Annotated in this window: 51 protein-coding genes (1 of these 51 cut by a window edge); 22 read left to right on the top strand and 29 right to left on the bottom strand. The window is 61.5% G+C overall.

All coding sequences use genetic code 11. The annotated features are described in order from the left end of the window. Positions 1-859: 859 nt before the first annotated feature. From AOA60_RS14670 to AOA60_RS14635, 8 genes are all read right to left on the bottom strand, one after another. Positions 860-2,035 carry a PotD/PotF family extracellular solute-binding protein gene (locus tag AOA60_RS14670; RefSeq protein WP_099585021.1) on the bottom strand — a complete coding sequence of 392 codons (1,176 nt, stop codon included), beginning with the start codon at positions 2,033-2,035 and terminating at the stop codon, positions 860-862. Then, positions 2,032-3,006 (bottom strand): GTP-binding protein, encoded by a 975-nt coding sequence (locus AOA60_RS14665; protein WP_099585020.1) that lies wholly within the window; start codon positions 3,004-3,006, stop codon positions 2,032-2,034. Before AOA60_RS14665 ends, AOA60_RS14670 begins: the two co-directional genes overlap by 4 nt. Further along, complete coding sequence (locus AOA60_RS14660; protein ID WP_099585019.1) at positions 3,003-3,302, bottom strand: hypothetical protein; 300 nt, start codon at positions 3,300-3,302, stop codon at positions 3,003-3,005. Before AOA60_RS14660 ends, AOA60_RS14665 begins: the two co-directional genes overlap by 4 nt. A gap of 13 nt (positions 3,303-3,315) precedes the next feature. Next, positions 3,316-4,065, bottom strand: a complete 750-nt coding sequence (locus AOA60_RS14655) for an SDR family NAD(P)-dependent oxidoreductase (RefSeq protein WP_099585018.1) — start codon at positions 4,063-4,065, stop codon at positions 3,316-3,318. A 77-nt stretch (positions 4,066-4,142) separates the two neighbouring features. Continuing rightward, positions 4,143-4,904: an SDR family NAD(P)-dependent oxidoreductase gene (locus tag AOA60_RS14650; protein WP_099585017.1), complete on the bottom strand. Its 762-nt coding sequence runs from the start codon at positions 4,902-4,904 to the stop codon at positions 4,143-4,145. A 10-nt stretch (positions 4,905-4,914) separates the two neighbouring features. Then, on the bottom strand, positions 4,915-6,255 hold the full coding sequence (locus tag AOA60_RS14645) for an MFS transporter (RefSeq protein WP_099585016.1): 1,341 nt from the start codon (positions 6,253-6,255) through the stop codon (positions 4,915-4,917). 38 nt (positions 6,256-6,293) lie between these two features. Then, positions 6,294-7,172: a polysaccharide deacetylase gene (locus tag AOA60_RS14640; protein ID WP_003234086.1), complete on the bottom strand. Its 879-nt coding sequence runs from the start codon at positions 7,170-7,172 to the stop codon at positions 6,294-6,296. Positions 7,173-7,183: 11 nt separating this feature from the next. Beyond that, complete coding sequence (locus tag AOA60_RS14635) at positions 7,184-8,506, bottom strand: amidase (RefSeq protein WP_099585015.1); 1,323 nt, start codon at positions 8,504-8,506, stop codon at positions 7,184-7,186. A gap of 336 nt (positions 8,507-8,842) precedes the next feature. Here AOA60_RS14635 and AOA60_RS14630 point away from each other — a divergent pair, with 336 nt between their 5' ends. The 6 genes from AOA60_RS14630 (at position 8,843) to cmoB (ending at position 15,414) form a co-directional block, all read left to right on the top strand. Then, on the top strand, positions 8,843-9,832 hold the full coding sequence (locus tag AOA60_RS14630; protein WP_099585014.1) for a GntR family transcriptional regulator: 990 nt from the start codon (positions 8,843-8,845) through the stop codon (positions 9,830-9,832). A 124-nt stretch (positions 9,833-9,956) separates the two neighbouring features. Then, positions 9,957-12,377, top strand: coding sequence for an endopeptidase La (gene lon, locus AOA60_RS14625; protein ID WP_099585013.1), 2,421 nt, complete (start codon positions 9,957-9,959; stop codon positions 12,375-12,377). Positions 12,378-12,633: 256 nt separating this feature from the next. Continuing rightward, on the top strand, positions 12,634-13,023 hold the full coding sequence (locus AOA60_RS14620; protein WP_099585012.1) for a protease inhibitor I42 family protein: 390 nt from the start codon (positions 12,634-12,636) through the stop codon (positions 13,021-13,023). A 1-nt stretch (position 13,024) separates the two neighbouring features. Continuing rightward, the gene (locus AOA60_RS14615) at positions 13,025-13,681 is read left to right on the top strand and encodes a lysoplasmalogenase (protein WP_099585011.1); all 657 of its coding nucleotides are present in this window, start codon (positions 13,025-13,027) and stop codon (positions 13,679-13,681) included. A 36-nt stretch (positions 13,682-13,717) separates the two neighbouring features. After that, the gene (cmoA, locus tag AOA60_RS14610; protein ID WP_099585010.1) at positions 13,718-14,461 is read left to right on the top strand and encodes a carboxy-S-adenosyl-L-methionine synthase CmoA; all 744 of its coding nucleotides are present in this window, start codon (positions 13,718-13,720) and stop codon (positions 14,459-14,461) included. After that, positions 14,458-15,414 carry a tRNA 5-methoxyuridine(34)/uridine 5-oxyacetic acid(34) synthase CmoB gene (gene cmoB, locus AOA60_RS14605; protein ID WP_099585009.1) on the top strand — a complete coding sequence of 319 codons (957 nt, stop codon included), beginning with the start codon at positions 14,458-14,460 and terminating at the stop codon, positions 15,412-15,414. The genes cmoA and cmoB overlap by 4 nt, the downstream gene beginning before the upstream one ends. 79 nt (positions 15,415-15,493) lie before the next feature. On the opposite strand, the gene tadA is transcribed toward cmoB, so the two are convergent. The 10 genes from tadA to lptF form a co-directional block, all read right to left on the bottom strand. Next, positions 15,494-15,991 carry a tRNA adenosine(34) deaminase TadA gene (gene tadA / locus AOA60_RS14600; RefSeq protein ID WP_099585008.1) on the bottom strand — a complete coding sequence of 166 codons (498 nt, stop codon included), beginning with the start codon at positions 15,989-15,991 and terminating at the stop codon, positions 15,494-15,496. Continuing rightward, positions 15,991-17,373, bottom strand: coding sequence for a multicopper oxidase family protein (locus tag AOA60_RS14595; protein WP_099585030.1), 1,383 nt, complete (start codon positions 17,371-17,373; stop codon positions 15,991-15,993). Before AOA60_RS14595 ends, tadA begins: the two co-directional genes overlap by 1 nt. A gap of 251 nt (positions 17,374-17,624) precedes the next feature. Further along, positions 17,625-18,368, bottom strand: coding sequence for a pyridoxine 5'-phosphate synthase (gene pdxJ / locus AOA60_RS14590; protein ID WP_099585007.1), 744 nt, complete (start codon positions 18,366-18,368; stop codon positions 17,625-17,627). A 51-nt stretch (positions 18,369-18,419) separates the two neighbouring features. Further along, positions 18,420-19,109 carry a DNA repair protein RecO gene (gene recO / locus AOA60_RS14585; protein ID WP_099585006.1) on the bottom strand — a complete coding sequence of 230 codons (690 nt, stop codon included), beginning with the start codon at positions 19,107-19,109 and terminating at the stop codon, positions 18,420-18,422. Between the two features lie 142 nt (positions 19,110-19,251). Then, positions 19,252-20,154 carry a GTPase Era gene (era, locus tag AOA60_RS14580; protein ID WP_043204836.1) on the bottom strand — a complete coding sequence of 301 codons (903 nt, stop codon included), beginning with the start codon at positions 20,152-20,154 and terminating at the stop codon, positions 19,252-19,254. Further along, positions 20,147-20,836 carry a ribonuclease III gene (rnc, locus tag AOA60_RS14575; RefSeq protein ID WP_032886446.1) on the bottom strand — a complete coding sequence of 230 codons (690 nt, stop codon included), beginning with the start codon at positions 20,834-20,836 and terminating at the stop codon, positions 20,147-20,149. Before rnc ends, era begins: the two co-directional genes overlap by 8 nt. A 161-nt stretch (positions 20,837-20,997) precedes the next feature. Continuing rightward, positions 20,998-21,852 carry a signal peptidase I gene (gene lepB, locus AOA60_RS14570; protein ID WP_099585005.1) on the bottom strand — a complete coding sequence of 285 codons (855 nt, stop codon included), beginning with the start codon at positions 21,850-21,852 and terminating at the stop codon, positions 20,998-21,000. 5 nt (positions 21,853-21,857) lie between these two features. Then, a complete protein-coding gene (lepA, locus tag AOA60_RS14565; RefSeq protein WP_032859966.1) occupies positions 21,858-23,657 on the bottom strand; it encodes a translation elongation factor 4 in 1,800 nt (599 codons plus the stop codon). A gap of 151 nt (positions 23,658-23,808) precedes the next feature. Then, positions 23,809-24,888, bottom strand: a complete 1,080-nt coding sequence (gene lptG, locus AOA60_RS14560) for an LPS export ABC transporter permease LptG (RefSeq protein WP_099585004.1) — start codon at positions 24,886-24,888, stop codon at positions 23,809-23,811. Next, the gene (gene lptF / locus AOA60_RS14555; protein ID WP_099585003.1) at positions 24,881-25,999 is read right to left on the bottom strand and encodes an LPS export ABC transporter permease LptF; all 1,119 of its coding nucleotides are present in this window, start codon (positions 25,997-25,999) and stop codon (positions 24,881-24,883) included. The genes lptG and lptF overlap by 8 nt, the downstream gene beginning before the upstream one ends. Positions 26,000-26,281: 282 nt before the next feature. Here lptF and AOA60_RS14550 point away from each other — a divergent pair, with 282 nt between their 5' ends. The 5 genes from AOA60_RS14550 to rlmF all read left to right on the top strand — a co-directional run bounded on the left by AOA60_RS14550 (position 26,282) and on the right by rlmF (position 32,904). After that, on the top strand, positions 26,282-27,772 hold the full coding sequence (locus tag AOA60_RS14550) for a leucyl aminopeptidase (RefSeq protein WP_099585002.1): 1,491 nt from the start codon (positions 26,282-26,284) through the stop codon (positions 27,770-27,772). Positions 27,773-27,823: 51 nt separating this feature from the next. After that, positions 27,824-28,252 (top strand): DNA polymerase III subunit chi, encoded by a 429-nt coding sequence (locus AOA60_RS14545; RefSeq protein WP_099585001.1) that lies wholly within the window; start codon positions 27,824-27,826, stop codon positions 28,250-28,252. A 7-nt stretch (positions 28,253-28,259) separates the two neighbouring features. After that, positions 28,260-28,649, top strand: a complete 390-nt coding sequence (locus AOA60_RS14540) for a DNA polymerase III subunit chi (RefSeq protein WP_099585000.1) — start codon at positions 28,260-28,262, stop codon at positions 28,647-28,649. A gap of 150 nt (positions 28,650-28,799) precedes the next feature. Next, entirely contained in the window at positions 28,800-31,646 is a 2,847-nt protein-coding gene (locus AOA60_RS14535) for a valine--tRNA ligase (RefSeq protein ID WP_099584999.1), read from the top strand. Positions 31,647-31,884: 238 nt separating this feature from the next. Further along, the gene (gene rlmF / locus AOA60_RS14530) at positions 31,885-32,904 is read left to right on the top strand and encodes a 23S rRNA (adenine(1618)-N(6))-methyltransferase RlmF (protein ID WP_099584998.1); all 1,020 of its coding nucleotides are present in this window, start codon (positions 31,885-31,887) and stop codon (positions 32,902-32,904) included. A 61-nt stretch (positions 32,905-32,965) separates the two neighbouring features. Here the strand turns inward: rlmF and AOA60_RS14525 are convergent, their stop codons facing one another. Next, the gene (locus AOA60_RS14525; protein WP_099584997.1) at positions 32,966-33,247 is read right to left on the bottom strand and encodes an HU family DNA-binding protein; all 282 of its coding nucleotides are present in this window, start codon (positions 33,245-33,247) and stop codon (positions 32,966-32,968) included. Positions 33,248-33,644: 397 nt separating this feature from the next. On the opposite strand from AOA60_RS14525, the gene yejK reads away from it, so the two are divergent. Continuing rightward, positions 33,645-34,649, top strand: a complete 1,005-nt coding sequence (gene yejK / locus AOA60_RS14520; protein WP_032886429.1) for a nucleoid-associated protein YejK — start codon at positions 33,645-33,647, stop codon at positions 34,647-34,649. Continuing rightward, a complete protein-coding gene (locus tag AOA60_RS14515; RefSeq protein ID WP_099584996.1) occupies positions 34,649-34,999 on the top strand; it encodes a glutaredoxin family protein in 351 nt (116 codons plus the stop codon). The genes yejK and AOA60_RS14515 overlap by 1 nt, the downstream gene beginning before the upstream one ends. Here AOA60_RS14515 and AOA60_RS14510 read toward each other — a convergent pair whose 3' ends face one another. From AOA60_RS14510 to AOA60_RS14490, 5 genes are read right to left on the bottom strand one after another with little or no spacing between them, the layout of a single operon-like run. Beyond that, positions 35,000-35,977, bottom strand: coding sequence for a FecR family protein (locus AOA60_RS14510; protein ID WP_099584995.1), 978 nt, complete (start codon positions 35,975-35,977; stop codon positions 35,000-35,002). Next, on the bottom strand, positions 35,974-36,552 hold the full coding sequence (locus AOA60_RS14505) for an RNA polymerase sigma factor (protein WP_099584994.1): 579 nt from the start codon (positions 36,550-36,552) through the stop codon (positions 35,974-35,976). The genes AOA60_RS14510 and AOA60_RS14505 overlap by 4 nt, the downstream gene beginning before the upstream one ends. 9 nt (positions 36,553-36,561) lie before the next feature. Next, a complete protein-coding gene (locus tag AOA60_RS14500) occupies positions 36,562-36,888 on the bottom strand; it encodes a DUF3325 domain-containing protein (RefSeq protein WP_099584993.1) in 327 nt (108 codons plus the stop codon). Continuing rightward, entirely contained in the window at positions 36,889-38,463 is a 1,575-nt protein-coding gene (locus tag AOA60_RS14495) for a PepSY domain-containing protein (RefSeq protein ID WP_099584992.1), read from the bottom strand. Continuing rightward, entirely contained in the window at positions 38,460-38,762 is a 303-nt protein-coding gene (locus tag AOA60_RS14490; RefSeq protein WP_099584991.1) for a DUF3649 domain-containing protein, read from the bottom strand. The genes AOA60_RS14495 and AOA60_RS14490 overlap by 4 nt, the downstream gene beginning before the upstream one ends. 170 nt (positions 38,763-38,932) lie before the next feature. Here AOA60_RS14490 and AOA60_RS14485 point away from each other — a divergent pair, with 170 nt between their 5' ends. The 3 genes from AOA60_RS14485 to fecA all read left to right on the top strand — a co-directional run bounded on the left by AOA60_RS14485 (position 38,933) and on the right by fecA (position 42,790). Beyond that, positions 38,933-39,421, top strand: a complete 489-nt coding sequence (locus AOA60_RS14485) for a sigma-70 family RNA polymerase sigma factor (RefSeq protein ID WP_099584990.1) — start codon at positions 38,933-38,935, stop codon at positions 39,419-39,421. Then, the gene (locus AOA60_RS14480) at positions 39,418-40,359 is read left to right on the top strand and encodes a FecR domain-containing protein (RefSeq protein WP_099584989.1); all 942 of its coding nucleotides are present in this window, start codon (positions 39,418-39,420) and stop codon (positions 40,357-40,359) included. Before AOA60_RS14485 ends, AOA60_RS14480 begins: the two co-directional genes overlap by 4 nt. Before the next feature lie 91 nt (positions 40,360-40,450). Then, the gene (gene fecA, locus AOA60_RS14475) at positions 40,451-42,790 is read left to right on the top strand and encodes a TonB-dependent Fe(3+) dicitrate receptor FecA (RefSeq protein ID WP_099584988.1); all 2,340 of its coding nucleotides are present in this window, start codon (positions 40,451-40,453) and stop codon (positions 42,788-42,790) included. Here the strand turns inward: fecA and AOA60_RS14470 are convergent, their stop codons facing one another. Next, positions 42,791-43,663 carry a LysR family transcriptional regulator gene (locus AOA60_RS14470; RefSeq protein ID WP_099584987.1) on the bottom strand — a complete coding sequence of 291 codons (873 nt, stop codon included), beginning with the start codon at positions 43,661-43,663 and terminating at the stop codon, positions 42,791-42,793. Positions 43,664-43,768: 105 nt separating this feature from the next. On the opposite strand from AOA60_RS14470, the gene AOA60_RS14465 reads away from it, so the two are divergent. Further along, positions 43,769-45,265, top strand: a complete 1,497-nt coding sequence (locus AOA60_RS14465) for an MFS transporter (RefSeq protein ID WP_099584986.1) — start codon at positions 43,769-43,771, stop codon at positions 45,263-45,265. 51 nt (positions 45,266-45,316) lie between these two features. On the opposite strand, the gene AOA60_RS14460 is transcribed toward AOA60_RS14465, so the two are convergent. Further along, positions 45,317-45,727 carry an HPF/RaiA family ribosome-associated protein gene (locus tag AOA60_RS14460; RefSeq protein WP_099584985.1) on the bottom strand — a complete coding sequence of 137 codons (411 nt, stop codon included), beginning with the start codon at positions 45,725-45,727 and terminating at the stop codon, positions 45,317-45,319. A 212-nt stretch (positions 45,728-45,939) separates the two neighbouring features. Next, positions 45,940-46,887 carry a LysR substrate-binding domain-containing protein gene (locus tag AOA60_RS14455; protein ID WP_099584984.1) on the bottom strand — a complete coding sequence of 316 codons (948 nt, stop codon included), beginning with the start codon at positions 46,885-46,887 and terminating at the stop codon, positions 45,940-45,942. A gap of 137 nt (positions 46,888-47,024) precedes the next feature. Here AOA60_RS14455 and AOA60_RS14450 point away from each other — a divergent pair, with 137 nt between their 5' ends. The 3 genes from AOA60_RS14450 to AOA60_RS14440 all read left to right on the top strand — a co-directional run bounded on the left by AOA60_RS14450 (position 47,025) and on the right by AOA60_RS14440 (position 50,319). Continuing rightward, the gene (locus tag AOA60_RS14450; RefSeq protein WP_099584983.1) at positions 47,025-48,401 is read left to right on the top strand and encodes an L-serine ammonia-lyase; all 1,377 of its coding nucleotides are present in this window, start codon (positions 47,025-47,027) and stop codon (positions 48,399-48,401) included. A 60-nt stretch (positions 48,402-48,461) separates the two neighbouring features. Further along, positions 48,462-49,751 (top strand): serine/threonine transporter, encoded by a 1,290-nt coding sequence (locus AOA60_RS14445; RefSeq protein WP_099584982.1) that lies wholly within the window; start codon positions 48,462-48,464, stop codon positions 49,749-49,751. A gap of 253 nt (positions 49,752-50,004) precedes the next feature. Continuing rightward, positions 50,005-50,319 (top strand): DUF3509 domain-containing protein, encoded by a 315-nt coding sequence (locus tag AOA60_RS14440; RefSeq protein WP_099584981.1) that lies wholly within the window; start codon positions 50,005-50,007, stop codon positions 50,317-50,319. Here the strand turns inward: AOA60_RS14440 and AOA60_RS14435 are convergent. Next, positions 50,316-50,804 carry a phosphate-starvation-inducible protein PsiE gene (locus AOA60_RS14435; protein WP_099584980.1) on the bottom strand — a complete coding sequence of 163 codons (489 nt, stop codon included), beginning with the start codon at positions 50,802-50,804 and terminating at the stop codon, positions 50,316-50,318. The two genes, AOA60_RS14440 and AOA60_RS14435, sit on opposite strands and share 4 nt — an antisense overlap. A gap of 247 nt (positions 50,805-51,051) precedes the next feature. On the opposite strand from AOA60_RS14435, the gene AOA60_RS14430 reads away from it, so the two are divergent. After that, positions 51,052-51,312, top strand: a complete 261-nt coding sequence (locus AOA60_RS14430; protein WP_003171979.1) for a YebG family protein — start codon at positions 51,052-51,054, stop codon at positions 51,310-51,312. Between the two features lie 54 nt (positions 51,313-51,366). Here AOA60_RS14430 and AOA60_RS14425 read toward each other — a convergent pair whose 3' ends face one another. Next, positions 51,367-52,386, bottom strand: a complete 1,020-nt coding sequence (locus tag AOA60_RS14425) for a Glu/Leu/Phe/Val dehydrogenase dimerization domain-containing protein (protein ID WP_099584979.1) — start codon at positions 52,384-52,386, stop codon at positions 51,367-51,369. Positions 52,387-52,571: 185 nt separating this feature from the next. Here AOA60_RS14425 and AOA60_RS14420 point away from each other — a divergent pair, with 185 nt between their 5' ends. Then, positions 52,572-52,733, top strand: partial view of a SirB1 family protein gene (locus AOA60_RS14420; RefSeq protein ID WP_099584978.1) — the 5' end (the start) only. It continues 642 nt past the right edge of the window; only the first 162 of its 804 coding nucleotides appear in the window; its start codon is at positions 52,572-52,574; its stop codon lies beyond the right edge, outside the window.

Raw genomic sequence — 52,733 nt, 5'->3', positions numbered from 1 at the left:
AGAAAGCCTCCTCAGGAAAAGTGAGAACCTCAGTAGTTTAGACCTGAGGTTCTCGCCGGGCTGACCATCTCATTAGGGCTCTTGCCCCAACACTCGGCACCTCGCCTAGGCTCGGTGTGCCCTCACTCCGGCTTGAATCCGTGGGCCGCCGCGATGGGCCATCCTTGGCCCAGCGCGGCTAACCCGGCGTCCTGCCGGGTTACCCACGGATTCAAGCCTGCGTTCGGCCAGCGTGTTTTACGGGGCGCCTGAGATCAAGATCACAATCAAAAGCGCAGATCAAAAGACCGCTGACTTCGTCAGCGACAAGGATGTAAGAGCCAGATCAAAAGCAGATCTAAAGCAGATCCAAAGCAGGCTGAGATCTATCTGATATATGGAGATCAAAATGTGGGAGGGGCGGTGCGACGATTCGACTTGCCCCCGATGGGGGAGTGTCAGCTGATGCAGCTGTGACTGATCCACAGCTATCGAGGGCAAGCCCTCTCCCACATTTTTAACCCAGTACATCCGACACAACACCGGTCGGCTCTAAGGCCGCCGCGCTCTTGCTTTTGATCGGGAATCGCCCCGTCAACCACGATGGCCGGAATCCGATATTGATTTGGGGGGTAAACCGGCAGGGATGCCGGTTTAGCCGCCCTGCGCCATGGATGGCGCGTGGCGGCGGCCCCCCAAATCAATGTCGGATTACGGGCATGCCGAGCCTAGGCGAGGCACCGAGTGGTGGGGCGAAGGCCTTTTGGTTACTTTTGGGCCTTTCCAAAAGTGACCCGCCGTAAGGGCGGAACCATAGGCAGCCGTTACCCAAATAACGGATATGTACCCCGACAAACCCGGTAGCACCCAACCAACTCAATCAAACACACCGCGCCCGCATGAAATCCCCCCACCGGCGCACCAGGTAGTTGTGCTCATCCATCACCGAATTCCACACCGCGATATGCCCCATCCGCTGCTCATACGAGCCACCATCGCGCACCTCGCCGATATCAATCAACGGCAACCCATCACTCCCCAACAACTCTTCCCGAGCAGCCTTCCCGGCATACCAATAATCCCACTCAGCGCTGCTCAGGTGGTCGCGGCTGCGCGCCGGGTTGCCGATGTAGTAACCCTGGCGGGCCATAACCGCGCCGGGCCAGCCGGACAGCCACCAGTTGAGGTAGGCATAGGCCGCATCCAGCACCGGGCCTTGAGCATGGCGCGACAGTGACAAACCGCCAAACCAGGCGCGATAGCCTTCGCGGGGCACGGCCAGGCGGTATTTCACCCCGGCGCGATGCAAGCGCATCAAGGTCGGCGACCACAGGCTCTGGATATCAACGTTCGGGCTGAGCATCAACTGCGCCGCCTCTTCATCGTCGGACCAGAACGCCGCGAAGTGCCCCTCCTTCCGCTTGCGCACCAGAATGTCAGCCAACACGTCGATCTCTTCGATGCTCATGTTGCCGATGTCGTTAAAACGGGCCAGCCCTGCGCCCTGCACCGCCAGCGCGGCATCCAGGGCGCCGATGGCGGCGTCACTTTGCAGCGCCGTGCGCGCGCGCCAGGCCGGGTCCAGCAGCCAGCCCCAGCTCTCGTTGCCGTGGCAAAAGCCTTCGGGCAGACGCTCGGGGCGGTAGGCGAAACTGTCGGCATTGTGGGTCAGGGGCAGCATGCTGATGCGTTCGGTGACGGTGCTGCCGAGGCTGCCGTCGTGCTGCACGAATAAGCGCTCGCTGGGCACGCTGCCACTGCCCAGGCGGTCGCTGGAGGACAGGCGCCCGCGCTTGGGCAGGTCGTTGATCTCATGCCACAGCGCGATGCGGCGTGTATCGATGGGCTGGATCGCCCGGGCCGGCCACACAAAGTCGACGTTGTGAAACCACTGGTCGTACAGGTCGTAGCTGTCGGGATGCATCACCGCAATGCGCTGGGCCTGTTCGACGTCGTGCACCTGGTAGATCAGCCGAATGCCCAGTTCCTGTTCAGCCCGAACGCGCAAGGTTTCGAGCAAGGTCACGGAGGTGCCGAGGACACGTAGGGTGATCATCCGGCGAACCGCCGCGAGAACGCCTCAAAGGATCGCCGGAGCAGCGCCGGGTCCAGGCCGCGCAGGATAAACACCAGGCGCGATTGCCGATCCGTGCCCGGCCATGCAGGCAAATGAACCGGGGCATGCAGGCAGTGCTGCACGCCATGAATGACGATGGGGGCGTTGCTGGCGTTCACGTTGAGCAGTCCTTTGACGCGAAGGATTCGTTCGCCGTGGCATCTTAACAGCATCGACAACCACACCCCGAAACCCACCCAATCCAGCGGCTGGTCGAAGGTCAGGCTGCACACTTGCGCCGCGCCGTGGGTGGCGCTGGTGGTTTGATGCAGTTGCCAGCGGCTGACTTCCACCGTCGGCTCGGCGCTGCGCAGGCCCTCGCCGAGCAGCAGTTGATCGCCGCTGTGGATGTCATGGGTGTTGAGGATCGGCGTGCCGGCGTTGAGTGCCCGCAGGTGCGCCCGCAGTGGCTCGCAGTCGCCCGCCAGGTCCGTCTTGCTCAGCAGCAAACGGTCCGCGGCCGCCACCTGGGCCAGCCACTCCGGGTGCAGGCGTTCTTGCAGGGCGGCGTGGCTGGCGTCGACCAGGGTGATCACCAGGCCAATGTGAAAACGCCCACGCAATTGCACATCGTTGTTCAGGGTGGCGAGGATCGGCGCCGGGTCGGCCAGGCCGGTGGTTTCCAGGATCACCCGTTTGAACGCAGGTATTTCGCCACGCTCACGGCGTTGCAACAGGCCGAGCAGCGCGTCCTTGAGTTCGCCACGGATCGAGCAGCACACGCAGCCGCTGGGCAGCAGAACGGTGTCGGGCGCGACTTCTTCGACCAACAGATGGTCGATGCCGACGTCGCCGAATTCATTGATCAGCAGCGCGGTATCGCCAAGGCTTTCGCCTTGCAGCAGGCGCTTGAGCAAAGTGGTCTTGCCGCTGCCGAGGAAGCCGGTGATGACATTCAGGGCGATGCTCATGGGGCGGACTCCAGGTGATCCAACAGCCGGGCATCGAGGGGGTCCAGCGGGCGGCCGAGCATGGTTTCGGCCGCCTGCCAGAGTTGATCCAGGCCGCTCGCCAATGCCTGTTTGCCGGTGGCGCCCAACAGCAGATAGGAGGCGCCCTGGAAGTCTTCGACCTTGAGCCGGAACACCGCCAACACCTGGTTGATCGCCGCAATACGGCGCAGGCGCTCGCGGCGCCGGGGCAATTCGTCGCCCAGGGGGTCGCTCCAGTGCAGGTCTTCGCCGAGCAATCCGCAGAGTCCGCACATGGCTACACCTCACTCATGGCATGACGTCGCCGGAGTTCGGGCCCAGGGTCTGGCCGACGAACAGATTGCCGCCCGGCTCGCTGGCGAGCAGCACGGCGGTGGGCGCGACTTCATCCGCCAAACCGAAGCGGCCCAGGGGCAGTTCGGCAGCCTTGGCGCGTTTCCAGTCGTCGCTGATACCGCCGACCAAAGGCGTTTCAATCGGGCCAGGGGCGATGGCGTTGACCAGCACATTGTCCTTGGCCACTTCCAGCGCCAGGGATTTGGTAAAGCCGATCACGCCGGCCTTGGCGGCTGCGTAGTGAGTCAGTTCGGCGCCGCCCTTGATGCCCAGTTGCGAGGCCACATTGATGATCCGCCCCCAACGCTGCGCGACCATGTGAGGCAAGGCGCGCTGGCTGGCGACGAACACACTGGTGAGGTCGACGCGCAGCATGTCGTTCCACATTTCGATGGACAGATCGACGCAACGCGCCTGGGTCAGCATGCCGGCGTTGTTGACCAGAATGTCGATGCCGCCGAAGTGTTCGACGCAACGGTCGACACTGGCTTGGGCGCCTTCGACGGTGCCCACATCAGCCAGGCATTCGAAGACCTCGGCACCGAGGTTGCGGCAGGTGATCGCGGTTTCGGCGAGGCTGGCCGCGTTGCGGTCGGCCAATAACAGACGCGCGCCTTCAACGGCGTAGGCGCGGGCGATGGCAGCGCCGATGCCGCTGCCGGCGCCGGTGATCACGGCCCGGCGGGTAGTCAGTTGGTTCATGCAAAAACTCCTGAAAAAATCCACTTCCAATGTGGGAGGGGGCTTGCCCCCTCCCACATTTTGATCGAGTACACCTGTTAGTCAGGCCAGCGCACAGTGAGGCCGCCGTCGATGACGATGCTCTGCCCGGTCAGATAACTCGACGCCTCACTGGTCAAAAACTGCACCAGCGACGCCACCTCATCAGCCCGCCCTACCCGCCCCAACGGAATCGCCCGCGCTGCTTTCGCCAAGCCCTCCGGCCCCAGCGAGTTTTTCGCGTCCAGGGACTGCGGCGTCTCGATCAACCCAGGGATCACCGCATTGCAACGAATGCCCAAGCCCGCCAATTCCACCGCCAGCGACCGGCACAAGCCCGGCACACCGGCCTTGGCGGCGGCATAGTGCGAGTGTTCCTGCCAGCCGTACACGCCACCGGCAATCGAGGAAATCGCCACCAGCGCGCCGCCTTCCTTCATGTGCCGCGTCGCCGCACGGAAGGTGCGCATCACCCCCGTCAGGTCGACGTTGAGCATCTCGTCCCACAGCGCATCGGTCATCTCCAGCAGCGGCGCGCGACGCAGCAAGCCGGCGTTGGCGACCGCGTAATCCAACCGGCCGAAGTGCTGCACGGCCTGTGCGGCCAGGGCGTCCACCGAAGCGGTATCGCCCACGTCCAGCGGCAACATCAGGCATTCGCCACCGGCCTGTTCCACCAGGTCGACAGTGGCTTGCGGGTCGTGCGGGTCGGCCGGGTAATACCCGCCCACCACTGCCACGCCGCTGCGCGCATAGGCCACGGCGAGGGCTTGGCCGATGCCGCTGGCGGCACCGGTAATCAAGGCAACTTTACGACTCATCAATGGCTCCTTATTGAACGGTTTCCGGACGCACATGGCGGGCGGCAAACATCAACATGCCGGACAGGAAGCACGGCAACGCGCCGAACCACAGCGCAGCGGTCTGCCAGTCGCTGCCGGCGGACAACACTTGGGTCGCACCGAAGCCTGCGACCACTGCACCAATCGGCCCCATGGCATGGATGATTGCGCCACCGGTGGCGCGGATGCTGGTGGGGAAACTTTCGCTGATAAAGAACAGCGCCGCCGAGTACGGCCCGATCAGGAAGAACAGGCCCAGGCTGTAAAGCCCGACCACCATGGCCATGTTGCTTGGGCCAAACAGCATGCCGGCGAACGACAGCCCGCCGAGCATCCAGCCCAGGCCGATCACGTTGCGGCGGCCGATCTTGTCGCCCATCCAGCCATGGCTGAGGTAGCCGCAGTAACCCACCAGGTTCGACAGCACGAGGATGATCAACGAGTTCTCGAACGAGATGTGGTGCACGCTGACGATCACCGACGTGCCAAGCACGCTGAACACCTGGATCGCTGCCCAGTTGAGCAGCAGCGCCGCGCCGATCACCAGCGTGGCGCGACGGGCCGGGCCACGGAACGCCGCTTTGAGGCCAGCCTTGCTGTGTTCGTCGTAATCCACGCCGTAGGTCACGGCGACGTTCTGCGCTTCTTTCACCGCGCCGCTTTTACGCAGTTCGCTGATGCGCTGGTGGATCTGGAACTGTGGGCTCTCCTTGAGCTTGCGCGCCATGATCGCGATTACTACCGCAGGGATCGCGGCGAAAATGAAGCAGCCCTGCCAGCCGATGATCGGCAGCAGCAACGCGGTCAAACCGGCGGCGATCAACGCACCGACCGGCCAGCCGCCCTGCACCAGGCTGTAGATGAAACCGCGGCGTTTGGTCAGGCGCGGGTCTTCCGAGGCGCCATACAGTTCGGTCAGATAGGTGGCGTTGACGGTTTCCTCGGCATACCCCAGGCCACCCAACGAACGGATCAGAATCAGCGGCGACTTGCCCCACGCGCCGCCAATGGCCGTCAGCGCCGAGCACAGCGCAGAGCCGGCCACGGTGAAAATAATCCCTTTACGGCGGCCCAATTTATCCACGATTGGGCCGATGGCCAGGGCAACCACGGCAGTACCCACCGCCACCCAGGTCGCGATTTCAGCTTGCTCCACTTCACCCCAGCCAAAGTGTCGGCCGATCTCCGGCAACAGCGTGCCGAACAGGATGAAGTCATACACCGCAAACACCCAGGCAAAAAACGCGATCCAGGTGGCGAAGCGCACTTCCTGGGACGTCAGTTGCCGGGGTTTCCAGCCAGTCAGGTCAAGCTTGTTGTAGATGGACATAATCGCGCCTCGGGAGGTGGGGGCTGCTTGGGTTGGGATCAGGTACGCGGCTGGCGGCGGATAAAGTCGTCGGCGATTTCGTCGAAGGTGACGAAGCGCACGCCGGCATGGCTCTGGATGTGTTCGATCAGGCGCTCAAGCATCAACAGCACTTGCGGGCGGCCGGACACGTCGGGGTGAATGGTCATGGTGAACACCGCGTGTTCGTGTTCGCGGTAGACCCAGTCGAACTGGTCGCGCCACATTTCTTCCAGGTGACGCGGGTTGACGAAGCCGTGGCTGTTGGGGGCTTTCTTGATGAACATCATCGGCGGCAGGTCGTCCAGGTACCAGTTGGCCGGGATCTCCACCAGGTCGGTTTCTTCGCCGCGTACCAAGGGCTTCATCCAGGTGTCGGGGTGCTGGCTGTAGTCGATCTTGGTCCAGCTGTCGCCCTTGCGCACGTAGTAGGGATGGAAGTCGTTGTGCATCAGGCTGTGGTCGTACTTGATGCCTTTTTTCAGCAGCAGTTCGTTGGTGACCTTGCTGAATTCCCACCACGGCGCGACGTAGCCGGTCGGGCGCTTGCCGGTGACCTGGGTGATCAGCTCGATGGATTTATCGAGGACGATTTCTTCCTGCTCGGCCGTCATCGCGATGGGGTTTTCGTGGCTGTAGCCATGCACGCCGATTTCGTGACCGGCGTCGGCCACCGCCTTCATCTGCTCGGGGAAGGTTTCCATCGAATGGCCGGGAATAAACCAGGTGGTGCGCAGGCCATAGCGTTCGAACAATTTGAGCAGGCGCGGCGCGCCGATTTCACCGGCGAACAGGCCACGGGAGATGTCGTCCGGCGAGTCTTCGCCGCCGTAGGAACCGAGCCAGCCGGCGACGGCATCCACGTCGACGCCGAATGCACAGAGAATGTCTTTAGCCATGATGTGTCTCCTTAAATGTTGAGTACGGATTCGACAGACAAGGCCGCGCGCAACAGCCGCGCGTCCTCCCCCGTCGGGGCGCTGAGCAGCAGCCCGGTGGGCAGGCCCTGGGCGTCGCGGCCGCTGGGCAAACTGACGCCTGGCATGTCGAGCAAACTGCCGGGCATGGTCAGGCGCAGGGTGGCGAGGTTGGTGCTGATGAACAGGTCATCGTCGGCTTCCAGCGGTGCCAGTGGCGGCGCGACATGGGCCACGGTGGGGGTGATCAGGATCGCGCCGTCGAGGTCGTCGAGCAGTTGCTGTTGCAGGCGGCGGCGCGCATCGGTCAGGTGGATAAGTTGGCTGGCCGGCAACGTGCGCGCAGCTTCGAGGCGGCGGCGCACGCGGGGGTCGAGTTGCTCGGCATCGGCGCTGTCGAGCAGGCTCTGGTGCAGGGCGAAGGCTTCGAAGGATCCGAGCCAGCCGTGGTGTTTGATCAGGTCCAGGGTGGCCTGGAAGGTCGGACATTCACGTTCTTCGATCAGCGCGCCTTGGGCCTGGAGTTGCGCCACGGCGCGCAGCAGGTTGTTGCGCACCGCAGGCTCGACGTCCTGCTGCGCCAACACAAAGCGCTGGCCCTTGAGGCTGCGGGCGTTGTGGGTCTGGGCGCGGCCATGGAGCAGGTCGTCGATGGCCAGCGCATCACGCACGCTGCGGGTCAGCGGGCCGAGGCTGTCGAGGGTGTGGGCCAGGGGAAACACGCCGTCACGGCTGTAGCGCCGACTGCTGCTGCGATAGCCGACCAGGCCGTTGAGGGCGGCCGGGATGCGAATGGAGCCAGCGGTGTCGGTGCCCATGGCAATCGGCACAATCCCGGCGGCCACGGCCACGGCCGAACCCGAGGACGAGCCGCCGGGAATACGCGCTTGGTCCGCCCCATGAGGGTTGGGCGGCGTGCCGAAATGCGGGTTCAGGCCCAGGCCGGAATACGCCAGTTCGCTGAGGTTGGTCTTGCCGACGCTGACCATCCCGGCGCGGCACAGCAGGCCCACGCTCGGCGCATCGAGCAAGGCAGCAGGCGCGTTGCGCCGGTAAGCCGCGCCGGCGGTGGTGACGCTGCCAGCCACGTCGAACAGGTCTTTCCAGGCCACGGGCACACCGTCGAACCTGCTCAAAGGTTGGCCGGCGCGCCACCGGGCAGCGGACGCTTCGGCTTCACGGCGGGGGCGCCCCGCGGGCAGGGGAAAGAAAACGCTGGCCGAGCGGCTCGCTTGATCGAGTGCCTGTTCGAGGGCTTGCACCGGGTCACTGCGACCGCTGGCGAAATCCTCGGCCATTGACGTGGCGTCTGACATCAGGAAAACCTCATAAAACGTACATATTCATAAAATGTACATTTTACAAAGGCAGCTTTCGTGCCAGTCTCTATTTCGCCTCGTGGAGCTGATTGCGGTTTTCCGTCCAGAACTGCGGGATAGATGGTTTGGATAAGGGCAAAAAAGTCTTGCGTTGCGTTCGTGAGTCGCCCTCAATGAAATAATGTATCTTTTATTAATAAGTACATTTTGGTGCAGAAAAGTAACAGAGGTAACTTTCAGGCCCCAAAAAAGTGCCAGCGACGTAGCACAGAGTGACAGGTGCAACTTATGAGAGAATCCCCGGCCACCGTCCTACAAGCCCCAGGGAACGTAATGAAAGCAGTGTCCGCCTCGGCCTCCCGTTACGCGATGATTCACCAAGTGTTGCGCGACGCGATCGTCAACGGCACCGCTCGGCATGGCCTGGTTTTACTGGAAGCGCCGTTGGCCGAATTGTTCGGCACCAGCCGCGTGCCGGTGCGCAAGGCCCTGGACCTGCTGCATGCCGAAGGCTTGATCTGCCGTTTCGCCGGCCGAGGTTATCTGATCAACCCCGAAGGGCTGGCCATGGAGCCGCTGCGGCTGCCGCTGAGCCATGCGCATCTGGGCCTGAACGGCGAGGCTGAACTGGTGGACACCCGGCCCTTGGGTGAGCGCATCGTCGAGGAGATCGGCGCGGCGCTGTCCACCTGCATTGCGTTCGGCCATTACCGCCTGGATGAACAAGCCGCCGCCGACCACTATGGGGTCAGCCGCGCAGTGGTACGTGAAGCGCTGATGCGCCTGCGCGACCGGGGCCTGGTGGAAAAAGAGCCTTATTCCCAATGGCTGGCCGGGCCCTTGACCGCACGGGAAGTCACCGAAGATTACGAATTGCGCGCCTGCCTGGAGCCCGAGGCCCTGCGCCAGAGCGCACCGGACCTCGACCGCGAGATGCTTGAAGCGATGTTGCGGCGGGTACTGGATGCCCAGGACAGCGCCGAGTGCAGCCTGGAAGCCATCGAACAGATCGAGGAAGACTTGCACCAGCGCTGCCTGGCCGGGATGCAAAACCGCAAGATCGCCGCACTGATTCGCCAGGGCCAGAGCCCGATGATCATCAGCCGGATTTTCTACCGTTTGCTGGGGATCGGCGCGGATCCGGCGATGTTGGCTGAACATCGCTTGATTCTGGAGCTGTTGCTGCATGGCGCGTTTGATGCGGCGGCGTTGAACCTGCGCGAACATTTGCAACGGGCACGCCAGCGGATGTTGCAGCGGTTGAAGGTGTTATCGGTATTGCCGGAGCAACCCCTACCCGCCTACCTGCACAAAATCAGCTGAATGCTCCCACATCGACCGCATGGCAGCAGATAATTTATGCAATATGTTGCTATCTCACTCCCACCATTGAAACCACTGCTGGCCCGCCCCATCTAACCTGCATACTTCCTTATGCAGGTGCCCCATGAGCGACCAGCAAGAATTCCCTGATTACGACCTCAACGATTACGCCGACCCAGAAAACGCTGAAACCCCTTCGTCCAATACCGGCCTGGCCCTGCCTGGGCAAAACCTGCCGGACAAGGTCTATATCATCCCGATCCACAACCGGCCCTTCTTCCCGGCGCAAGTGCTGCCGGTGATCGTCAACGAAGAGCCGTGGGCCGAGACGCTGGAACTGGTGAGCAAATCCGACCACCACTCGCTCGCCCTGTTCTTCATGGACACGCCGCCGGAAGATCCACGTCACTTCGACACCTCCGCGCTGCCGCTGTACGGCACTCTGGTGAAGGTGCACCACGCCAGCCGCGAGAACGGCAAGCTGCAATTCGTTGCCCAGGGCTTGACCCGCGTGCGCATCAAGACCTGGCTCAAGCACCACCGCCCACCGTACCTGGTGGAGGTCGAATACCCGCACCAGCCCACCGAGCCGACCGACGAGGTCAAGGCCTACGGCATGGCGCTGATCAATGCGATCAAGGAACTGCTGCCGCTCAACCCGCTGTACAGCGAAGAGCTGAAGAACTACCTCAACCGTTTCAGCCCCAACGACCCGTCGCCCCTCACCGACTTCGCCGCCGCCCTCACCTCGGCGACAGGTAATGAGCTGCAGGAAGTGCTGGACTGCGTGCCGATGCTCAAGCGCATGGAAAAAGTCTTGCCGATGCTGCGCAAGGAAGTCGAAGTGGCGCGCCTGCAAAAAGAACTCTCCGCCGAGGTGAACCGCAAGATCGGCGAACACCAGCGCGAGTTCTTCCTCAAGGAACAGCTCAAGGTTATCCAGCAAGAGCTGGGCCTCACCAAGGACGACCGCAGCGCCGACGTGGAGCAGTTCGAGCAGCGCCTGGAAGGCAAGGTGTTGCCGGCCCAGGCGAAAAAACGCATAGATGAAGAACTGAACAAACTGTCGATCCTGGAAACCGGCTCGCCGGAATACGCCGTGACGCGCAATTACCTGGACTGGGCAACCTCGGTGCCATGGGGCGTGTATGGCGAGGACAAACTTGACCTGAAACACGCGCGCAAGGTGCTGGACAAGCACCATGCCGGCCTGGATGACATCAAGAGCCGCATTCTCGAATTCCTCGCGGTGGGCGCCTATAAAGGTGAAGTCGCCGGTTCCATCGTGCTGCTGGTCGGCCCGCCGGGCGTGGGCAAGACCAGCGTGGGTAAATCCATCGCCGAGTCCCTGGGCCGGCCGTTCTATCGTTTCAGCGTCGGCGGCATGCGCGACGAGGCCGAGATCAAGGGCCATCGCCGCACCTACATCGGCGCCCTGCCGGGCAAGCTGGTGCAGGCGCTCAAGGATGTGGAAGTGATGAACCCGGTGATCATGCTCGACGAGATCGACAAGATGGGCCAGAGCTTCCAGGGCGACCCGGCTTCGGCGCTGCTGGAAACCCTCGACCCGGAGCAGAACGTCGAATTCCTCGATCACTACCTGGACCTGCGCCTGGACCTGTCCAAAGTGCTGTTCGTGTGCACCGCCAACACCCTGGACTCGATTCCCGGCCCGTTGCTGGACCGTATGGAAGTGATTCGCCTGTCGGGTTACATCACCGAAGAAAAAGTCGCCATCGCCAAACGCCACCTGTGGCCAAAACAGCTGGAAAAAGCCGGGGTCTCGAAAAACAGCCTGAGCATCAGCGACGGCGCCCTGCGCGCATTGATTGACGGCTACGCCCGCGAAGCCGGGGTGCGCCAGTTGGAGAAACAACTGGGCAAGCTGGTGCGCAAGGCGGTGGTCAAGTTGCTGGATGAGCCGAAGTCGGTGATCAAGATCGGCAACAAAGACCTGGAAAGCTCCCTCGGCATGCCGGTGTTCCGCAACGAACAAGTGCTGTCCGGCACCGGTGTGATCACCGGCCTGGCCTGGACCAGCATGGGCGGCGCGACGTTGCCAATCGAGGCGACACGTATCCACACGCTCAATCGCGGCTTCAAGCTCACCGGGCAGCTGGGTGAGGTGATGAAAGAATCCGCCGAAATCGCCTACAGCTACATCAGCTCCAACCTGAAGTCGTTTGGCGGTGACCCGAAGTTCTTCGACGAAGCCTTCGTGCACTTGCACGTACCGGAAGGCGCTACGCCGAAGGACGGCCCGAGTGCCGGGGTGACCATGGCCAGCGCGCTGTTATCCCTGGCGCGCAATCAAGCGCCGAAAAAAGGCGTGGCCATGACGGGCGAACTGACGTTGACCGGGCATGTGCTGCCGATCGGCGGGGTGCGCGAGAAGGTGATCGCGGCGCGGCGCCAGAAGATTCACGAGCTGATTCTGCCGGAGCCGAATCGCGGTAGTTTTGAAGAGCTGCCGGACTATCTGAAGGAAGGCATGACGGTGCACTTTGCCAAGCGCTTTGCGGATGTGGCGAAGGTGCTGTTCTGACAAACTTCTAGCGTCTGTGAAGGCCTCTGTGGTGAGCGGGCTTGCCCCGCGCTGGGTGGCGAAGCCGTCCCTGAAAAACGCTGCGCGCTGTCAGACAAAACCTGGCGTTCGGTTTTGGGCCCGCTGCGCAGCCCAGCGCGGCAAGCCCGCTCACCACAACAAGCAAGCTCACACTCACTTCTGTCATTTCCCTCCTGTCACACCTTGTCTCATCTTCGGTTATGCTCCCCCTTCGTCGTGTATTAACGGAGCCTTCATGACCGCTGCCCGCCTGTTTCTCCCCTTGAGCCTTGCCCTGCTGGCCGGATGCGCCAGTGCCCCCAAGCAAAACGTCAGCGTGGACAACCAGAGCGCCTGCCCACTCCAGCTTAAAACCGGGCAGAACCTGATCCTCACCCTGCCCAGCAACCCCACCACCGGCTACCGCTGGGCCATCCAGGATTCCGCCGGCGGGGTGCTGCGAGCGCTGAGCCCTGAGGTGTACAGCAGCTCGGAGTCCGGTGTGATCGGCGGTGGCGGCCAATCCACCTGGCGCTTCCAGGCGTTTACTGCCGGCCAGGGCCGTTTGCGTCTCACCTCCCAACAACCTTGGGAGCCGGAAGCCGAGCCGGCCGAGACTTTCGACTGCGCCATTACGGTGAACTGATATGCCCTGGCTGATTCTTGCGTTGATGGGCGCGGCCACGTTTATCTACGGCTTGAGCACCCACGCGATGTTGCTGTGTCTGCTGGTCAAGCCGCTGCCGGTATTGGCGTTGTTGGGTTGGCTGCATGACGCACCGCCCACCGACTATCGACGCTGGATCAGCCTGGGGCTGATTTTTTCCCTGGTCGGCGATGTGTTGCTGGCCTGGCCGGGCGACCTGTTTATCTTTGGTCTCGGCGCGTTTCTGTTTGCTCACCTCGCGTACCTCAAAGCCTACTTCAGCGATTGCCGTCGTTTGGCGTTGTTGCCATTGGCTCTCGCACTGGGCGTGGGCGCGATTCTGCTGAGCATCCTGATTTCCCATGGGCTCGGCGACTTGCTGATACCCGTGGTGGTTTACGCCTTGGTGATCAGCGCCATGCTCTGGCGTGCGCTGGCACGATTGGGCAGCGACGTGCCAAAACGCTCGGCAGTGTTGGCGGCGGCGGGCGCGGTGTCGTTTGTGTTTTCCGACGCACTGATCGGTATCAATCGCTTCGTGGTGGCATTCGAGGCGGCGCCGTATTTGTTGATCGCTACTTATTGGCTTGGCCAGTGGGGGATCACCGCATCAGCATTCCATCAGACAACCCGCGCACACGAGGGCCAACTTGGCTAAAATGCCGGCCTTTCCCCCATCGTCGCCGGAACAGCCGTGAGCAAAGAACCCGATCGCCTATTCGCCCAGCCCCTGCCCCAGGTGCCGGACTTCGCCTTTAACGAGGATGTGGTGCGGGTGTTCCCGGACATGATCAAGCGCTCGGTGCCGGGTTACCCCACTATCGTCGAAAACCTCGGCGTGCTGGCCGCGCAATTTGCCCAACCGGGTAGCGTGCTGTATGACCTGGGCTCTTCCCTGGGTGCCGTGACCCAAGCCCTGCGTCGCCATGTGCGCACCGAGGGTTGCCGGGTGATCGCTGTGGATAACTCGGCCGCGATGGTCGAGCGCTGCCGCGAATACCTCAATGGCCAGGACTCGATGTTCCAGGAGCTGCTGCCGGTCGAGGTGATCGACGGCGACATCCTCGCGTTGCAGTTCCAACCGGCTTCGGTGGTGGCGCTGAATTTCACCCTGCAATTTATCGCGCCCGACGAGCGCCTGGCCTTGTTGTCGCGTATTCGTCAGTCGCTGCTGCCTGGCGGTGCATTGATCCTCTCGGAAAAGCTGCGTTTCAATGACCTTGAAGAACATGCGCTGCTCACCGATCTGCATGTCGCGTTCAAACGCGCCAACGGCTACAGCGAACTGGAAATCGCCCAGAAGCGCAGCGCCATCGAAAACGTCATGAAGCCCGACAGCCTCGAAGAACACCGTGAGCGCCTGCTGGCGGCCGGGTTCTCGAAAGTCGTGCCGTGGTTCCAGTGTCTTAACTTTGCCTCGTTGATTGCCCTGCCATGATTGATCTGTCCCCCCTCGCCCGCCATTTGGTCGGTACTCCCCTGGCCGTATGGGCCCAAGGGCTGCAAGCGCAGCTCGACAGCAAAATGGAAAAAGGCCATGGCGACCTGGAGCGCTGGCAGAGTGCGTTGGATGCGCTGCCGAAGATCATGCCCAGCAACGTCGACTTGCTGAACGACCTGGTGCTGGACACCGACTGCGACGACGAAACCCGTGCGCAAATGCGCACCGCATTGTTAGGCCTGTGCCCGTGGCGCAAGGGGCCTTTTCACCTGTTCGGCGTGCATGTGGACACCGAATGGCGTTCGGACTGGAAGTGGTCGCGGGTCGCGCCGCACCTGGACCTCAAGGGCAAACGCATCCTCGATGTGGGCTGCGGCAACGGTTACTACATGTGGCGCATGCTCGGTGCCGGTGCCGACAGCGTAATTGGCGTGGACCCGAACTGGTTGTTCTTCTGCCAGTTCCAGGCGGTACAGCGCTACCTGTCCGAACCCAAGGCCTGGCACCTGCCATTCCCGTTTGAGGATTTGCCGGCGAACCTGGAAGGCTTCGACACGGTGTTTTCCATGGGCGTGTTCTACCACCGCCGCTCGCCCATCGAGCATTTGCTGGCGTTGAAGGACACCCTGGTCAAGGGCGGCGAGCTGGTACTGGAAACGCTGGTAGTGGAAGGCGATCAACAGCAAGTGCTGGTGCCGGAAGATCGCTACGCGCAGATGCGCAACGTGTGGTTCCTGCCGTCGGTGCCAGCACTGATGTTGTGGCTACGCCGCGCAGGATTCAGCGATGTGCGTTGTGTGGATGTGAGCGTGACCACAGTCGAAGAACAGCGTGGTACGGAGTGGATGAAGTATCAGTCGCTCAGCGACTTCCTCGACCCTGAGGATCACAGCAAGACCATTGAAGGACTGCCGGCGCCGATGCGGGCGGTGATCATCGCCAGGAAATAATCCCCAATCTCTCTGAAAAAGTGGAGATCAAAATGTGGGAGGGGGCAAGCCTCCTCCCACATTTGCTCATCCGTGTTCTTTAGATTGGCGGCTTGGCTCGGCGGGCCTTGAAGAATTCGCTCAAGACTGTGCCGCACTCCTCGGCCAGCACACCACCTTCAAACAACACCCGATGATTCAAAAAGCCCTGGGTAAAAAACTGCCCCTGGCTCTGCACAATCCCCGCCTTGGGCTCCAGCGCGCCATACACCACCCGCGCCACCCGGGAATGCACGATCAACCCCGCGCACATGCTGCACGGTTCCAACGTCACATACAGCGTGCTGCCCACCAGCCGATAGTTGCTGATGGCCTGGGCGGCGGCGCGGATGGCGACCATTTCGGCATGAGCGCTAGGGTCGTTGCCGCTGATGGGGCAGTTGAAACCACGGCCGATGATTTCGCCGTCCTGCACCAGCACCGCGCCCACCGGCACTTCGCCCAGTGCCGCGCCTTGGGCGGCGAGGGCCAGGGCTTCGCGCATAAAGTCCTGGTCGCGGCTGCGGTCGATGATCGCCGTGGGGCGAATCTGGCGCATCACGCCACCTCGATGGCGGCCATCAGGCCGGTTTCCATGTGGTCGATCACGTGGCAGTGGAACATCCACACCCCCGGGTTATCCGCCACCAATGCCACGCGGGCGCGCTCGTTCTTGCCCAGCAGGTAGGTGTCGGTGAAATACGGGATCACCTTGTGGCGGTTCGAGGCGATCACCTTGAAGCTCATGCCGTGCAGGTGGATCGGGTGCTGGTACTGGGTCATGTTCTTCAATTCGAAAATGTAGCTTTTGCCCTTCTCCAGCTTGGCTATCGGGCGGTCGGCGCAGGTCTTGTCGGTGATATCCCAGGCTTGGCCGTTGATCTGCCACAGGCTGGGCGGCTTGCCGTTTTCGACGTTGACCGACACCGAGCCGACCCACTCGAAATTGAAGTTGAGTTTTTCCGCATTGGCCAGGTCCGGCTCGGCGACCGGGTTCGCCGGCAGCGCGGGCGGCCATTCGGTGGGCGCATCGGTGTTGGCTACCGAGCGGAAGGTACCCAGGCGCACCGGTCCATTACGGATCGACAATTCTTCACCCGCAGGCGGTGCCTTGATCGCCAGGCAGATGCGCATGCCCGGGCCCAGCCAGTATTCCTTGCCCAGCGGGCGCGGTTCGATGGGATTGCCGTCCAGCGCGTAGATCTGCGCTTCGACGTCGGGAATGTTGATGCGGTAAGTCAGGGTGTTGTCGAGATTGAGCAGGCGCACGCGAGTGATCTGCCCGGCGGGCAAGTCGATCACTGCCTGGGACACACCGTTGATGGTCGACAGCCGCCCAGCCGTACCGCCACGTGCCGCTTCACGGGGGATGCTGAAGGCGACAAAGGCGCCCTCTTCATCGACGTGCCAGCTTTTCAGGCTGAGGGTGCGTTCGTGCTTGAAACCGGTGGGTTCGCGCTCTTCGATGATCAGCGGGCCGACCAGGCCACGGCCGAGTTCTTCGCTGCTGTTCACATGGGGGTGATACCAGTAGCTGCCTGCGTCGGGCACGCGGAATTTGTAGTCGAAGTACTCGCCGGGCAGTACCGGCAATTGCGAGACGTAGGGCACGCCGTCCATTTCCAGCGGCAGGCGGATGCCATGCCAGTGAATGGTGGTGGCGACCGGCAGGTGGTTGATAAAGCGCACCCGCAGCCATTCGCCTTGGCGCACACGCAACTCGGTACCCGGTGCCGAGGGGCCGAACGCCCAGGCTTGGGTCTTGTGGCCTGGCACCAGTTCCACGTCCAACGGTGCGGCAATCAGCTCGTAATCGTGACCCGCTTCGGATTCGGCGACTTTCCCCAGCCAGTAGCGGTAGGCGCCACCGGCACCGACGCCCACTACGGCCAGGCCTGCAAGACCACCCAGGATTTGTCGACGGGAAAAGGATCGGGACACAACAACCTCACGTATCTGCCACAGGCGCACGGCCTGCAAAGGGCAGATACGATACACCTGCATCGGCTAAACAGTAAGGCTTCGCATTGCCGCACAGCTGAATTGTAGACTGCGATGAAGATCAAAAATGTGGGAGGGGGCTTGCCCCCGATTACGGTGCATCAGATAAGAGTAGGCTGACTGACACACTGCTATCGGGGGCAAGCCCCCTCCCACATGTTGATCTCCATTGAATCTTATAGTGTGCTCGCTCAGGTCCTGGAAGCGGCCAGGATCAGGGCCTTCATCTCGGCCACTGCGCCTTTGAAACCGACGAACAGCGCGTGAGCCACCAGCGCATGACCGATGTTCAGCTCGTTGATGCCCTTGATCGCGGCAACAGCTTCCACGTTGTGGTAATGCAGGCCATGACCGGCGTTGACGATCAGGCCTTCATTGAGGCCGCAGTTCACACCGTCGATGATGCGCTGCAGTTCATCCGCCACTTCAGTCGGCGTGGTGGCATCGGCGTAACGGCCGGTGTGCAGTTCGATGGCCGGCGCGCCGACGCGACGCGACGCTTCGATCTGGCGCTCGTCGGCGTCGATGAACAGCGACACTTCACTGCCGATCTTCGACAGGCGCTCCACAGCGGCCTTGATCCGCGCTTCCTGGCCGGCCACGTCGAGGCCGCCTTCGGTGGTCAGCTCCTGGCGGGTTTCCGGGACCAGGCAGATGTGCGCCGGACGGATGCGCTCGGCAAACAGCATCATTTCTTCGGTGACGCCCATTTCGAAGTTCATGCGGGTTTGCAGCACGTCCTTGAGCAGCAACACATCGCGTTCCTGGATGTGGCGGCGGTCTTCGCGCAGGTGCACGGTGATGCCGTCGGCGCCTGCTTCTTCGGCATCCAGCGCGGCCTTGACCGGATCAGGGTAACGGGTGCCCCGGGCCTGGCGCAGGGTGGCGACGTGGTCGATGTTGACGCCAAGAAGAATGCGATTGCTGGTGGTCACGGAAGCGCTCCTGAATAGGGAAAGAAACGGTGCACAGCATACACGGGGATGTCAGGGCTTTCGAAACAACTCGCGGCTGACCAGCGGCCGTCCGCCCAGGTGCACGGCCAGGGCCTGGCGCATCAGGCGCTTGGCGGCGGACAAGGCGCCCGGCGCCGTCCAATCCGCTTCGCTCATGGCCAACAGCTCAGTGCCCTGGAACAGGCCCGGTTGCAGCAGATAGACACGCTCAAGGCCAGCGTCGACTTGCAGGCGGTACATGCCATCGGCGGCGATGGGCGCGCCGTGCAGGTCGTAGTGCAGGTCGAAACCGTAGCCGAGGTCATCCAGCAGGCGCCATTCGAACGCACGCAACAGGGGTTCCAGAGGACGGCCTTCGGCCAGGGCCAACAGCGTGGCGGCGTAGTGATCGAAGACCGCTGGGTGCGGGTCTTCGGCGGGCAGCAGACGAATCAGCAGTTCGTTGAGGTAGAGGCCGCTGAACAACGCATCGCCGTTGAGCCAGGCCGACGTGCCGACGCTTTCCAGGCGGCCGACGTTTTTCAGCTCACCCTTGCCGCGAAACTCCACATCCAACGCAACGAACGGCCGCGCCAACGTACCCGCCTTGCCCCTCGCACTGCGCAAGACTGCACGCAGGCGGCCTTGGGGCGTGAGGAAATCTACCAGCGCGCTGGTCTCGCGATAGGCGCGGCTGTGCAGGACATAGGCGAGTTGGCTGGGGGGTTGGGATTGGGACATGGGTTCTCTATCTTGAAAACAATACAAACCTAATGTGGGAGGGGGCTTGCCCCCGATGGCGGTGGTTCAGTCACTTATCTATTAACTGACCCACCGCTATCGGGGGCAAGCCCCCTCCCACATTTTTTGCCCTGCCGTGTCCTTACAGGTCGCCGTAGCCCAGGGAGCGCAGTGCACGCTCGTCATCGGACCAGCCGCCTTTCACCTTCACCCACAGGTTGAGCATGATCTTGGAATCGAACAGCAATTCCATGTCTTTGCGCGCTTCGGTGCCGATGCGCTTGATGCGCTCGCCCTTGTCACCAATGATGATTTTCTTCTGGCCGTCACGTTCGACGAGGATCAGCGCATGGATATGCAAGGTCTTGCCCTGCTGCTTGAACTCTTCGATTTCAACGGTGATCTGGTACGGCAGCTCGGCGCCCATCTGGCGCATGATTTTCTCGCGCACCAGTTCGGCGGCGAGGAAGCGGCTGCTGCGGTCGGTGATCTGGTCTTCCGGAAAGAAGTGCTCGTTCTCCGGCAGGTAGCCGGCGATCACGCGCTCCAAGGCTTCGAGGTTGTGACCGTGCTGGGCCGAGATCGGCATGATCTGGGCGTTCGGCAGTTGTTCCTGCAACCAGGTCAGGTGTGGCATCAACTCGGCTTTGTCTTCGATGCGGTCGGTCTTGTTCAGCGCGACGATCAATGGCCCGGTAACGTACTGCACACGCTCAAGGACCATCTGGTCTTCGTCAGTCCACTTGGTGCGGTCGACCACGAAGATCACCACGTCGACGTCTTTCAACGCCGCCGAAGCGGTCTTGTTCATGTAGCGGTTCAGGGCTTTCTCGCCGCCTTTGTGCATACCAGGTGTGTCGACGTAGACCGCTTGCACGGTGCCTTCGGTCTTGATGCCCAGCATGTTGTGGCGAGTGGTCTGTGGCTTGCGCGAGGTGATCGCGAGCTTCTGGCCGAGGATGTGGTTGAGCAGCGTGGACTTGCCCACGTTCGGGCGGCCAACGATGGCAACATAGCCACAGCGTGTTGCGGTTGAATCAGTCATGGCCATTCTCCACGCCCAGGGCAATCAGTGCTGCAGCGGCCGCTACCTGTTCGGCAATACGACGGCTCACACCCTGACCTCGGCTTTTTTCATTCAGTAAGGTGATTTCACATTCCACGAAGAATACGCGGCAATGGGGCTCACCCTGGATATCCACCACTTCGTAGCGTGGCAGTTCGCAACCACGGGACTGCAGGTATTCCTGCAGGCGGGTCTTGGGATCTTTGTTAGTGTCGACCAGCGTGAGGCTTTCAATCTCCGAAGCCAGCCAGGCGACCACGCGCTCCTTGGCCGTTTCCATCCCTGCATCGAGGTAGATCGCACCGATCAACGCTTCGAGGGCATCGGCCAGGATCGACTCGCGACGGAAGCCGCCGCTTTTCAATTCGCCGGACCCCAGGCGCAGGTACTCACCCAGGCCGAAACCACGGGCCAGTACGGCAAGGGTCTCACCTTTTACCAGGCGCGCACGCAAGCGCGACAGCTGGCCTTCGCGCGCTTGGGGGAAGCGTTCGAACAGCGCCTCACCGGCGGCGAAATTGAGAATGGCATCACCGAGGAATTCCAGGCGCTCGTTATTACGCCCTGCAAAGCTGCGGTGTGTGAGGGCAAGGATCATCAATTCCTGATCCTTGAAGGTGTAGCCGAGCTGGCGCTCTAAACGACTTAGCGAAACGGTCACGGTTTATCCATACCTAGTTGCTGCATATCTAGTGGGTGGCACCGGCGGCCATCGACGATTGACGCAGTGTTCAAATTCACATCCTGATGGTTACAGCCTGGAGCCGGAATTGTCCAAGCCCCAGAAAAGCAGTCGGCGCTGTGTTCACAGCGCCGCTTGTATTACTTGATCAGCCCGACCCGCGAGAAATTCGGCAGGTGGCTGAGCTTGGGTTCCGGCCAGCTCATCCAGACCGCGAAGGCCTTGCCGACGATATTCTGGTCGGGAACCATGCCCAGCAGCTCCTTGGGAATGCTCGGGTCATCCCAGTAGCGACTGTCATTGGAGTTGTCACGGTTGTCGCCCATCATGAAATAGTGCCCGGCCGGCACTTTCCACTCGCCGTCAGGCATGGCGCGGTAGCGGCTCATTTCCTTGCGGATTTCGTGCTCTACCGCACCGAGTTTTTCCTGGTACAGCTCGGCGCTGCCCAGGCTGTTCGGTTCGGAACCGAGCAGTTTCTCGGACACCGACTCGCCATTGATCAACAGACGCTTGTCGCTGGTATAGCGAATCACGTCGCCCGGCAGGCCCACCACACGCTTGATGTAGTTGACGTTCGGGTCGCTCGGATAGCGGAACACCATCACATCGCCGCGCTGCGGATCACCGACTTCAATGACCTTCTTGTCGATCACCGGCAGGCGAATCCCGTAGGAAAACTTGTTCACCAGGATGAAGTCGCCCACGTCCAGGGTAGGTTTCATCGACCCCGAAGGGATCTGAAACGGCTCCACCAGGAACGAACGCAGCACCAGCACGATGAACAACACCGGGAAGAACGACTTGCCGTATTCAACCAGCAAAGGCTCTTTGTTCAGTTTCTCGATCACCACGCCATCGGGCTGGCTGACGCTGCCCTGATAGGACGCGATAGCCGCCCGCCGACGCGGGGCGAAGAACACCAGATCGAGCAACGCCAGGAGACCGCAAACGGCAACGGCGATGACCAGCAACAGCGGGAAATTTAGCGACATAGGACCTAACTATCCAACCTGAGCACCGCAAGGAAGGCTTCTTGTGGAATTTCCACGTTGCCCACTTGCTTCATGCGTTTTTTACCGGCCTTTTGCTTCTCAAGCAGCTTGCGCTTACGGCTTACGTCGCCGCCGTAGCATTTGGCCAGTACGTTCTTTCTGAGAGCCTTGACAGAGGTCCGTGCAATGATCTGCCCGCCAATGGCGGCCTGGATCGCGACGTCGAACATCTGGCGCGGAATCAGTTCTTTCATCTTCTCGGTCAGTTGGCGACCTTTGTAGTGCGCGTTGTCCTTGTGCACGATGAGTGCCAGGGCATCGACCTTGTCGCCGTTGATCAACACATCCAGTTTCACCAGATTCGCCGATTGGTACCGGTCGAAATGGTAATCCAGGGAAGCATAGCCGCGACTGGTGGATTTGAGACGGTCGAAGAAGTCCAGGACCACTTCGTTCATCGGCAAATCGTAGGTCACTTGCACCTGGGTACCGAGGAACAACATGTCGTGCTGCACGCCACGCTTTTCGATACACAGGGTAATGACGTTGCCCAGGTGTTCCTGCGGCACAAGGATATTGGCGCGCACGATCGGCTCGCGCATGTCTTCGATGGAAGACAGGTCTGGGAGCTTGGACGGGTTGTCGACGTAAATCGTTTCACCGGTTTTCAACAACAGTTCAAAAATAACCGTTGGCGCGGTGGTGATCAGGTCCAGGTCGTATTCGCGCTCAAGGCGCTCCTGGATGATTTCCATGTGCAGCATGCCGAGGAAGCCGCAACGGAAGCCGAAGCCCAGGGCGTCGGAGCTTTCCGGGGTGTACTGCAACGACGAGTCGTTGAGGGTCAGCTTCTGCAGGGCTTCGCGGAAGTCTTCGAAGTCATCGGAACTGACCGGGAACAGACCGGCGTAAACCTGCGGCTGGATGCGTTTGAAGCCCGGCAGCACGTCAACGTCAGGGGTGGAGCTCAAGGTCAGGGTGTCACCGACCGGTGCACCGTGAATGTCCTTGATACCGGCGATGATGAAGCCTACTTCACCGGCTTTCAGATCAGTGGTGGCGGTGTGTTTCGGGTTGAATACACCGACGCTGTCCACCAGGTGGATCTTGCCGGTGGACTTGACCAGGATCTTGTCGCCCTTCTTCACACGGCCGTGGCGCACACGTACCAGGGAGACAACCCCCAGGTAGTTGTCGAACCAGGAGTCGATGATCAACGCTTGCAGCGGATCTTCGTAGTTGCCGGTGGGGGCGGGGATGGTCTTGACCAGGCGTTCGAGCACTTCGTCGACGCCCAGGCCGGTCTTGGCGCTGCACTCGACGGCGTCGGTGGCGTCAATGCCGATGATTTTTTCGATTTCTTCTTTTACCCGGTCCGGATCGGCCTGCGGCAGGTCGATCTTGTTCAGCACCGGCATGACTTCCAGGCCTTGCTCGATGGCGGTGTAGCAGTTGGCCACGGACTGGGCTTCAACGCCCTGGCCCGCGTCCACCACCAGCAGCGCACCTTCGCAGGCCGCCAGGGAGCGGCTGACTTCGTAGGTAAAGTCAACGTGGCCCGGGGTGTCGATGAAGTTCAGTTGGTACTTGATACCGTCTTTGGCGGTGTAGTACAGGGTAACGCTGTGGGCCTTGATGGTGATCCCGCGCTCGCGTTCGAGGTCCATGGAGTCCAGTACCTGGGCTTCCATTTCACGCTCGGCAAGGCCGCCGCACATCTGGATGAATCGATCGGCCAGCGTCGACTTACCATGGTCAATGTGGGCGATGATGGAGAAATTGCGGATATGACTCAAATCACTCACGGATCAACACTCAAAAAGGCTGCAGGCAGATTGCCCGCTGAAAAATAGCCGGGAATTGTACCTGAAGCTTCAGCCAGACGTCATCTTTGCTGACCAGAACAAAAATGCCCCACTCATTCGAGCGGGGCATTTTTTGTGCATAAGCGCGGTATCAACCGGCTCGGCGCAGCAGCCAGAACCCGGCCAGGGCGCAGATGGCGGTCGGCACCAGCACCGCAAACAGCGGCGAGAAACCGAACACCAGGCTCGACGGACCGAGCAGATCCTGGGCAATCCGGAAGGTAAAGCCCACCAGCACACCGGTAAATACACGCTGACCCAGGGTCACGGAGCGCAATGGACCGAAGATGAACGAGATCGCCATCAACACCAGCGCGGCAGTCACCACCGGCTGCAACACCTTGACCCAAAACGCCAGCCAGTAGCGGCCGTTGTTCAGCCCTTGCTCCTTCAGGTAGTGGATGTAACTCCACAACCCGGAGATCGGCAGGCTTTCGGGGATCATCACCACGGTATTGAGCAATTGCGGTTTAAGTGCAATGTCCCACTCTTCACTTGGCACATTGATCACTTCGGTGCTGGCCTTGGTGCCTTGGCCGACATTGCGAAAGTGCGTAGTGGTGATATCCGTCAGTTGCCATTTTTCGCCGCTGTACTGTGCACGTTTGGCGAAGCTGGACGACAGCATGTGGCGTTCTTTATCGAAGGTGTAGCGCGTCACACCGATCAACAGGCCGCCCGGCTGCACGGCGTTGATGTGGATGAACTCATCACCCTGGCGGTGCCACAGGCCATGCTTGGCGCTTTGTGCATCGCCCGAACCCTGGGCCAGGGCGCGATTGGCCTGGGCAGTGGTTTCAGCCGGCGGTGCGACGTATTCACCGATCAGTACGCTGCACAGCATCAGCAGCAGCATGGGCTTCATCACCGCCCAGACGATACGACCGATGGACACCCCGGCGGCACGCATGATCGTCAGTTCGCTGTTGCTGGCCAGGCTGCCCAGGCCGATCAGGCAGCCGATCAGCGCGGCCATCGGCATCATGTCGTAGAGACGACGCGGCGCGGTAAGTGCCACGTAACTCAGCACATCCCACACGGTGTAGGTGTCGCTGACGTTGCCCACTTCATCGATGAAGGCGAACAACGAGGCCAGCCCGAGGATGATGCCCAGTACCGCCAGGATGGCGATCAGGACGCTGCTACCTATATAGCGATCGAGCTTAGCCACGAGCCAACTCCTTCTGGCCACGACGGCTCAACATTTTCAAACGGATAGGCTCCCAGTACAGCAGGCCCAGGCCGATCACCAGGAAGATCCCATGCACCCACCACAACCCCAGGGTCGGCGACAGCTTGCCTTTCTCCAGGGAGCCGCGGGCGGAAATCAGGATGGTGAGGTAAGCCATGTACAGCAGGATCGCCGGCAACAGCTTGAGGAAGCGGCCCTGGCGCGGGTTGACGCGAGACAGCGGCACGGCCATCAGGGTCACGATAAACACCAGCAAAGGCAGGGAAATACGCCATTGCAGCTCGGCGATGGAGCGCAGCTCCTGGCTACCGAGCAGCTCCGTCGTAGGAATGGCGTCGCGGTCGGTCACCTCGTCGCTGACATCCGGACGGGCGAGCAACACGCCGTAGGTGTCGTACTTGATAGCCCGGTAATCGGCCTGGCCAGGGCTGCCGTCATAGCGATAGCCGTTTTCCAGGATCAGGTAGCGGCTGCCGTCCGGCCGTATGTCCTGGCGACCTGACTCGGCGACCAGCACCGAGATACCCCGGTCTTTCTTGTCCTGGCCCAGGCGTTTCTCGGAGATGAATACCCCGCCCAGGTTGGCGCGGTCTTCGGTCATGGTTTCGGTGTAGGTGACCCGCGTGCCGTCATTGAGTGCCTGGAAGCGGCCCGGTTCGAGGGTGTCGAACTCGGTCATCGCGTCCTGCTTGTTCAGCACCAGCTGGAACTGCATGGCGCCCTGGGGGGCCAGGCTCAGGCTCAGCCAGGCGACGATCAACGCGACGCCCGCGGCCGGGATCATGGTCATGCCGAGCAGGCGCTGCTGGCTCATGCCGGTGGCCGAGAGCACGGTCATTTCGCTTTCGAGGTACAGGCGGCCGTAGGCCAGCAGGATCCCGAGGAACAGGCCCAGTGGCAGGATCAGTTGCAGGAACCCTGGCAGGCGAAAGCCCATGATCAGGAACAACGAACCTGGATCCAGGGCGCCGGAAGCAGCCTGGGCCAGGTATTTGACGAAACGACCACTCATGATGATGACCAGCAGGACCGCACTCACGGCACTCAGGGTCAACAGGACTTCGCGGGACAGATAACGGAAGACAATCAAACCAGACACTCCAGGGTTGTCAGGCTAAGGCGGCCAAACAAGCAGCATACCGAGTCAGCCCCTTACACAGGGCCGGCTAAAAAGATGGCGCATTATCCTGTGATTGACCGCGCCTGTCACTGCGCAACCTCACGCACACCTACAAAGCGTGCGCCAAGGGTTGTCAGGCTCCGTCGGCGAGGTTCAAACTGCGGCCTTTGTCGCTGGCGGTTTACGTAACTGCCACGCTTTAAAGCCTGGAGACAGAACCCAGGCTCTCAGACCTTTATAAGGGACCCGAAAATGGAATTGGTTGTAAAAAGCGTTAGCCCCGAAACGTTGAAAACCGCCACCCTCGTGGTCGCCATTGGCGAAGGCCGCAAGCTCGGCGTGGCCGCCAAGCAACTCGACGAACTCAGCGGCGGCGCCATCAGCGCAGTGCTCAAGCGCGGCGACCTGGCCGGCAAAGTCGGCCAGAGCCTGCTGCTGCAGAGCCTGCCTAACCTCAAGGCCGACCGCGTATTGCTGGTCGGCGTGGGCAAGGATACCGAATTGGGCGACCGCCCTTTCCGCAAGATCATCAGCAGCATCCTCGGCACCCTCAAGGGCCTGGGGGGTGGCGACGCCACACTGGCCCTCGACGAAATCGTGGTCAAAGGCCGCGACAGCTACGGCAAGACCCGCCTGCTGGCCGAAACCCTGGTGGACGGCGGCTATATCTTCGACCAGTTCAAGAGTCAGAAAGCCGAACCCCGCGCCCTGAAGAAAATCACCCTGCTGACCATCAAGGCCGCGCAGGCTGAAGTCCAGCGCGCCGTGACCCACGCCACCGCAATTGCCAACGGTATGTCGTTTACCCGCGACCTGGGCAACCTGCCGCCGAATATCTGCCACCCAACCTTCCTGGGCGAGCAGGCCAAGGCATTGGGCAAAGAGTTCAAGGGCCTGAAAGTCGAAGTGCTGGACGAGAAAAAGATCAAGGAACTGGGCATGGGCTCGTTCTATGCCGTGGGCCAGGGCAGCGACCAGCCACCCCGCCTGATCGTGATGCAGTACAACGGCGGCAAGAAGTCCGAGAAGCCTTACGCCCTGGTCGGCAAAGGCATCACGTTCGACACCGGCGGCATCAGCCTCAAGCCGGGCGCCGGCATGGATGAGATGAAGTACGACATGGGCGGCGCCGCGAGCGTGTTCGGCACCCTGCGTGCCGTGTTGGAACTCAAGCTGCCGATCAACCTGGTGTGCATCCTGGCCTGCGCCGAGAACATGCCGAGCGGCGGCGCTGCACGCCCAGGTGACATCGTCACCACCATGAGCGGCCAGACCGTCGAGATCCTCAACACCGACGCCGAAGGCCGCCTGGTGCTGTGTGACGCCCTGACCTACGCCGAGCGCTTCAAGCCGCAAGCAGTGATCGACATCGCCACCCTGACCGGTGCGTGCATTGTTGCCCTGGGCTCCCACACATCGGGCCTGCTGGGCAATAGCGACGAATTGATCGAGCAACTGCTCAGCGCCGGCAAGGCTGCCGACGACCGCGCCTGGCAACTGCCGCTGTTCGATGAGTACCAGGAACAGCTGGACAGCCCGTTCGCCGACATCGCCAACATCGGCGGCCCGAAAGCCGGCACGATCACGGCGGCCTGCTTCCTGTCGCGCTTTGCCAAGAACTTCAACTGGGCGCACCTGGACATCGCCGGCACCGCGTGGACCAGCGGCGGCAAGGACAAGGGCGCCACTGGCCGCCCGGTACCACTGCTGACCCAATACCTGCTGGATCGCGCCAAGGCCTGAAACTGAAGATGCCGGGGCGGCCCTCACACCGCCCCGGCCTCAGGAACCGCAATGACCCAAGTCGACTTCTATATATTGCCCAGCGCCGACCCGCTCGCGCGCCTGGACTTTGCCTGCAAACTCACCGAAAAAGCCTGGCGCATGGGCCACCGCATCTACCTGCATTGCAGCGATAGCGCCCAACGCGACGAACTCGACGCCCGCCTGTGGCGCTTCAAGGGTGAAAGCTTCGTACCCCATGGCCCTGCCGAATCCGAACCCGAAGGCCTGGTAGTACTGGGTTTGGGCGACAGCTGCGGCGATCACCATGACCTGCTGGTCAACCTGGACCTTAAAGTACCGCCCTTCGCCAAGGCGTTCGCCCGTGTGGCGGAAGTGGTGGTGGAAGATCCGGCTATTCGTCAGGCCGCGCGGGAGAGTTTCCGTTTCTACCGCGAACAGGGCTATCCTTTGCAAGATCACCGGCTACAACGACTTTGAGCACACGATGGACACTTCCAACCCTGTAAAAAAAGATGACCACCTGCTGGATGACCTTGAGTCGATCCGTCAGTTGCTGGGTGATGATGGCTTGCAACCGCCGCTGCTGACCGAATCGGTCGACGGCGAGGTACAGATTCCATTGCTATTTGACATGGTGGGCGGCAAACCCACCCCGGCCCCGGTCGAACCGCCCGTCGTAGCCGCTGCACCCGTTGCGGCCGCCGCCGAGAAAACGCCTGACGCCCTGCTGCTGCACCTGGACAACGAACTGCGCGCCGCCGCGCAATTGATCATGCAAGACGTGATCGACGACTTTGCCCCGCACATCGAAACCGAGATCAAGCGCCGGATGGATGCGCGCATGGAGCGGTTGCTCAGCCAATACCAGTCCTAAGCCACACATAGATCCAATGTGGGAGGGGGCAAGCCCCCTCCCACATTTTTCCCCATACACCTCAAGCCCGTCTTCGCCTCGCCCTGCGCCCTATCCCCCGTTATACTTGCCGGCTTTCCTGAATAAATGCCAACTAGGGTCCCGCCGCGCATGGATAAGACCTACCAGCCGCACGCTATTGAAACTTCCTGGTACAACACCTGGGAGTCCGAGAACTATTTCGCTCCGCAAGGTGCGGGCGAGTCCTACACCATCATGATTCCGCCACCGAACGTCACTGGCAGCCTGCACATGGGCCATGGCTTCAACAATGCGATCATGGATGCGTTGATCCGTTTCCGCCGCATGCAGGGCCGCAATACCCTGTGGCAACCAGGCACCGACCACGCGGGTATCGCCACCCAGATGCTGGTCGAGCGTCAACTCGAAGCCACCGGCCAGAGCCGCCACGACCTGGGTCGTGAGAAATTCCTGGAAAAAATCTGGGAATGGAAAGACCAGTCCGGTGGCAATATCAGCCGTCAGATCCGCCGCCTGGGTTCGTCCGTCGACTGGAGCCGCGAGCGCTTCACCATGGATGACGGCCTGTCCGAGTCCGTGAAAGAAGCCTTTGTGCGCCTGCATGAAGACGGCCTGATCTACCGCGGCAAGCGCCTGGTCAACTGGGACACCAAGTTGCACACGGCGATTTCCGACCTCGAAGTGGAAAACCACGACGAAAAAGGCTTCCTGTGGAACCTCAAGTACCCGCTGGCCGACGGCGCCAAGACCGCTGAAGGCAACGACTACCTGATCGTCGCCACCACCCGTCCGGAAACCATGCTTGGCGACGCCGCTGTCGCGGTTAACCCGAACGACGAACGCTACCAGGCACTGATCGGCAAGTTTGTTGACCTGCCATTGGTTGGCCGTCGCATCCCGATCATCGCGGACGACTACTGCGACCCTGAATTCGGCACCGGCTGCGTGAAAATCACCCCGGCCCACGATTTCAACGACTACGAAGTCGGCAAGCGCCACAACCTGCCGCTGCTGAACATCTTCGACAAGAATGCCGCCGTACTGCCGGCCTGCCAGGTGTTCAACCTGGATGGCACGCTGAACGACAGCATCGACGGCAAGATCCCGGCTGAATACGCCGGCCTCGACCGTTTTGAAGCACGCAAGCAGATCGTGGCCGCGTTCGACACGGCCGGCCTGCTGGTGAGCGTTGACGACCACGGCCTGAAAGTGCCGAAAGGCGACCGTTCCGGCACCGTGATCGAGCCGTGGCTGACCGACCAGTGGTACGTGTCCACCAAGCCGCTGGCTGAACCTGCCATCGCCGCCGTGGAAGATGGGCGTATCCAGTTCGTGCCCAAACAGTACGAAAACATGTACTTCTCGTGGATGCGTGACATCCAGGATTGGTGCATCAGCCGTCAACTGTGGTGGGGCCACCGCATTCCGGCCTGGTACGACGAGTCGGGCAAGGTCTATGTAGGCCGCGACGAAGCCGAAGTACGTGCCAAGCACAACCTCGGCCCGGACGTAGCGCTGCAACAGGACAACGATGTTCTGGACACCTGGTTCAGCTCGGGCCTGTGGACGTTCTCCACCCTGGGCTGGCCGCAGCAGACCGAATTCCTCAAGAAATTCCACTCCACCGACGTCTTGGTCACCGGTTTCGACATCATTTTCTTCTGGGTTGCCCGGATGATCATGCTGACCATGCATTTGGTGAAGAACGAGGACGGCACGCCGCAGGTTCCGTTCAAGACCGTCTACGTGCATGGCCTGGTACGTGATGGCCAGGGCCAGAAGATGTCCAAGTCCAAGGGCAACGTCCTGGACCCACTGGACATCATCGACGGCATCGACCTGGAAACCCTGGTGCAAAAGCGCACCTCGGGCCTGATGCAGCCGAAACTGGCGAAGAAGATCGAGAAGCAGACCCGCGACGAGTTCGCCGACGGTATCGCCAGCTACGGCACCGACGCCCTGCGTTTCACCTTCTGCTCGCTGGCGTCCACCGGTCGTGACATCAAGTTCGACATGGGCCGCGTCGAAGGCTATCGCAACTTCTGCAACAAGATCTGGAACGCCGCGCGCTACGTGCTGGATAAAGGCGAAGACTGCGGCCAGAACGGCGAAGCCTACGAGCTGAGCCTGGCTGACCGCTGGATCATCTCGCAGCTGCAACGCACCGAAGCCGAAGTAACCCGCCAGCTCGACCAGTTCCGTTTCGACCTGGCGGCCCAGGCCTTGTACGAGTTCATCTGGAACCAGTATTGCGACTGGTACCTGGAACTGTCCAAGCCCGTGCTGTGGGACGAAAACGCGCCGGTCGAACGCCAGCGCGGCACCCGTCGCACCCTGGTGCGTGTGCTGGAAGTGGCCCTGCGCCTGGCGCATCCGTTCATGCCGTTCATCACCGAAGAAATCTGGCAGCGCCTCGCGCCGCTGGCCGGTATCGAAGGCAAGACCATCATGCTGCAGCCTTGGCCTGTGGCCAACGAAGCACGCATCGATGAAGCCGCCGAAAGCGATATCGAATGGCTCAAGACACTGATGCTTGGCACACGCAACATCCGCGCCGAGATGAACATCGGGCCGGGCAAGCCATTGGCCGTGTTCGTGAAGAACGCCAGTGCCGAAGATCAGCGTCGCCTCAGCGAGAACGACGCGCTGCTCAAGAAGCTGGCGAAGCTGGAATCGATCACCGTATTGGCTGACGGCGCCGAAGCACCGCTGTCCGCCACCGCACTGGTCGGCGAGATGGAAGTGCTGGTGCCAATGGCCGGCTTGATCGACAAGGGCGCCGAACTGGCCCGCCTCGACAAGGAAATTGCGCGCCTGCAAGGCGAAGTGCAGCGAGTGGGCGGCAAGCTGTCCAACGCGGCTTTCGTCGACAAGGCGCCGGCTGAAGTGATCGACAAAGAACGCGCCAAACTGGCTGAAGCGGAACAGGCTTTGGGCAAGCTGGCGGAGCAACATGCGCGGATTTCCAGCCTGTAAGGCTTGAACCGTGTGAAAAAAGAGACCTTCGGGTCTCTTTTTTTTGCCCGAAATTCCCCGGTGCCAGGCTGGCAATACACCCCATTTGGGAGGGGCTTGCCCCCGATAGCAGTGTGTCAGCAACCTACAAATTGGCGGGTACACCGCCATCGGGGGCAAGCCCCCTCCCACATTTGACCGAGTTATCCTCGGGAATGTGTGACAATGGCCGCCACTTTGAGCCAACACCAGAATCATCATGACCACCCCCAGCACGCCCAAGCCTCCACGCAAAAAGCCTAAAACCGCCGCCACGGCCAAACCCGTCGCGCCGCGCAAGGAGGCCCCCCTGCCCCCGCGCAACCGCCACACAGGCCGTTACGACTTCCCGGCGCTGATCAAGACCACGCCGGAACTGGCGAAATTCGTGATCCTCAATCCTTACGGCAAGGAAAGCATCGACTTCGCCAGCCCGGATGCGGTGCGGGTGTTCAACCGGGCGCTGCTCAAGTCGTTCTATGGCATCCAGCATTGGGATATCCCGCAGGACTACCTGTGCCCGCCGGTGCCGGGGCGTGCCGACTACGTGCACTTCCTCGCCGACCTGCTGGCCAGCGTCAACGACGGCAAGATTCCCCGTGGTTCCATCGTCAAGGTGCTGGACATCGGCATGGGCGCCAACTGCGTCTACCCGCTGATTGGCTACATGGAATACCGCTGGAACTTCCTCGGCTCCGAGGTTGACCCTATCGCCGTCGCGGCGGCCAAGGCCATCGTGCAGTCCAACGACCTGAGCAAGGTCATCCAGTTGCGCCAGCAAGCAAATCCCAAGCACATCCTGCTAGGCCTGCTGGAGCCGGGCGAGCGTTTTGACCTGACCATGTGCAACCCGCCGTTCCATGCGTCCATGGACGAAGCCACCAAAGGCAGCGAACGCAAGTGGCGCGCCCTGGGCAAGGCGGATCCCAAGCGCAAATTGCCGGTGCTGAACTTCGGTGGCCAGTCGGCCGAGTTGTGGTGTGAAGGTGGTGAAGCGCGTTTTGTGACGCAGTTGATCGCCGAAAGCGCGAATTTTGCTCATAAAGTGCTGTGGTTCAGCACCTTGGTGTCAAAAGCGTCGAACTTGCCCGCGATTGAAACAGCCCTGAAAAAAGCCGGCGTGCTGGAAAGCCAGGTAGTGGAAATGTCCCAGGGCCAGAAGCAAAGCCGCTTCGTGGCCTGGACCTTCCAGACCAAGAACGAGCAGCAGATCTGGCGCCAGCGCTGGGTCCGCGACTAAATCGCAGGCAACAAAAAACCGCGCCCGGATCACTCCGGAGCGCGGTTTTTTTTGCTGCGTCTTACTTGTTAACAGCGTCGGTCAGGCCTTTGGCCACAACCAGCTTGATAACTTTCTTGGCAGCGATTTCGATGGCAGCGCCAGTCGAAGGGTTACGGCCAGTACGGGCTGGACGCTCAGTCACTTTCAGTTTGCCAACGCCTGGCAGAGTGATTTCGCCGCCGTTTTCCAGCTGATCAGCAACAACTTGGCTCAGTTGGTCCAGCAGAGCGCGCACGGTAGTTTTCGGTGCGTCTACAGATTCAGCCAGGTCAGCGATCAGTTGGTCTTTAGTAATAGCCATTGTGGTGTTCCTTCCCTATCAAATTCATATGGATTGCAGAGTGCAGTGTCAGCCGTCGAGCCCGACCGTCTAGGTCTGGCACCCCAGGCTTATAACCTCGGAGAACGGGGTTATAGATGCTTGAAACGGGGATTGGTTCGACCTGACAGATGCTGAATGCACGCTTAACGCCGAGACTTGGCGTAAGACGGGGCAAAACTAGCACAGAGACGGGGAAATATCCGCCTCTACCTACCCATTTGGTCAGCTTTATCGCTCTAAACCGTGAAAAAAAGGCATATGCAATGTCAGACGGCGGTCAAAACCGCCTTCGAGGCGTGTCTTGACCAATGGGTGCGGTACACTGGGCGACTTTTCGGGGAGGCCAACCGCTCCCCTTCAACCAGCCGAGAAGCCCATGCCGATCCGTCATTGCATCGTCCACCTGATCGACAAAAAACCCGACGGCACGCCCGCAGTTCTCCACGCCCGCGACTCGGAGCTGTCCGAATCCGCTGCCATCGAGAACATGCTTGCCGACCTCAACGAGAGCTACAACGCCAAACAGGGCAAGGCCTGGGGTTTCTTCCATGCCGAGTCCGGCGCGCACCCGTTCAGCGGCTGGTTGAAGGAATATTTCGAGGGTGGCCAGGATTTCACCACCTTCAGCCGCACCGCCGTCGAGCACCTGCAAAAGCTGATGGAAGAGTCCAACCTCTCCACCGGCGGCCACGTGCTGTTCGCCCACTACCAGCAAGGCATGACCGATTACCTCGCCATCGCCCTGCTGCACCACAGCGAAGGCGTGGCGGTGACCGACGAACTGGACGTGACCCCGTCGCGTCACCTGGACCTGGGCCAACTGCACCTGGCGGCGCGCATCAACGTCTCCGAGTGGCAGAACAACAAGCAGTCCAAGCAGTACATCTCGTTTATCAAAGGCAAGAACGGCAAAAAGGTCTCGGAGTACTTCCGCGATTTTATTGGCTGCCAGGAGGGCGTCGACGGCCCGGGCGAAACCCGCACGCTGCTCAAGGCCTTCAGTGACTTCGTCGAAAGCGAAGACCTGCCGGACGAGTCCGCCCGCGAAAAAACCAAGACCTTGGTGGACTACGCCAGCAGCCAGGCCAAGCTCGGCGAGCCCATGGGCCTGGAAGAATTGTCGGGCCTTATCGATGAAGATCGGCCAAAAGCGTTCTACGACCATATCCGCAACAAGGACTACGGCCTGTCGCCGGAAATCCCGGCCGATAAGCGCACCCTCAACCAGTTCCGCCGTTTCACCGGGCGCGCCGAGGGTTTGTCCATCAGCTTTGAAGCGCACCTGCTGGGCGACAAGATCGAATACGACGAGGCCGCCGGCACCTTGATCATCAAGGGTCTGCCCACCCAACTGACCGACCAGCTCAAGCGCCGTAACTGATGCTCGGCGGGGTCCTTAAAAAAGTCCTGCTGGTGTTGCTGGTGGTTGTAGTGATCCAGAACTGGGGCAAGATCGAGCGTCTCTTCAACCCTTCGCAGGTGGTTTCAGAGCAGGTCCGCACCTCGGCGCGGGTGGTGCTCTATGCCACCGAGTGGTGTGGTTACTGCAAGCAGATCCGCCGCTTTCTGGATCAGAAAGGCATTCCGTACCAGGCGTTCGACATCGAGAAGGACGCCCAGGCGCGCAAGGCGTATGAGGCGTTGGGCGGCGGTGGGATTCCGTTTGTGCAGGTGAATGGGACGTTGATCCGGGATTTCAATCCCGACGCGATCATGGCCGCGCTGAAATAATCAGCGCACCACGATCACCCGCCCCAACAGGCTGTGCTGCTCAAACCCCAGCACCGCCTGCAACGCATTCAGTACTGTCTGCGGGTCTTTGCTCGGGAAGCTGCCACTGACGCGTTTGGCGCCCAGCTCTTCGTTGAGCAACAGGATGCGGCCGGGGTAGTAACGCCCCAGATCCTTCACTACATCGGCCAGCGGCGCCTTGTAGTAATTGAGCCAGCCGTCGCGCCAGGCCAGGCGGGATTCGCTGTCCACACCATGCATCGGCTCGGCAATGCCATCGGCGTAGGCCACTTGCTGGCCGGCCGTCAAAATCTGCTGCGGACCCTGTTTCGACGGGGTCAAACCGACGCGCCCCGACAACACCGTCACTTGCGCCCCCGCCGGTTGCAGGCGCACTTCGAATTGCGTGCCAAGCACCCGCGCTTCACCGCTGCCCGCCTCCACCACAAAGGATTCGCCGGTGTGGGTCACGCTGAAAAAACCGGCACCACGCCGCAACTGGATATGCCGCTCGCCCTGGCTGAAATCCACGGCAATCGCGCTGTCGGCGTCGAGGGTGACTTTGGATTGATCGACCAGGGTGATGGTCTTCACCTCCCCCGGCGCGGTCACGTAATCAGCGCCAATGTCGTCGATCCAACGAGACGGCTGCCAACCGGCGCCCATGGACACCATCAACAGCAGGCAAGCAGCCATGGCCAGGGCGCCGGACCAGCGCACTACACGCGAACGTTTGGAGGTGTTCATCGCGTTGAGATAGCCCTGCAACGCCAGGGCGTCTTCGTCGGCGAGTTTGCGTGCGGGCACTTCGCTCAACTCCCACAGCACCTGGGCCTGGGCGTAGGCCTCGACGTGTGCCGGGTCGGCGCGCAGCCAGTGGCTGAACGTCGACTGGTCGCCGCTGCTCGGCTGATCGTGCAACAGGCTCAGCCAGGCCAGCGCGGCGTGTTGCTGGTCGGGCGTGGGGGTGACGTTCACGGTGCTTTCCCTGGCGTGCGTGGAGGCAATGGGTCGCGAAGGCTGGCCTTGCAGGCTTCGAGGGCACGCATCATATGTTTTTCCACGGCACTTTGGGACAACCCCATGGCCTTTGCGATTTCCGCGTATTTGCGGCCATGGATGCGGTTGAGCAGGAAAATCTGCCGCGTGCGTTCGGTCAGGCTGCGCAAGGCCGCTTCGACATGGCGCAGATCGTTGCCCGCCTCCAGCGCGGCCTGGGGTTCGCAGCCCTGGTTATCCTGCTGCTCGGGCAACCAGCCTTCGCTGCTGCGCACCCGTGCGCCTTCGCTGCGCAGATGGTCGATGGCGATATTGCCGGCGCAGCGCAGCAGGTAGGTGCTGAGCTCTTCGACCTGCACCAGCGGCCGGCGCCAGAAGCGCAGGAACAGGTCCTGCACCAGGTCAGCCGCCGTGGCGCGGCAGCCGACGCGGCGGCTCACCAAGGCTTCCATCTGCGAACGCTGGGACAGAAACACCTGCAGAAAATGCGCACGCCCACCCGTCGCATCAGTGTGCGGGCTGTCCTGGGATTCGGGTGGGGTACTGATCATCATGGCAAGGGCTCAGAGGGTGGCGAAGGCCGCAACGGGGCTGGCCAGCAGGCCGACGCCCGCCAGAATCAAGGCCAGCCTTGGCCGATACGGCAACAACAGCACCAGCAACAGGGCGCTGAGCATCAATACGGCGCACCACTGCACCAATCCCTCACCCCAACCAGCCACACTCACGGCGGGCCAGAGCGCGACGGCAAGCAGCGACCATCCGGCCACACGCAACCCCAGGCGTCGACGGGGCGAGGGCTTGCTGTGCAGCAGTTCGCCGTGATGCCGGTCGGTGGCCAGGCACAGTGCGGTAAACCCGGCGTAGCACATCAGCAGCGCGAGGAGCATTCAGTTGGCCTCTTGCTTGAGGTTGAGCGCACGCGCCCGTTCAGCCTTGGGTTGCGCTGCCGTGCGGTGTTGCATCTTCCAGGCGGCCCAGGCGAGGAACACGCCGCTGCCCAGGCAAGTCAGGTCGAAGCCGGCCATCGCCCAGTCGCCACTGGCCAGGGACACGCCCAAATGGTGATCGGTGGTGATTGCGTTGAGCAGTGGCACGGCGACAAACATCAGCGCACCGACGCTCAATTGCTCGATCCACCCCTGGCGGCCGCGACGCACAATGGCGTGCATCAGGCTCAGGCCCCAGGCGATGAAGAACGCCTGCACTTCCCAATCGGAGCGATCGGCGAAGCTCACCGGCAGCAGACGGTTGGCCCAGAAGAACGCCGCAACGGCGATCAGCAGCCCGGACATGCTGGCGATATTGAGCACTTCCACCAGTCGCAGCTCAAAGGGCATCACACCGCTCCTGGCATGTTTGAGTTGGCGCTTGCCGAGCCAGATCACCAGCCCGGTGCCGATCATCGCCGTGCCCGCCAGGCCGCAGATAAAGTACAACCAACGCAGCACCGGCCCGGCAAAATGGCCCATGTGCAGGCCGTAGAAACTGCCGCCGACAATCGCGACCAACGATTGCCCGTCGCTGGCGCGCGACAGTTCGCCGGTGTGTCCGTTGAAGGACACGATGCTGTCGAATTCATGCACCACGCTGTCGGAACCTGCGCGGAACACATTGACCGACGCGTTGACATCACTGGGGTTGTTCACCCCGATGCGCCCCACGTGGCCGCCGTCCCAGTGCGCCCGCGCTTGCTCGTACATCGGCAGCAGCGGCGCCAGTTCGCCCGGCTGGCCCGACGCCGGCGCGTTGTTGGTCGCGGGGAATATTTCGTTGAAGAACGCACGGGTGTCGTTGCCATAGGAGGCCATGATCGGCGCCGGCATCACCATGCTCATAAAGATCACCAGGCTGCTGTAGGTGATCATCAGGTGAAACGGCAGCACCAGCACACCCACCGCGTTATGCCCGTCGAGCCAGGAGCGCTGGCCTTTGCGGGGGCGGAAGGTGAAGAAGTCCTTGAAGATTTTCTTGTGGGTGATGATGCCCGTGATCAGCGCCACGAACATCACCATCGCAGCGATGGTGGACAGCCAGCGGCCCCAGGGATGAGGCATTTGCAGCTGGAAGTGGAAACGGTAGAAGAAATCCCCGCCCATGCTTTCGCGGGCCTCTACGGCTTGGCCGCTGACGGGATCAAGGGTTTTGCGCATGAAATTGCCGCGCCGGCCAGGGTCGACCTTGTCTTGCCACATGACCGACAGGCCAGGGTCGCGACTGTCCGGCAGGGCGATAAACCAGCGCGCCGCTGTCGGTGCCACTTGCTGCAGGTAGTGTTGCGCGACGCTCAGGCTGCGCGCATTGTCCAGCGGATGGGCCTGCACCTCGGGTTGCATCCAGTGGGTGATCTCATCCTTGAAGTACGACAGGGTGCCCGTGAGGAAAATGGCAAACAGCAGCCAGCCGAAGATCAAGCCCGCCCAGGTGTGCAACCAGGCCATGGCCTGGCGGAATCCCTCTTTCATGTGCGCGCCATCCACAAGCCTAAGCCCGCCAGCGCGGCAAATGCCGCGCTCGGCAACATCACGCCAAACCAGGCGCGCCACGCCGTACGGCAGGCGAAGCACCAGAGCACCGCCAGCAGATAGAACACAAATGAACTCATCATCCCGGTGATCACGGCATCGGCGCGGGACGTCGGCATCCACAATGCCAGGCAGATGGCGGCGAGCGAGGCCATGAGGTAGCCGCCGACCACGGCGGCCAGCACGCGGGACGTGACAGCCAGGCGGTAAAGCGCGGTAAGTGAAGTTTTGCTTTTCATGCGGGAGGCGCCAGGTTCATCAGCGCGCAATATTAATGATAAATATTCTCATAAGCAAAACAGAACGGATGAATCACCTGCCCTGACGGATTGCCGAACGGTGTTACGAGCCATACAATGCGAACAATTCTTGTTCTCTAAAGCATGCCGATGCTTGTGGAGTGTTTGCGTTGAGCCCGTCCAACACCGTCGAAGTTCTGTACAACGACCATCACCACTGGCTCACCGGCTGGTTGCGACGCAAGCTCGGCTGCCCGGAAAGTGCTGCCGACCTGGCGCAAGATACGTTCATCCGTGTACTCACCGCACGGGAAACGCCCCCGCTGGTCGAGCCGCGCGCGTTTCTCACCACTATCGCCAAGCGCGTGCTGTTCAACTTCTACCGCCGTCAGGACCTGGAGCGCGCCTACCTCGACGCCCTGGCGCAGATGCCCGAACACGTGGCGCCGTCGGAAGAAGAACACGCAATCATCCTGCAAACCCTGGTCGAACTGGACCAATTGCTCGACGGCCTGCCCACCCAAGTCAAACGCGCCTTCCTGCTGGCCCAACTCGATGGCCTGACCTACGCGCAGATTGGCGCTGAACTGGGCATCTCCATCGCTACCGTCAAACGCCACCTGAATAAAGCGGCCCTGCGCTGCTACTTTGCCCTATGAATTTCTCCACTCAAGTTGCCGAACAGGCCGTGCACTGGCTGATGGAAATGCAGCAAGGCGCACTCAATCCTCGCCAGCAAGCCGCCTGGCAGCGCTGGCTGAATGCCCACAGTGAGCACCAGCGCGCCTGGGACCATATTCAGCGCGTCAACCAGCGCCTGCGCGGCATGCCCTCGCCCCTGGCCCATGCCGCATTGAACGCGCCGACCTCCACCAGCCGGCGCCAGGCGCTCAAGCTGCTGCTGATCCTCGGCGCGGGCTCGGCCGCCGCCTGGAGCCTGCGCCAGCAACATATTCTGCCGCCCCTGACCGCCGACTACCGCAGCCCCGTGGGCCAGCGACGCAAGGTGCAATTGGCCGACGGCAGCCAGTTGCAGCTCAACACCGGCAGCGCGGTGGATGTGCATTTCGATGGCCAGCAGCGACTGATCCGCCTGCTCGAAGGCGAGATCATGCTGAGCGGCAGCGCCGGCAACGCCCCTTTGCGCGTCCTTACCGGCCAGGGCCTGCTCAGCAGCCAGGCGGCGCAACTGAACGTGCGCCAGTTCAACGACCACACCCAGTTGGCGGTGCTCGACGGCCAGGTCGAGGTGATGCCCAACACCTACAGCGGCCTGCCATTGAGCGTCGAGGCCGCGCATCAAGTCAACTTCACCCGCAAAGGCTGGGATACCCCGCGCCCCACCGACGCCAACAGCGGCGCGTGGGCCGACGGCATGTTGGTGGCCGCCCATATGCGCCTGGAGGACTTCCTCGACGAACTGGGCCGCTATCGTCGCGGCCAGGTCAATTGCGACCCGCAGGTCGCCAACCTGCTGATCTCCGGCAGCTACCCGCTGGACGACAGCGAGCGCATTCTTGACCTGCTGGAAGTCAGCCTGCCGGTCAAAGTGCGGCGCTTTACCCGCTACTGGGTGACGGTCCAGGCGCGCGCCTGAAATTATTTTGCAAACCTGTGAGCCGTTTTCCACCCCTCGCGTGACAGAGAAGGAAAGCCACCTTGATCCTTCCTTCTCAGGACCGCTCTTCATGCCCCAGCAGCCGACCCTAATCGCCCGCACCCTGCGCCACTTGTTACTGGGCGCCAGCCTCAGTTTCGCGGTATTGCCTTCTGTGATGGCGGCCGACGCCAAGCCTTATCACATTGCCCCGACGTCGCTGGAAGCGGCCCTGAACCAGTTTGGTCGCGAAGCCGGCGTGTTGATTTCCTTCGGCTCCGAAGTCACTGCAGGCATGCAGAGTCGTGGGCTGTCTGGCAATTACAGCACCGCCGAAGGCCTGCAAAAACTGCTGGAAGGCACCGGCCTGCAAGCCCGCCCTGAAGGTGACAACGCTTTCAGCCTGCAACCGGAAAAAGCTCCGGCTACGGTAGAGCTGGCGACGTCCAGCGTGGTCGGCGACTGGCTCGGCGACGCGGCACAAACCAATGTGTTCGAACACCCCGGCGCCCGTGATGTGATCCGCCGCGAAGCATTCGAACGCCAGGGCGCCACCCAGGCCAAGGACGTGCTCAACCGCATCCCCGGCGTCAACGCCCCGGACAACAACGGCACCGGCAGCCACGACATGGCGCTGAACTTCGGCATTCGTGGCCTCAACCCGCGCCTGGCGTCGCGCTCGACCGTGCTGATGGACGGCATCCCGGTGCCCTTCGCGCCGTATGGCCAGCCGCAACTGTCCTTCGCGCCGATCAGCATGGGCAACATGGACGCGGTGGACGTGGTGCGCGGCGGCGGCGCGGTGCGTTACGGCCCACAGAACGTCGGCGGCGTGGTCAACTTCGTGACCCGCGCGATCCCGGATGCGCCTACGGTCAAAGGCGGCTTGCAGACGGAAACCAGCCCGTCCTCCAGCCACGACGGCTTCAAGACCACCGGCAACCTGCTGGCCGGCGGCACCGCCGAGAATGGCCTGGGCGGCGCGATCCTGTACTCCGGCACACGGGGCGGCGACTGGCGGGAAAACAGCGACACGCGCATCGACGACCTGATCCTCAAGGGCAAATACCAGCTCGACGACGCCAACAGCTTCAACGCCATGGCGCAGTACTACGAAGGCCAGGCCGACATGCCCGGCGGCTTGAACGTGGCGGACTACAAAGCCGACCCGTACCAGTCCACCCGCCCCTACGACAAGTTCTGGGGCCGCCGTACGATGTTCAACGTCGGTTACCGCTACGAGCAGGATCGCCGCGAATTCACCGCGAATACTTTCTTCACCAAGACCCTGCGCAGCGGCTACCTGGACCAGGGCACGTTCCTTTCGCTGTCGCCACGCGAATATTGGGTACGCGGCCTGGAAACCCGCTTCGCCCAGGGTTTTGACCTGGGCCCGACCAGCCATGAAGTCGGCGTCGGCTACCGCTATATCAACGAAGCCGGGCATGAACTGCGCTACCGCACGCCGATTTCGGCCAACAACCAGCAAATCCCCAGCACCGACAGCCGCAACGACCGTGACACCCGTGGCGGCACCGAGGCCAATGCTTTTTTCGTCGATGACCGGATTGATATCGGCAAGTGGACGATCACCCCGGGCATTCGCTACGAGATGATCGAGTCCCAGCAGAGCAACAACCTGACCAACGTCCAATACAAGGGTGACTACAACACCGCGCTGCCGGCGTTGAACGTGCTCTATCACCTCACCGACAGCTGGAACCTATACGCCAATACCGAAGGTTCGTTCGGCAGTGTGCAATACAGCCAGATGCCCAACCGCGTCACCAGCGGTGAAGTCAAACCGGAAAAAGCCCGCACCTGGGAACTCGGCACCCGCTACGACGACGGCACCTTGCGCGCAGAGATCGGCGCGTTCCTGATCAACTTCGACAACCAGTATGAAAGTAACCAGACCAATGACTCGGTAATCGCCCGTGGTGAAACCCGCCACCAGGGCATCGAGACCAGCGTCAACTATGCCCTCGACGGCTTGAGCCCGGCGCTGGCCGGCTTCGATGTGTACGCCACCTACGCCTACGTCGACGCCACCATCCGCGAAGACGGCCCGAATAAAGGCAACCGCGTGCCCTTCTCGTCCAAGCACAAAGGCACCCTCGGCGTGGGCTACACCGAAGGCCGCTGGAAGCTCAACCTGGACAGCAGCTACCAGAGCAGCCAGTTCGCCGACAACGCCAACACCCAGGCCGAAAGCGCCAACGGTGCCAACGGCCGCATCCCCGGCTACATGCTGTTCAGCAGCCGCGCGGGCTACGACTTCGGCCCGCAACTGTCGGATCTGAATGTGGCGGTGGGCGTGAAAAACATCTTCAACACCCAGTACTTCACCCGCTCGTTCGACGACAACAACAAGGGCAAATACGTGGGTGAGCCGCGTACGGTGTATGTGCAGACGTCTATCGCGTTCTGATCAACTGCCCGCCAGGCACGACGGTGTGCCGGCCACCAAGGCGTCGATGGCACAGCGCGTCTTGGCCGGCATATGGGTTGCCGTGGGCCAGATAACATGGATCGGTGAAGGCTGCTCGCGGTAGGCGGGCAATACGGCTTCCAGTTGTCCGCGCAGCACATAGTGCGCAACCAGCCAACTCGGCAACCAGGCCAGGCCCACGCCCGCGATAGCGGCGTCGGCCACGGCCTGGAGGTCGTCCATCAGCAGCGGGGAGACCACGCGGGAACGGTGTGGGGTATTGCTGCGGTAGGCGATGCCTCGGTGGCCGGCGAGGTCGTCGATGGATGCAATCGGCCCCACACGCTGCAAATACGCCGGTGCAGCCGCCAGGCACACGGACTGTTCACCCAGGCGTCGCGCGCTCAGGCGATCGGTGTCGGGCAGCGGGCCGATTCGCACGGCCACGTCGAAGCCTTCCTGGGCCAGATCCACCAGCCGGTCGGCGAAGCAGATCTCGATCTCCAGTTCTGGATAACGCGCCATCAAGCCCCACAGGGCGGGCGCCGCATAGTGATGCCCGAACGCCAGCGGCAAGCTCACCCTCAAGCGTCCGCGTGGTTGTTGGCGGCCGCTTTCCAACACCGATTCGGCCGCCTCCAGTTCTGCCAGTGCGCGCAGGCAATGTTCGTAGTAGGCCTGACCGTCTTCGGTGAGCCGTTGGCGACGGGTCGAACGTTGCAACAGGCATGTGCCAAGCCGCGCTTCCAGCCGCGCCAACCCTTTGCCCACCGCCGAGCGCGTGAGATTGAGCCGTTCGGCGGCCTCGGTCAGGTTGCCGCTTTCGACGATCTGCAAAAAGAGTTCAACGCCATCAAATCGTGGTGTGGCCATGCTGTAATTGTCGCCCTTGAGTCCCTTATCCAAAGAAAACTTATCACGAATAAAGAAATGGATTCCCCTGAGAATAATTCCGTCGTTTATCCACAGGAGAATCCCATGCCACCCGCCGCCACGTTATCGGCCGCCAGCACGCCCAGTCATGCCAGAAACAACCTGGCCCTCACCGCCGTGTGCCTGGTGGCACTGATGTTCGGCCTGGAAATTTCCAGCGTGCCGATCATCTTGCCTACGCTCGAACAGCAACTGGGCACCGGTTTCCAGGACGCCCAATGGATCATGAACGCCTACACCCTGGCCTGCACCAGCGTGCTGATGGCGGCCGGCACCTTGGCCGACCGTTTTGGCCGTCGACGCATGCTGGTGCTGTGCCTGTGGGTATTCGCCCTGGCCTCGCTGGCGTGCGGGTTGGCCGACAGCGCCGCCACGCTGATTGTGGCGCGGTTTGTCCAGGGCATTGGCGGTGGGGCGATGATGATTTGCCAGTTCGCCATCCTGTCGCACCTGTTCCGCGAACCGGCGGCACGGGCGCGGGCGTTTGCCATATGGGGTGTGATTGCCGGCGTGGGCCTGGGCTTCGGGCCGATGATCGGCGCGTTGATCCTGGCCGTGGCGGATTGGCGCTGGGTGTTCCTGGTGCATGTGCCACTCACGCTGTTCACCTGGGTACTGCTGCGCGTCAGCGTGGAAGAATCCTGCGACCCGGCCGCCCATCGCCTCGATATCGCCGGCATGCTGACGCTGACGCTGTCGGTGTTTGCACTGGTCTACTTCATCACCCAGGGCAGCGAAAATGGCTTTGTGCCGGGTTGGGCGGGCTTGTCGCTGGCTGCGTTGCTGTTGTTTATCGTGATCGAGCGGCGCAGCGCGCACCCGATGTTCGACTTCGCGGTGTTTCGCATCCGGCGCTTCAATGGTGCATTGATGGGCTCGATTGGCATGAACTTCAGCTTCTGGCCGTTCATGATCTACCTGCCCTTGTACTTCCAGGCCGGCCTGGGTTACGACACGCTGACCACCGGCGCAGCCCTGCTCGCCTACACCTTGCCGACCCTGCTGGTGCCGCCGCTGGCCGAGCGCCTGGCCCTGCGCTACGGCGCCGAACGCATCATCCCTTTGGGCCTGGGCCTGATGGGCGCAGGGTTTCTGGCCATGGCCGCCGCCAATATCGCCGAACACCCGAGTATCGGGCTGATACTGGCCAGTTGCGTGATGGCGGGCGTGGGCCTGGCGCTGACCAACTCGCCTACCACCAATACCACCACAGGCTCGGTATCGGCCGACCGCGCAGGCATGGCGTCGGGTATCGACCTCAGCGCAAGGCTGATTACCCTGGCAATCAATATCGCGCTGATGGGCTTGGTGGTGTTGCTGGGTATCAGCCATCAACTGGCAGAGGTGATGCCGGCGAGCACTGCATTGGAATGGCCAACCATCAGTCAGGGCATTGCAGCGGGCAAATTGGAATTGCCAGGACTGACAGCTAACGATGCCCAGGCGGCACTGCGCAATGGCGCCGGTTGGGCGATGCTGTTCGCGGGGTTGGGGGCTGGCGGACTGGCATTGCTGAGCCGGTATTTTTTCCGACGCAGCTAAACGAAAACGGGCCTGCAAATGCAGGCCCGTTTGTAGGGGATGAAAAATCGGTCAGCCGTTGATCACAGCGTTTTCGTTTTCCAGGAATTCCTGTTCCAGTGCGTCTTCATTCACTTTGTTGATTGGCTGGTTTTTCCCGGCAGCGCGTGGCTTGCCTTGCAGTCGGCCAAACAGATGTTCCAACGCGTGGTCCAGTTTGGTGGCCGCGCTGTCGATCGCCTGTTCCAGGGTATCGCCCTTGGCGGACACCGACAGTGGCTGGTGACCTTTAGGCCGCGCTTCCAGGCGGCAACTCAAATCGTGGGGGCCGGGCTTGTCGCCGTTCTCATCCCGCAGGTAGACCTCAACACGAGTCAGGTCTTCTTCATAACGTTCGAGCGTGCTCTCAATGGTAGTACGTACCCACTCCTCCAGTCGGATGCTGCTTTCAATATGGTTATCGCTATTGACTTGGATTTGCATAGTTCTTCCCTTATTTCAGCTAGCTCGCGAGAGGTCACAACTGCGACACCGGGGTGGTGAAACCATGACCTCTTGATTACACAATTGAGCAGCCAGAGAAACAATTCAACCCCTTTGCAAAGATAAATCCTACATTACAAATTAAGCCTGACGACGAGCAAAAACGCTGTTAGGGTGGGGAGTTAGTTACATCTTCTTACGCTCTGTAAACGTCATAATTGCCCGTCTCCCAACGGGTGCAATCCGCGAAAAATCCCCGCTTCCTCTACCAGCCAGTCATGCACCGCCCGCACGCCCGGATGGTTCAGCGCGCCCGGCGCGTAGAGCAATACGTAACGTTTGTGATTGGGCACGGCCAGGCCGAACGGCACGATCAAGGTGCCGCGCTCCAGCTCATCGTTAAGCAAGGTACGCCGTGCAATGGCCACACCCATGCCGGCGATCGCGGCTTCGATGGTCAGGTGGTTGCGGTTGAAGGTATGGCCGCGGCGAACATCAGCCTGGTGGTAGCCGATAGCGTTCAGGTAAAACTCCCACTCCGCGTACTCATAACTCCCACGCCAGGCGGTGATGTCGTGCAGCAAAGGGAAATGCACCAGGTCGGCCGGGCCGTGCAGCGGCGGGCGGCCGCGCAACAGGCTCGGCGCGCACACCGGAAATATCTGCTCATCCAGCAGGGCTGTGGATAACAGGCCGGGGTAGCTGCCATCGTTCAGGTCGATGGCCAGGTCGAAGTCGCCCTCATGCAGGGCAATGCTGCTGTCCTCGGCGACCATGCGCAGCTGGATGTCCGGAAAGCGTTGCTGCAAGCGCGGCAAGCGCGGGGTCAGCCACTTGCCCAGGAACGACGGAATCGAGCGCAGGCGCAAGGTGCCGCTGATCATCCCCGCATCCAGCCGCTGCAACTCCGCATCAATGCTGCCGTAAGCCTCCCCCACCGTCGCCGCCAATCGCTGGCCCTCGGCACTCAGCTCCACTCCCCGAGCCCGTCGATGGAACAGCCGAAAGCCCAAACGCTCCTCCAATTGACGGATTTGCTGGCTCACCGCCCCCGGCGTGATGTGCAGTTCTTCGGCACAACGGGTGAACGACAGATGCCGTGCAGCACAGGAAAACACGTGCAGCCAGACGTAAGTCTGACCATGAAGCGGGCGAGCCATAGGGTTTAGTCCTGCTAAAGGGTGTCTTAGGATAATTCGTTGGTCAGTGCCGATCCAGAGCCTCAGTATCGCGCCAATTGCGCTCGTCCTACAAAACATGGCAGCGATTCCTACTCCATTGCTTGTAAGGGTTTAGCATGGCTATCAGTGTTTTTGATCTATTCAAGGTCGGTATCGGCCCGTCCAGCTCCCATACCGTCGGCCCCATGCGGGCAGCGGCGACCTTCGCCCAAGCCCTCAGCGACCAGCAAGTGCTCACCGAAACCCGACGGGTGGAAGTGCGTCTGTACGGCTCGCTGTCCGCCACTGGCGTTGGCCATGCCACCGACCGCGCCTGCGTGATGGGGCTGATGGGCGAATGGCCGGACCGTGTCGACCCCACCTCGATCAACACACGTATCCAGCAATTGCGCGAGTCCGGCCGCTTATTGCTGGCCGGCACCCAGGACATTGCCTTCAACTGGCGTACCGATCTCCTGCTACTCGACGAAAGCCTGCCCTACCACCCCAACGCCATGTCCCTGCACGCCTATGGCGACAGCGGCCTGCTCAGCGAGCAAACGTACTACTCGGTGGGTGGCGGTTTCATCATCGAAGCGGCTGAGGCGGCGTCAGGCATCGCGCCGACCAGCGATGTGCAGTTGCCCTACGACTTTTCCAGCGCCGTCGAACTGCTGGCCTTGTGCAACAAGCACGGCCTGCGCGTCTCCGAACTGATGATGGCCAATGAACGCGCGTGGCGCAGCGACGAAGAAATCCGCAGCGGCCTGCTGCATATCTGGTCGGTGATGCGCGAATGCGTGGAGCAAGGCCTGCGCGATGAAGGCATCTTGCCTGGTGGCCTGGATGTGCCACGCCGTGCTGCGAAACTGCACCGCAGCCTGTTGGAAATCGGCAAACCCAACGTCATCACCTCGACCTTGTCGGCCATGGAATGGGTCAACCTGTTCGCCCTCGCCGTCAACGAAGAGAACGCCGCCGGCGGGCGCATGGTCACGGCCCCCACCAACGGCGCGGCGGGGATCATCCCGGCGGTCTTGCATTACTACATGAAGTTCAACGCCGACGCGTCCGACGATGATGTGGTCAATTTCTTCCTGGCTGCCGCCGCCGTCGGCATCCTGTGTAAGAAAAACGCCTCAATCTCCGGCGCCGAAGTCGGCTGCCAGGGCGAAGTCGGCTCGGCCTGTGCCATGGCCGCCGCTGGCCTCGCCGACATCCTCGGCGCCACACCCGAGCAACTGGAAAATGCCGCCGAAATCGGCCTGGAACACAACCTCGGCCTGACCTGCGACCCGGTCGGCGGCCTGGTGCAAGTGCCGTGCATCGAGCGCAACGCCATCGCGGCGGTCAAGGCCATCAACGCCACGCAAATGGCCCTGCGCGGCGATGGCAAACACTTCATCTCCCTCGACCGCGTGATCCGCACCATGCGCGATACCGGCGCCGACATGCATGACAAATACAAAGAAACTTCACGGGGCGGCCTGGCCGTGAGCTGGGTGGAGTGCTGAGGAGCATTCCCTGACCGCCCCAACGTGAGCCCGCGCAAAAATAATAACGAGGCAATAACGATGACCGATGTACGTACACCTGCTGCCGAAAATCCTGTTGAAGTAGAAAATACCGTAACCACCGGCTGGACCAAACACGACACCACCTGGATGCTTGGCCTCTACGGCACCGCCATCGGCGCGGGCACCCTGTTCCTGCCGATCAACGCCGGCGTCGGCGGTTTCTGGCCGCTGATCGTGCTGGCGCTGCTGGCCTTCCCGATGACCTTCTTCGCCCACCGTGGGCTGACGCGCTTTGTGCTGTCAGGCAAATCCGGCGACATCACCGAAGTGGTCGAAGAACACTTCGGCGTCGGCGCAGGCAAGCTGATCACCTTGCTGTACTTCTTTGCGATCTTCCCGATTTTGCTGGTGTACAGCGTGGCGCTGACCAATACCCTGGGCAGTTTCATGGAGCACCAGTTGCACATGACGCCGCCGCCACGGGCAATTCTGTCGCTGGTGCTGATCCTCGGTCTGATGGCCATCGTGCGCTGCGGCCAGGGCGTGATCGTCAAGGCCATGAGCGTGCTGGTGTACCCGTTCGTCGCCGCCCTGCTGTTACTGGCATTGAGCCTGATCCCCAACTGGAACGGCGCATTTTTCGCCTCCGCCAGCGAAGGCATGCCGCTGCCAATTTTCTTCAAAACCCTGTGGCTGGCGATCCCGGTGATGGTGTTCTCGTTCAACCACTCGCCGATTATCTCCGCGTTCGCCGTCGACCAGAAACGCGTGTACGGCCCGCAGGCCGAGCGCAAAAGCAGCGGCATCCTCGCCACCGCCCACGGCATGATGGTGCTGACGGTGATGTTCTTCTGCTTCAGCTGCGTACTGGCACTGTCGCCGGCGGACCTGGCGGCGGCCAAGGCCCAGAACATTTCCATCCTGTCGTACCTGGCCAACCACTTTCAGACGCCCGTGATTGCCTACGCCGCGCCACTGATTGCACTGGTGGCCATCACCAAATCCTTCCTCGGCCACTACATCGGCGCCAGCGAAGGCTTCCAGGGCTTGATCGTCAAATCCCTGCGCGGGCGTAACCGCTCCATGTCGGCCAAGTGGCTGGAACGCAGCACCGCACTGTTCATGGTGCTGACCTGCTGGGCCGTGGCCACCTTTAACCCAAGCATCCTGGGCATGATCGAAACCCTGGGCGGGCCGATCATCGCGTGCCTGCTGTTCCTGATGCCGATGTACGCGATCCGCCGCGTGCCAGCTTTGCGCCAGTATTCGGGCCAAGTGTCGAATGTGTTTGTGGTGGTGATCGGGTTGATTGCGCTGTCTGCGATCGTTTTCTCCGTACTGCCCTGAAATAGCCCACGGACTCAGCACAACCCAAATCAAATGTGGGAGGAGGCTTGCCCCCGATAGCAGTCTTTCAGCCAAGCATCTATTGGCTGACACACCGCTATCGGGAGCAAGCCCCTCCCACATTGCGTGTACGGCACGCCCCTTGCTGTACAGCTTTTGAGGGAAACGGACTTTGGCCGGTGGTCAGGAGACGCGAACTAATCCCGATACCGGTCGTCAATGACTGCATGTTCTTATCAGGCGGTAACGCACCATGGACAATCCTTTTCAGATCATCACCGACACCTTTACCCCAACCTACCGGGTCAACCTGAGTATCCAACGGCTGGACGGCAGCATCATGCTCACCCTCTCGAATGAGGATGGCGTGGTCGCCAAACGCATGATCAGCGCCGAACAACGCAACGACCCGCAACGACTCAAACGCCTGGTGCAGAGCATCCAGTTCGGCATCGCCATTGAGCAGGGCCACAGCGCCATGGAGATCCTGGCGGTGATGACGGATGGCGATCACCAATTGTTGCAACGACCGCCCAGCCGCACCCTGCCCTTCAGCGTCGGGCTTTAAAGCTCGCCCTTCTCGGTTTCCAGGCTCGTCTGGCCCTTGCGGCGCGGGCCTTCGACCTTCACCGACGGGAACGCCGACGAAGCGTAGCGCACCACCAGAATCGCGAACGCCAACAGCAAAATCCCACCGCACAGGTAGATGATGCCTACGTCCGGCGGGTTGTGATGGGACACGTTGGAGATCAACAGACGGGTCAGCGCAGTGATCGCCACGTAGATCAGGAAGCGTACGGGCATGTGGTTGGTCTTGAAGTAAATCCCGACCATGGCGCCCAATTCCAGGTAGATGAACAGCAGCAAGATGTCATCGATCTTGATGTGTCCGTTCTCCAGCATCCCCAGAAATTCCATCACCGCCGCCCAGGCGGTTACTGCACCAATGGCGAACAGCGCCAGGTAGTGGAACGACTCCACGAACAGATTGCCCAGCGACTCAGCCAGCCCATGGACTTGCAGACGCAGCTTTTCGGCCCAGTTGATTTTCACGAGGGTACTTCCTTAGGTCGACTCGACCGGATAATGCGGGTTGAACGTGACGGTTGTTCTGCATGCAGAAAAAAGGCCAGCACTGGCATGAGATGATGGCGGGGTGATATGAGGCACGCCAAACCTGTATTTACGGGCTACATTAAAAAACTGCTACCCAAACCCCACGGTTTGGCTTACCCTTTTAGCTGTATATAAATACAGTAGTCGCAAAAGACAACTATCGTGAAGGCATGTGAGGTGGTGAATGGCCGTCGAAGTGGTATACCGCAGCAGCCGAGATCTGGAGCGTTTGTTCATGGATAAAGCCGAAGCTGACCGTCATGACAAAATGCTTGAACTCGCTGAGTTGCTGGCAGAAGTGTTGCAAAAAGCCGTGCCGTCCCTGAGCGAGCAGCAGGTGGAAGAAGCCGGGATCTACATGGCGAAGAATCGCGATGTGTTTGCCAAGGCCTTCAAGAGCCAGCCGGACGCGTTGTCCGAGTTGCTCAACGCAGCGGCGGAATAAAGCCCGAATTGAACAGGCCCTGAATCATTGGTTCAGGGCCTTTTTAATGCGTGCTCATCCGTAGAGCAGGCGTTCGGCCAGTTCATCCGCCACCCGTGCCGGGGAGCGTTTTTCGGCTTGGGCGTGGGCGTAGATTTCGGTCAGGCGCTTGCCGATGTTGGACAGGTGCGCGGTGATGGTCGGCAGTTCGGCACCGCTGTGCTTGAGGGCGACGTAGATCAGGCCGCCGGAGTTGATCACGTAGTCGGGGGCGTAGAGGATGCCGCGCCCTTCCAGTTGGTCGGCCACTTGCAGGTTGGTCAGTTGCGCACTGGCGGACCCGGCCACGGCGGCACAGCGCAGTTGGCCCACGCTCGTGCGGTTGAACACCGCGCCCAGGCCGCAGGGCGCAAGGATGTCACAGGGGGTGCTGAGCAACGCGTCATTGGCGATGGGGTGGGCGCCCAGTTGTTCCATGGCCAGTTGCACCTTGCCGTGATCGATGTCGCTGACCAGCAATTCGGCACCGGCGGCGTGCAGTTGTTCGGCCAGTGCATAACCGACATTGCCCAGGCCCTGGACTGCCACGCGCAGCCCTTCGAGGTTGTCGCTGCCCAGGCGGGCCATGGCGGTGGTGCGAATGCCGGCGAACACGCCCATGGCCGCATGGGGCGAAGGGTCGCCAGCGGCGGTGGTGCTGGTGACGAAACAGGTGTGTTGGGCGATGCAATCCATGTCGGCCACCGAGGTGCCGCTGTCGATAGCGGTGATGTAGCGCCCATTGAGTTGCTCGACACAACGTCCAAACGCTTCAAACAACGCAGCCCGGTTTTCCACATGGGCGGGACGCAGGATTACCGCCGTGCCACCGCCTACCGGCAGCCCGGCCAGGGCCGCCTTGTAGCTCATGCCTTGGGCCAGGCGCGCGGCATCGGCCACGGCGCTTTCGTCGTCGGGGTAGGCGATATAACGACAGCCGCCCAAGGCAGGCCCCAGGCGGCTGTTGTGAATGGCGATGACCGCCTTGAGCCCCGTCACCGGGTCGACGCTCAGGTGCAGCGATTCAAGGCGGGTGCTGTGCATGAGAGCAAACATCGTCAAGCTCCCGAATCACTTCTGGTGTCGCCAAGTATAGGCTGGCGGCAGAAAACTGCCGAAGTGCACTGGAATAAGCCGCCCGATTTTGCAGGGCTTGCGACATAAGAACGTGGGATATTTCTTAAGCCACTAGACGAACATTCTCAGCAAGGCTAAAACGGGGGCATCCGCCGGAGAACGCAATGAAGCCCCGCCAAGCCTTTTTCGCCTGCCTGCAACGTTCGCCGCCGGCGCTGTTCGAAGCAGCGCTGTGGATCGCCGCCGAGCACGACCCGGCGGTGCAGCCGCTGGAGATCCTGCAGAACCTGGCCTTACTGCAACAACAGGTCAGCCTGAGCATGCCC

Source organism: Pseudomonas sp. 2822-17, from assembly GCF_002742485.1.
Classification (GTDB): domain Bacteria; phylum Pseudomonadota; class Gammaproteobacteria; order Pseudomonadales; family Pseudomonadaceae; genus Aquipseudomonas; species Aquipseudomonas cyclaminis.
The sequence above is the reverse complement of the archived record's forward strand: the minus strand, read 5'-3'. Positions and strand labels throughout refer to the sequence as shown.

Bases quoted from the DNA above. Each gene is read 5' to 3' on its own strand.
- AOA60_RS14480 (WP_099584989.1), top strand. From the start codon at position 39,418: ATGAATTTCTCCACTCAAGTTGCCGAACAGGCCGTGCACTGGCTGATG.
- fecA (WP_099584988.1), top strand. From the start codon at position 40,451: ATGCCCCAGCAGCCGACCCTAATCGCCCGCACCCTGCGCCACTTGTTA.
- lon (WP_099585013.1), top strand. From the start codon at position 9,957: ATGAGCGACCAGCAAGAATTCCCTGATTACGACCTCAACGATTACGCC.
- AOA60_RS14455 (WP_099584984.1), bottom strand. From the start codon at position 46,887: ATGGCTCGCCCGCTTCATGGTCAGACTTACGTCTGGCTGCACGTGTTT.
- AOA60_RS14505 (WP_099584994.1), bottom strand. From the start codon at position 36,552: ATGATGATCAGTACCCCACCCGAATCCCAGGACAGCCCGCACACTGAT.
- AOA60_RS14660 (WP_099585019.1), bottom strand. From the start codon at position 3,302: ATGTGCGGACTCTGCGGATTGCTCGGCGAAGACCTGCACTGGAGCGAC.
- AOA60_RS14670 (WP_099585021.1), bottom strand. From the start codon at position 2,035: ATGATCACCCTACGTGTCCTCGGCACCTCCGTGACCTTGCTCGAAACC.
- AOA60_RS14445 (WP_099584982.1), top strand. From the start codon at position 48,462: ATGACCGATGTACGTACACCTGCTGCCGAAAATCCTGTTGAAGTAGAA.
- AOA60_RS14490 (WP_099584991.1), bottom strand. From the start codon at position 38,762: ATGAAAAGCAAAACTTCACTTACCGCGCTTTACCGCCTGGCTGTCACG.
- AOA60_RS14665 (WP_099585020.1), bottom strand. From the start codon at position 3,006: ATGAGCATCGCCCTGAATGTCATCACCGGCTTCCTCGGCAGCGGCAAG.
- AOA60_RS14430 (WP_003171979.1), top strand. From the start codon at position 51,052: ATGGCCGTCGAAGTGGTATACCGCAGCAGCCGAGATCTGGAGCGTTTG.
- yejK (WP_032886429.1), top strand. From the start codon at position 33,645: ATGCCGATCCGTCATTGCATCGTCCACCTGATCGACAAAAAACCCGAC.
- AOA60_RS14615 (WP_099585011.1), top strand. From the start codon at position 13,025: ATGCCCTGGCTGATTCTTGCGTTGATGGGCGCGGCCACGTTTATCTAC.
- recO (WP_099585006.1), bottom strand. From the start codon at position 19,109: ATGTCCCAATCCCAACCCCCCAGCCAACTCGCCTATGTCCTGCACAGC.
- AOA60_RS14470 (WP_099584987.1), bottom strand. From the start codon at position 43,663: ATGGCCACACCACGATTTGATGGCGTTGAACTCTTTTTGCAGATCGTC.
- rlmF (WP_099584998.1), top strand. From the start codon at position 31,885: ATGACCACCCCCAGCACGCCCAAGCCTCCACGCAAAAAGCCTAAAACC.
- AOA60_RS14645 (WP_099585016.1), bottom strand. From the start codon at position 6,255: ATGTCCATCTACAACAAGCTTGACCTGACTGGCTGGAAACCCCGGCAA.
- tadA (WP_099585008.1), bottom strand. From the start codon at position 15,991: ATGCGCCAGATTCGCCCCACGGCGATCATCGACCGCAGCCGCGACCAG.
- AOA60_RS14465 (WP_099584986.1), top strand. From the start codon at position 43,769: ATGCCACCCGCCGCCACGTTATCGGCCGCCAGCACGCCCAGTCATGCC.
- AOA60_RS14650 (WP_099585017.1), bottom strand. From the start codon at position 4,904: ATGAGTCGTAAAGTTGCCTTGATTACCGGTGCCGCCAGCGGCATCGGC.
- AOA60_RS14545 (WP_099585001.1), top strand. From the start codon at position 27,824: ATGACCCAAGTCGACTTCTATATATTGCCCAGCGCCGACCCGCTCGCG.
- AOA60_RS14500 (WP_099584993.1), bottom strand. From the start codon at position 36,888: ATGCTCCTCGCGCTGCTGATGTGCTACGCCGGGTTTACCGCACTGTGC.
- AOA60_RS14630 (WP_099585014.1), top strand. From the start codon at position 8,843: ATGAAAGCAGTGTCCGCCTCGGCCTCCCGTTACGCGATGATTCACCAA.
- AOA60_RS14550 (WP_099585002.1), top strand. From the start codon at position 26,282: ATGGAATTGGTTGTAAAAAGCGTTAGCCCCGAAACGTTGAAAACCGCC.
- AOA60_RS14440 (WP_099584981.1), top strand. From the start codon at position 50,005: ATGGACAATCCTTTTCAGATCATCACCGACACCTTTACCCCAACCTAC.
- AOA60_RS14540 (WP_099585000.1), top strand. From the start codon at position 28,260: ATGGACACTTCCAACCCTGTAAAAAAAGATGACCACCTGCTGGATGAC.
- AOA60_RS14525 (WP_099584997.1), bottom strand. From the start codon at position 33,247: ATGGCTATTACTAAAGACCAACTGATCGCTGACCTGGCTGAATCTGTA.
- AOA60_RS14425 (WP_099584979.1), bottom strand. From the start codon at position 52,386: ATGTTTGCTCTCATGCACAGCACCCGCCTTGAATCGCTGCACCTGAGC.
- AOA60_RS14640 (WP_003234086.1), bottom strand. From the start codon at position 7,172: ATGGCTAAAGACATTCTCTGTGCATTCGGCGTCGACGTGGATGCCGTC.
- AOA60_RS14495 (WP_099584992.1), bottom strand. From the start codon at position 38,463: ATGAAAGAGGGATTCCGCCAGGCCATGGCCTGGTTGCACACCTGGGCG.
- AOA60_RS14535 (WP_099584999.1), top strand. From the start codon at position 28,800: ATGGATAAGACCTACCAGCCGCACGCTATTGAAACTTCCTGGTACAAC.
- lepB (WP_099585005.1), bottom strand. From the start codon at position 21,852: ATGTCGCTAAATTTCCCGCTGTTGCTGGTCATCGCCGTTGCCGTTTGC.
- AOA60_RS14620 (WP_099585012.1), top strand. From the start codon at position 12,634: ATGACCGCTGCCCGCCTGTTTCTCCCCTTGAGCCTTGCCCTGCTGGCC.
- era (WP_043204836.1), bottom strand. From the start codon at position 20,154: ATGACTGATTCAACCGCAACACGCTGTGGCTATGTTGCCATCGTTGGC.
- AOA60_RS14655 (WP_099585018.1), bottom strand. From the start codon at position 4,065: ATGAACCAACTGACTACCCGCCGGGCCGTGATCACCGGCGCCGGCAGC.
- AOA60_RS14635 (WP_099585015.1), bottom strand. From the start codon at position 8,506: ATGTCAGACGCCACGTCAATGGCCGAGGATTTCGCCAGCGGTCGCAGT.
- AOA60_RS14460 (WP_099584985.1), bottom strand. From the start codon at position 45,727: ATGCAAATCCAAGTCAATAGCGATAACCATATTGAAAGCAGCATCCGA.
- AOA60_RS14515 (WP_099584996.1), top strand. From the start codon at position 34,649: ATGCTCGGCGGGGTCCTTAAAAAAGTCCTGCTGGTGTTGCTGGTGGTT.
- AOA60_RS14450 (WP_099584983.1), top strand. From the start codon at position 47,025: ATGGCTATCAGTGTTTTTGATCTATTCAAGGTCGGTATCGGCCCGTCC.
- cmoB (WP_099585009.1), top strand. From the start codon at position 14,458: ATGATTGATCTGTCCCCCCTCGCCCGCCATTTGGTCGGTACTCCCCTG.